The 57,671-nt window shown below is 71.7% G+C and carries 20 protein-coding genes (2 of these 20 cut by a window edge); 4 read left to right on the forward strand and 16 right to left on the reverse strand.

What is annotated here, in order from left to right; translation table 11 throughout:
* The 11 genes from POL72_RS00360 to POL72_RS00410 form a co-directional block, all read right to left on the reverse strand.
* A protein-coding gene (locus POL72_RS00360) for a type I polyketide synthase (RefSeq protein WP_272092880.1) crosses the window boundary here: on the reverse strand, nucleotides 1–2,989 show its 5' portion. The gene continues 2,783 nt to the left of window position 1, outside the view; the window shows 2,989 of its 5,772 coding nt (coding positions 1–2,989); the start codon lies at nucleotides 2,987–2,989; its stop codon lies beyond the left edge, outside the window.
* A gap of 56 nt (nucleotides 2,990–3,045) precedes the next feature.
* Nucleotides 3,046–7,782 (reverse strand): type I polyketide synthase, encoded by a 4,737-nt coding sequence (locus POL72_RS00365; protein ID WP_272092881.1) that lies wholly within the window; start codon nucleotides 7,780–7,782, stop codon nucleotides 3,046–3,048.
* Complete coding sequence (locus tag POL72_RS00370) at nucleotides 7,779–12,353, reverse strand: type I polyketide synthase (protein ID WP_272092882.1); 4,575 nt, start codon at nucleotides 12,351–12,353, stop codon at nucleotides 7,779–7,781. The genes POL72_RS00365 and POL72_RS00370 overlap by 4 nt, the downstream gene beginning before the upstream one ends.
* Entirely contained in the window at nucleotides 12,350–18,100 is a 5,751-nt protein-coding gene (locus tag POL72_RS00375; RefSeq protein WP_272092883.1) for a type I polyketide synthase, read from the reverse strand. The genes POL72_RS00370 and POL72_RS00375 overlap by 4 nt, the downstream gene beginning before the upstream one ends.
* Nucleotides 18,097–19,272, reverse strand: coding sequence for a beta-ketoacyl reductase (locus POL72_RS00380; RefSeq protein WP_272092884.1), 1,176 nt, complete (start codon nucleotides 19,270–19,272; stop codon nucleotides 18,097–18,099). The genes POL72_RS00375 and POL72_RS00380 overlap by 4 nt, the downstream gene beginning before the upstream one ends.
* Nucleotides 19,273–19,304: 32 nt before the next feature.
* On the reverse strand, nucleotides 19,305–23,666 hold the full coding sequence (locus POL72_RS00385; protein WP_272092885.1) for a type I polyketide synthase: 4,362 nt from the start codon (nucleotides 23,664–23,666) through the stop codon (nucleotides 19,305–19,307).
* Entirely contained in the window at nucleotides 23,663–28,390 is a 4,728-nt protein-coding gene (locus POL72_RS00390; protein ID WP_272092886.1) for a type I polyketide synthase, read from the reverse strand. The genes POL72_RS00385 and POL72_RS00390 overlap by 4 nt, the downstream gene beginning before the upstream one ends.
* Nucleotides 28,387–33,939: a type I polyketide synthase gene (locus tag POL72_RS00395; RefSeq protein ID WP_272092887.1), complete on the reverse strand. Its 5,553-nt coding sequence runs from the start codon at nucleotides 33,937–33,939 to the stop codon at nucleotides 28,387–28,389. The genes POL72_RS00390 and POL72_RS00395 overlap by 4 nt, the downstream gene beginning before the upstream one ends.
* Complete coding sequence (locus POL72_RS00400; RefSeq protein WP_272092888.1) at nucleotides 33,932–38,194, reverse strand: non-ribosomal peptide synthetase; 4,263 nt, start codon at nucleotides 38,192–38,194, stop codon at nucleotides 33,932–33,934. Before POL72_RS00400 ends, POL72_RS00395 begins: the two co-directional genes overlap by 8 nt.
* A complete protein-coding gene (locus POL72_RS00405) occupies nucleotides 38,173–47,535 on the reverse strand; it encodes a type I polyketide synthase (RefSeq protein ID WP_272092889.1) in 9,363 nt (3,120 codons plus the stop codon). Before POL72_RS00405 ends, POL72_RS00400 begins: the two co-directional genes overlap by 22 nt.
* Before the next feature lie 518 nt (nucleotides 47,536–48,053).
* Nucleotides 48,054–49,517: a methyltransferase domain-containing protein gene (locus tag POL72_RS00410; protein ID WP_272092890.1), complete on the reverse strand. Its 1,464-nt coding sequence runs from the start codon at nucleotides 49,515–49,517 to the stop codon at nucleotides 48,054–48,056.
* 208 nt (nucleotides 49,518–49,725) lie between these two features.
* On the opposite strand from POL72_RS00410, the gene POL72_RS00415 reads away from it, so the two are divergent.
* From POL72_RS00415 to POL72_RS00430, 4 genes are all read left to right on the forward strand, one after another.
* Nucleotides 49,726–52,839 (forward strand): class I SAM-dependent methyltransferase, encoded by a 3,114-nt coding sequence (locus tag POL72_RS00415; RefSeq protein WP_272092891.1) that lies wholly within the window; start codon nucleotides 49,726–49,728, stop codon nucleotides 52,837–52,839.
* Nucleotides 52,840–53,622: 783 nt separating this feature from the next.
* Nucleotides 53,623–54,528 (forward strand): PLAT/LH2 domain-containing protein, encoded by a 906-nt coding sequence (locus POL72_RS00420; protein WP_272092892.1) that lies wholly within the window; start codon nucleotides 53,623–53,625, stop codon nucleotides 54,526–54,528.
* The gene (locus tag POL72_RS00425) at nucleotides 54,525–55,007 is read left to right on the forward strand and encodes a hypothetical protein (protein WP_272092893.1); all 483 of its coding nucleotides are present in this window, start codon (nucleotides 54,525–54,527) and stop codon (nucleotides 55,005–55,007) included. Before POL72_RS00420 ends, POL72_RS00425 begins: the two co-directional genes overlap by 4 nt.
* 84 nt (nucleotides 55,008–55,091) lie before the next feature.
* A complete protein-coding gene (locus POL72_RS00430; RefSeq protein WP_272092894.1) occupies nucleotides 55,092–55,550 on the forward strand; it encodes a hypothetical protein in 459 nt (152 codons plus the stop codon).
* Between the two features lie 89 nt (nucleotides 55,551–55,639).
* Here POL72_RS00430 and POL72_RS00435 read toward each other — a convergent pair whose 3' ends face one another.
* The 5 genes from POL72_RS00435 to POL72_RS50120 form a co-directional block, all read right to left on the reverse strand.
* Nucleotides 55,640–55,930: a hypothetical protein gene (locus POL72_RS00435; protein WP_272092895.1), complete on the reverse strand. Its 291-nt coding sequence runs from the start codon at nucleotides 55,928–55,930 to the stop codon at nucleotides 55,640–55,642.
* A gap of 111 nt (nucleotides 55,931–56,041) precedes the next feature.
* A complete protein-coding gene (locus POL72_RS00440) occupies nucleotides 56,042–56,446 on the reverse strand; it encodes a hypothetical protein (protein WP_272092896.1) in 405 nt (134 codons plus the stop codon).
* A gap of 120 nt (nucleotides 56,447–56,566) precedes the next feature.
* A complete protein-coding gene (locus POL72_RS00445) occupies nucleotides 56,567–56,968 on the reverse strand; it encodes a hypothetical protein (RefSeq protein ID WP_272092897.1) in 402 nt (133 codons plus the stop codon).
* A 34-nt stretch (nucleotides 56,969–57,002) separates the two neighbouring features.
* On the reverse strand, nucleotides 57,003–57,386 hold the full coding sequence (locus tag POL72_RS00450) for a hypothetical protein (RefSeq protein WP_272092898.1): 384 nt from the start codon (nucleotides 57,384–57,386) through the stop codon (nucleotides 57,003–57,005).
* A gap of 38 nt (nucleotides 57,387–57,424) precedes the next feature.
* A protein-coding gene (locus tag POL72_RS50120; protein WP_272092899.1) for a pentapeptide repeat-containing protein crosses the window boundary here: on the reverse strand, nucleotides 57,425–57,671 show its 3' end. Its footprint extends 842 nt past the window's final position; the window shows 247 of its 1,089 coding nt (coding positions 843–1,089); the start codon falls outside the window, past its right edge; it ends in the stop codon at nucleotides 57,425–57,427.

Raw genomic sequence — 57,671 nt, forward strand, 5'->3', positions numbered from 1 at the left:
TCCCCTGAAGGCGGATCGCGCACAGGGACGCGCGCCGTTCCCGATCGAGATCGAGCTCCCAGTACTGCTCGCCGGAGAGGCGGGCCGAAACGACGCGCCGATCGAGCAGCGGATGCGACGTTCCGGGCCGTGAGGACGCCGGGACCGCGGGGGCCTGCGCGGGCGCGGGCGCCGGGGGCGACGCCCAGTACCGCTGCCGGTTCCAGGGATAGGTGGGCAGCGGAACGAACCGGCCGCCCGGCGCATCGAGGCGCGACCAGTCCAGCGGAGCGCCCGCGGCGTAGAGCCGGCCCAGCGAAGCCCGCAGAGTCATCCGCTCCGGCTCGTCGGACCTGATGGACGGCACGAGCGTGCTCTCGCCGCCCTGCGGCCGGAGCACCTGCTCGATCGCGCCGAGCAGCAGCGGGTGCGGGCTGATCTCGATGAAGGCGTCGTATCCATCGATCCCCATCTGCTGGATCGCCTGCGCGAACAGCACCGGCTCCCGGAGGTTCCGCGCCCAGTACTCGGGGCCGAGCGCCGCGGGCTCGTGCGGCGCGGCGGTGACGGTCGAATAGAAGGGCACGGCCGCCGCGCGCGGCGCGAGGCCGGCGAGCGCGCGCACGAGCTCCGGCAGCAGCGGGTCCATCTGCGGGCTGTGGCCGGCCGCGGTCGCGCCCTTGACCTTGCGCGCGAAGATGTTGCGGCGCACGAGCTTCGGAAGGAGCTCTTCCAGCGCCGCCGGATCGCCGGACAGCACGGTGGACGCGCGGCCGTTGCAGACGGCCACGGCGACCCGGTCCTCGAAGCCGGCGAGCGCCGCGCGAGCCTGCTCCGCCGAGAGCGCGACGACCACCATCGCCCCCTTGCCCTGCACCCGCCCGATGATCTCGCTGCGGCGGCAGACCAGGCGCGCGGCGTCGTCGAGGCTCAGCGCGCCCGCGACGTGCGCCGCGGCGATCTCCCCCATGCTGTGGCCGACGACGGCCTGCGGCTCGACGCCCCACGACCGCCACAGCGCGGCGAGCGCCACCTGCATCGCGAACACGACGGGCTGCACGACCTCGATCCGCTCCCACGCTGCCTCGGCGTCCGCGGAGGCGAGCTGCTCGACGACCGACCCCGCGATGTACGGCGCGAGGGCGCCGTCGCACGCGAGCAGCGCCTCCCGGAACGCCGGCTCGCGCTCGAGGAGCCCGCGGCCCATGCCGACCCAGTGGCCGCTGTGCCCGGAGAAGACGAACGCGATCCGGGGCGCGCGGCCGAGCTGCACGTTGCCGGCGAAGAAGCGCGGATGGACCTCCTTCTGCAGGAAGGCCGAGAGCGCCTCCGCGAGCTCCTCGCGGGATCCGCCCACCACCGCGAGCCGCCGCTCGAGGTGCGCGCGCCGGAGGGACGCGGCGTGGCAGAGATCCGCGAGCCGCAGGTCGGCCCCGTCCGCGAGCAGCAGGTGGTAGGCCCGCGCCAGGTCGTGCAAGGCGTCCGCGCTCCTCGCCGAGATGGGGAGGAGCCTCGCATCGTCGGGGACGGGCTCCGCAGCGGCAGGCGAACCGGCGATCTCGGGCGAGGCTCCCTGACCGGGAGCGTCCTCGAGCGGGGCGGGGGCCGAGCGGGGCGGCGCCTCGAGGATCACGTGCGCGTTGGTGCCGCTCACGCCGAAGGCGCTGACGCCGGCGATGCGCGCCGCGCCACCTTCGGGCCATGGGGCCGCGTTCGTCGGAATGACGAGCGGGAAGCGGCCCTCCGTGATCTCGGGGTTCAAGCGCTGGAAGTGGATCTGCGGCGGGATCTCGCCGTGGCGCAGGGCGAGCACGACCTTGATGAGCCCTGCCAGGCCGGCGCACGCCTCCAGGTGCCCGAGGTTGGCCTTCGCGGAGCCGAGCAAGAGCGGCGCGTCCTCGGGGCGCCCCTCGCCCATCTCCGCGACGAGCGCGTTCACCTCGATGGGATCGCCGAGCGGCGTGCCGGTGCCGTGCGTCTCGATGAAGCGGACCTCGGCCGGAGCGACGCCGGCGCTGGCGAGCGCGGCGCGCAGCACCGCTCGCTGCGCGCTTCCGCTCGGGACCGTCAGCCCGCTCGAGCGACCGTCGTGGTTGACCGCGGAGCCGCGGATCACCGCGAGGACGCGATCGCCGCACCGCTGCGCGTCGCGGAGGCGCTTGAGCACCACGACCGCGCCCCCCTCGCCGCGCACCATGCCGTCCGCGGACGCATCGAAGGTCTTGCACCGCCCGTCGGGCGCGAGCGCGCGCATCCGCGAATAGAGCACGTTCACCGACGGGGTGAGGATCAGGTTCACCGCGCCGACGAGCGCCATGTCCGACTCGCCCGCGCGCAAGCTCTGGCAAGCGAGGTGCGAGGCGACGAGCGATGACGAGCACGCGGTGTCGAGCGCCACGGCCGGTCCGTGCAGCCCGAAGACGAACGACAGCCTCCCTGCCGTCGTGTTGACCGAGTTTCCGGTGCCGATATAGGGGTCGAGGGCGGAGAGCCCGCACTGTCCGGCGATCTGCGCGTAGTCGGCGGTCGCGACGCCGACGAACACGCCCGTGCGGCTGCCGACCAGCCGATCGGGGGCCTGTCCCGCGTCCTCGAGTGCCTCCCAGGAGAGCTCGAGCAGCAGGCGCTGCTGAGGATCCATCATGGCGGCTTCGAGCGGCGAGATCCCGAAGAACGGGGCGTCGAACCGGTCGACGTCGTGCCCCTTCAGGAACCCTGATCGACGCGTGTACATCTTGCCGGGCGCGTCGGGATCCGGGTCGAAGAACGCGTCGCCGTCCCAGCGATCGCGCGGGACATCCGAGGTCGCGTCGACGCCATCTCTCAGGATGCGCCAGTACGCCTCGGGGCTGTTGGCCCCGCCGGGGAAGCGGCACGCGAGCCCGACGATGGCGATCGGCTCCTTCTGTGCGTGCAGGACCGCGTCGAGGCGGGCGCGCATCTCCTTGAGCGCGAGCGTCGCCCGCTGCAGGGGGCTCAGCTGATCGAGGCGGTCACGAACATCTTTCACGGTCGGCTCCTCGACGCGGTGTCGTCCTGGGTTCGGCGGATCACTCACCCCACTCCTCATGCGGAAAGCAGGCTCGACAGCTCGCGATCGATGAGCGCCGTCATCTCGTGGTCCGAGAGCTGCTCCACCTCGTCGATCATCTCCGCTCGCAGGGGCGCCTCGGCCTGCTCCGGCGGGGGCGCGGGGGCGCCGTCGCCGAGCAGCAAGGACGCGAGGTGCTCGGTCAGCGCCTCGATGGTCGGGTGGCTGAACACGACCATCGAGGCGAGCGGGCGCCCCACGCCGCGCTGGAGCCGGTTCTTCAGCTCGACCGCCATGAGCGAGTCCATGCCCATGTCGAAGAAACCCCGCTGCGGGGGCGCCTTCTGCGAAGGATCCATGCCCAGCACGCGATCGACCTCGCCCTGCACGAGCTCCGCGACCATCGCCCGTCGGGCCCCCGGCGCGACCTGCGAGAGGCGCGCGTGCAGATCCGGACGAGCCTCCGCCTCGGGCGCGCGCCCCTCCGGCGAGAGCTCGGCGAACAGGGCAGGCACAGCGCCGTGGTCCGCGGGCTCCGCGCGGCGGGATGTGTCGATCGGCAGCACGGCGGCCTGGACCGCGCCGGAGGCGACGAGCCGCTCGAGCCAGCGCAGCCCTTCGGCGGGCGCGATCACGCCCGCGCCCCGCGCTCCGTGCCCGCGCAGCGTCTGCCTCTCGAGCGCCTCGGCGAGCGCCGTCCCCGCCCACGCGCCCCAGTTGATGCTGAGCGCGGGCAACCCCGCGGCGCGGCGGTGGTGCGCGAGGGCATCCAGAAAGGCGTTCGCCGCGGCGTAGTTGCCCTGCCCCTCCACGCCCAGGAGGGACGCGCCCGACGAGAACAGGACGAAGAAGTCGATGTCGAGCGAGCGCGTGCAGAGGTGCAGGTTCCACGCCCCCTCCGCCTTGGGCCGCATGACGCGAGCGAAGCGGTCGGCGCTCTGCTGGAGCAGCACCCCGTCGTCGAGCGCCCCCGCGGCGTGCACAACGCCGCGCAGCGGGCAGCCGCCGGCCGTGAGCGCGGCGAGCGCCTCCCCGAGCGCCGCGGCGTCGGCGACGTCGGCCCGGATCGCCGTGACGCGCGCTCCCTTCGCTTCCAGCGCGCGCAGCGCGGCCTGGGCGCCCTCGTCCGGCTCGTCCGCCCCGAGGATGCAGAGCTGCCGCGCGCCGCGGTCGACCATCCACCGCGCCACGTCGAGCGTCGGCGCGCGGAGCTCACCCGTGAGGAGGTACGCCGCGCCGGGATCGAGCGCCACCTCGCGCGCGCCTTCGCCAGGGGCGCCGCGCACGAGGCGTGCCGCGTAGCGCTGGACCCCTCGCAGGGCGATCTGATCTTCGCCGTCGGACGCGAGCAGGTGGGCCGCCAGCGCGGCCGCTTCGCCGTCCTCGGCCGAAGGTGCCATGTCGACGAGCCCTCCCCATACCTCCGGGTGCTCGAGCGAAAGCACCCGACCGAGGCCCCAGAGCGGCGCCTGCCACGGCGCCGGCACGGCGTCGCCCGGAGCCACCGCGACGGCCCCGCGGCTCACGAGCCAGAGCTTCGGCGGCGGGCTGAGCTCGCTCCTGGCCACCACCTGCACCCAGGCCAGCGCGCGGGTCACGCTCCGCGCGATCGCCGCGGAAAGACCGTCGCCTCCCTCCGGCACAGCGTCGACGCCAGCGAGGTACACGACCCCGCGGACCGGTCCGCGCGCCGCGATCCGGTCCGCCCACCACGCGCCGAGCGCCGCCGCGGAGGCCGGATCCGGGGGCGCCCCGTCCTGCCCCTGCGGATCCGATGCGATCCCCGGGCGAATCCGCGAGCAGGTCGCCCCCTCGGCTTCGAGCGCATCGGCCAGCCGGTCTCCTGTCGTCCCCTCGTCCGCGACCACGACCCAGTGCGCCGGCGCCGGAGGCCGCGAGGGCGAGAGCGGCGCCGGACGCCACTCGGCCTCGTAGAGCCAGTCCGCGGGCGCGGAGCCGAACGAGCCCTCCGTCGCCTCCGGCCGCGACGTCCCCTGGCCGCGCGGCGCCGCGCCGGGGGTCTCGAGCCAGTACCGCTGTCGCTGCCAGGGGTACGTCGGCAGCGCCACGGTGCGGCCGCCCCGAGGGAAGAGCGCTGGCCACGCGACCGTCTGGCCGCGGACGTACAGCTCGCCTGTCGCGCGCAGCAGGCTCTCCCGCTCGTCTTGCCCGCGGCGCAGCGTGGTGACGCTCCGATCCTCGCCGCGCCCCTCGCCGAGGCACTGCCTCAGGTTGACCGCGAGCACCGGGTGCGGGCCGACCTCGACGAAGATCCGGCAGCCGTCCGAAGCCGCGGCCTCCACCGCCTGCGCGAACAGCACCGGCGCCCGGATGCCCCGAGCAAAGTACCCGGAATCGAGCGACTCGCCCTCGATCTGCGCGCCTGTCACCGTGCTGTACATCGCGATCGCCGCCCGGCGCGGCGCGAGCCGCCCCAGCGCGCGCGCGAGCTCGCCTTCCAGCGGCGCCATCTGCGGGCTGTGGAACGCGTAGTTCACGCGCAGCATCCGGCAGAGCACGCCCTGCCCTCGGAGCCGCTCCAGGAGATCCTCGAGCGGCGCGGCCTCTCCGGAGAGCACCACCGAGCCGGGATCGTTGATCGCCGCGATCGAAAGCCGGCCCTCGCAGCCCTGGAGGGCGCGCGCCCCGTCCTCGGGGCCGAGCGCGACCGAGGCCATCTTCCCGAGCCCCGTCGCCTTCTGCATGACGCGTCCGCGCAGGCAGACGAGCCGCACCGCCTCCTCGAGGCTCAGCGCTCCGGCCACGTAGGCCGCCGCCGCCTCGCCGACGCTGTGGCCCACCACCGCGTCCGGGGTGACGCCCCACGACCTCAGCAGATCCGACAGAGCGACCTGGATCGCGAACAAGGCAGGCTGCGCGACCTCGGTCTCGTTCAGGCGCGAGCTCGCCTCCGGCGCGGCGAGCGCCTCGAGCAACGAGAAGCCCGCGTGCCGCTGGACGAGCGCGTCGCAGGCCTCGATCGCGGCGCGGAACACGGGCTCCTCGGCGAGGAGCGAGCGCCCCATCCCGACCCACTGGGAGCCCTGCCCCGAGAAGACGAAGGCGACGCGGCCCAGCCCCCCCGGAGGCACCGTGCCGCTGACCGCGCCCGCCGGCGGCTCACCCTGCTCGAACGCGGAGAGCGCCGCGGCCACCTCCGCTCGGCCGCGCCCTACCACGGCCAGCCGGTGCTCGTGGTGACCGCGCCGCGCGCTCGCCGTGTACGCGATGTCGTGCAGGCGCGCCCCGCCCTCCTGGGACGCCTCGGCGACCAGGGCCTCGCGGTACAGCCTCGCGAGAGCCGAGAGCGCCTCCGGGCTCCTCGCCGACAGCGGCAGGAGGTAGCTCGACGCCTCCTGCGCGTCCGCCGCAGGCGCCAGCGCGGGCGCTTCTTCCACGATGACATGCGCGTTCGTCCCGCTCAGCCCGAACGAGCTCACGCCCGCGAGCCGCGGCTTCTCTCCGCGCTTCCAGGGGACGGGCGCCGTGGGGATGGTGAAGGGCGTCCCTTCCAGCGTGATCCGGGGGTTCAGCGCCCTGAAGTGCAGGTTCCGCGGGACGATCTCGCGCTCCAGGCAGAGCACCGCCTTGATCAACCCTGCCACGCCGGCCGCCGCCTCGAGGTGTCCGATGTTGGTCTTCACCGCGCCGAGGACGCACGTCGAGCCGTCCGCGTGCGGCGCTCCGAGCACGGCCTTGAGCGCCTCGAGCTCGATCGGATCGCCGAGCGACGTCCCCGTCCCGTGCGTCTCGACGTACCCGAGCGACGAGGCCGCCGTCCGCGCGTTCTCGAGGGCCTTGTGCAGCAGCGCCTTCTGCGACAGCACGTTGGGCGCCGTCATGCCGGTGGACCGGCCGTCCTGGTTCACCGCCGATCCGCGGATCAGGGCGAGGACCGGGTCGCCGTCGCGCTGCGCGTCCGACAGGCGCTTCAGCACGATCATCCCGCACCCCTCTCCACGCACGAAGCCGTTCGCCCCGGCGTCGAACACCTTGCAGCGGCCGTCCGGCGAGAGCACCTGGCTCCTCGCCAGGAGCCGCATCGGCGTGGCCGAGAGGATGAGGTTCACGCCGCCGGCCAGGGCCAGCGCGCTGTCGCCGCTCCGCAGGCTCTGGCAGGCGAGGTGAACCGCCACCAGCGAGGACGAGCAGGCCGTGTCGACGATCATGCTCGGCCCCTGGAACCCGAACGCATAGGACAGCCTGCCCGCCGCGAAGCAGTGTCCCGTCCCGGTGACCGTATAGAAGTCACCCGATTCGGAGATGCTGGCGCCGCTGAGCTCGGCGTAATCGGTCATCGACGTGCCGACAAAGACGCCGACCCGGCCGCCGAACAGCTCCTCCGGGACCTGTCCGGCGCGCTCCAGCGCCTCCCACGCGACCTCGAGCAGGAGCCGCTGCTGCGGGTCCATCGCCCGCGCCTCCCGGGGAGCGATACCGAAGAAGGCCGCATCGAAGAGGCCGACGTCCTCCTTCAAGAACGCGCCCCAGCGCGCCGCCCTCGCCCCGGGATCGGCGGAATCAGCGGCGGAGGCGCCCAGGCGAAAGCGCTCGCTGGGCACCTCGGCGACCGCGTCCGCGCCCCGCTCCAGCAGCCGGAAGAACGCCTCTGGGCTGGTCGCACCCCCCGGGAAGCGGCATCCGACGCCGATGATCGCGATCGGCTCGGCCGTCGCTCGCCGCGTCGCCTCGAGCTCGGCCTCCAGCTCGCCGAGCTTGACCATCGCCTTGCGCAGGCGCGCCCGGTACTCCTCCAGCAGGGCCGTGGTCATCCTTTGCGTCCCCTCTCGATCCTGCTCATCGATGCGTCGAAGGCCGCGAGCAGATCGTCGTCCGAGGCATGGACCTCGAGGGCCGCGTCGGCCGGCGGCGAGCGGTCGAGAGGCCCGGCTTTCGCGTCCGGGCTCGGTGAATCGACGGGATCGAGCTCGATGGCGAGCTGCTCCGAGAGCGCGGCGACCGTCGGATAGGTCCATATCAGCGTCGCCGAGAGCCTGAGCCCGAGCGCGGACTCGAGGCCGTTGCGCAGCTCGAGGCCCATGATCGAGTCGAACCCGAGCGTCCTGAAGGGCGTCCGCGCGTCGACGCGGGCGCCGTCGATCCGCAGCGCCGCGGCCACCTGCTCGCGCACGAGCTTCTCGACCCTCCGCCGGCGCTCGTCCGGCGCCGCTTCGCGGAGCGCGCGCACGAGCGCGGCGATCTGCGGCGCGGCGGCGCGGGCTCCAGCCGCGGCGGCGCGGGCCTCCGCCACGATCGAGGACAGGCGCTCCGAGGAGGCCACCAGAGGGTGGAGGTCGACCCAGTGCCGCGCGTCGAAGTGCACGACGCCCATCTGCGCGCGATCCACGGAGAGCAGGCGGAGGAAGAGCTCCTTGCCCTCCTCGGGCGTGATGCTGCGCCACCCTCGCTGCGTCATGCGCCCCTCGCGCTCGGCCGTGATCCCCATGCCGACGCCGGCGAAGAGCCCCCAGTTGATGCTCAACGCAGGCAGCCCGCGGCGCCGGCGATGGTGGGCCAGCGCGTCCAGAAAGACGTTCGCGGCCACGTAGTTCCCGATGCCAGGCGGGCCGAAGAGCGACGCCGACGACGAGTAGAGGACGAAGAAATCGAGCGGCGCGTCTTGCGTCGCCGCATGAAGGTTCCACGCGCCGAGCACCTTCGGCGCGAACACCTTGCGGAAGCGCTCCATGTCCTGGTTGATGAGGAGCCCGTCATCCAGCACGCCGGCGGTGTGGAGCACGCCGCGGAGCTCTGGCAGGCGCGCCCTCACGTCGCGCACGAGCGCGGCGAGCTCCGCCGGATCGGCGACGTCGGCCTTCGCCACCGTCACTTCGACGCCGGTCGACTCCAGGGCGGCGATCGCCGCGGCCTGCGCGTCCGAGGTCACCCCCTGCCGCCCCACGAGCACGAGGTGCTTCGCTCCCGCGTCCGAGAGCCACTTCGCGGCGAGCAGGCCGAGGCCCCCCAGGCCGCCGGTGATCAGGTACGTGGCGTCGGCGCGAACGGCAGGCCGCGCGCCGCCCTGCTCCGCCCCGCGCACCTCCTCATCGGACAGCCGCGACAGCGCGCCGACGTAGCGGCGCTCGGCCCGCAGCGCGACCTCCTCTTCCCATCGCTCCGAGAGGATCTCTCGAACCAGGGCCTCGGCCTCGCCCGCGGAGCCCGCGGGGTCCAGGTCGATGCGCGTGCACCGGAGCTCGGGGTGCTCGAGGGCGACGGTGCGCCCGAGGCCCCAGAGCGGCGCGTGCGCGACCGCGACGTCGCGGGGCTCGCCGTCGATCGCCTGCGTCCCCCGCGAGACGAGGAAGAGGCGCGGCATATCGCGAAAGCCTGCGCGGGCGAGCGCCTGCACGATGTGCAGCGCGCAGCCGGAGCCGCGCGTCTGCGCGGCGTCGAGGGACGCCGCGGTGATCGGCTCCGGCGCGGGGCCGTCGAGGCTCCCCAGATGGATCACGCCGCGGCGGGGGGCATTGCCAGGAAAGGCGTCGCGCAGCAGGGAATCGAAGCTTGCCGGAGCCGCTGGATCCAGCGTGCAGCCGCGCTCGTTGCCCTGCTGCGGGCCCTGCAGCCCGGCGCGCACCACCGTCTCTCCACGCGCCTCGAGGAGCGACTGCACCTCGCTCGCCAGCCCCGCTTCGCCCGAGAGGAGCAGCCAGGACCCGTTCGACGCCGGCACCTCCGGCGCGGCCTGCAGCTCCGCGCGCCGCCACCTCTGCAGGAGGAACGGCGAGGCTTCCCCGGCGCCCCGCGGCCCTGGACGGCCCCCGGACGAGCGCTCGACATCGACCCAGTAGCGCTCCCGCAGCCACGGATAGGTCGGCAGCACGACGACGCGGCCCTCCGGATGGATCCGCTGGAAGTCCACGACGCCCCCGTGGGCGTAGAGCGCGCCGAGCGCCTGGAGCAAGCTCCGCCGCTCGTCGGCGTGCCGCCGCAGCGAGGCGATCACCGCCCCTTTCCGCTTCCTTTCGCGCAGGGTCTCGTCGATGGCCGGCGCGAGGATGGGATGGGGGCTCACCTCGAGGAACACCGTGGTGCCGCCTTCGATCGAAGCGTGCGTCGCGCGCTCGAGCAGCAGGGGGCCGCAGAGGCTCCTCGCCCAGTACGCCGCGCCGAGCTCCTCTCCGTGCGCGAGCTCTCCCGTCACCGTCGAGCGCATCGACAGGCTCGCCCTCTTCGGAGCGATCCCGCGCAGCGCGGCGGAGAGCTCCGCGCCCAGCGCCTCTCTCTTCTCCGTCGGGAGCTCGGGCAGGATCGTGGCGTCCTTCCCGCTCACCTGGCGGAGCAGCCGGCTCCACCGGCAGATGATCCGCGCGGCGTCCTCCAGCGTGAGCGCTCCGGCGACATGCGCCGCGGCCACTTCGCCCGCGCCGTGCCCCAGGATCGCCCAGGGCTCGACGCCCCACGATCGCCACAGCGCCGCGAGCGCTACCTGGAGGGCGAACAGCGCAGGCTGGCCGACGTCGATCGGATCGAGCCGCGCGCTCCGCTCATCGGCGCAGATCGCGTCCAGGACCGAGAAGCCCGCGTCGCGCTGGATCACGGCGTCGCACGCCTCGATCATGTTGCGGAAGGCGGGCTCCTCGTCGAGGAGCGTTCGTCCCATGCCTGCCCATTGAGAGCCGTGGCCCGAGAAGAGGAACACGACCCGGGCAGGCCCCTCGATCGGCGCCTCGCCCCGCGCCGCGCCGGCTCCGAGCGCCCCGCGGGCGAACGCATCGAGCGCCTCGCGCATCTCCCTGTGCGTGTCCGCGACGATCGCGAGCCGCTGCGCGAAGTGGGCGCGCCCGACGCCCGCGGTGTAGCAGACGTCGGAGAGCCGCTCCGCGGGGTGCTGTTCGAGGTGCGCGGCGTAGCGCAGGGCCAGGGCCTCGAGCGCCTCCGGCTGCTTGGCCGACAGGCAAAGGAGGTGCGGTGGGCGCTCCGCCGAGGGCGCCTCCTCCGCCGTCGCCGGCGCCTCTTCCAGCACGGCATGCGCGTTGGTCCCCCCGAAGCCAAACGAGCTGACGCCGGCGATGCGCCGCCCGACAGAGACCTCCCAGGCGGTCCGCTGCGTCGGGACGGACGCCGGGATGTCGTCGAGCGTGATGTGAGGGCTGAGCTCCTTGAGGTGCAGGTGGGGCGGGATCTCGCGGTGCTGGAAGGCGAGCGCCACCTTCATCAAGCCGGCGATGCCCGCCGCCGACTCGAGGTGCCCCAGGTTGGTCTTGACCGATCCGAGCCAGAGCGGCTGCTCCGGTGAGCGCCCGTGGCGCAGCGCCGCCCGGAGCGCGCCCACCTCGACCGGATCGCCGAGCGACGTGCCGGTTCCGTGCACCTCGACGTAGCTCACCTCCGCGGGCGAAACGCCGCCGCTCGCGAGCGCGCGGCGGATGACCGCCTCCTGGGCCGGGCCGTTCGGAGCGGTGAGCCCGCCGCTGCGCCCGTCGTGGTTGACCGCCGAGCCCCGGACGACGGCGAGGATGGGGCTCCTGTTGGCGAGCGCGTCGGAGAGGCGCTCGAGCACGAGGACACCGCACCCCTCGCCGCGCACGTAGCCGTCGGCCGCGGCGTCGAACGTCTTGCAGCGGCCGTCCGGGGCCATCATGCGCAGCTGCGAGACGGCGACGGTGGAGAGCGGCGAGGTGATGAGGTTCACCCCCCCGGCGAGCGCCACGCGGCACTCACCGCTGCGCAGGCTCTGGCAGGCCAGGTGGATCGCGACGAGCGACGACGAGCAGGCGGTGTCGATCGCGATGCAGGGCCCGTGCAGGCCGAGCACGTAGGAAAGACGACCTGCGGCGACGCTGAACATGGTGCCGGTCGGCAGGTATGCGTCGATCCGGGTCGGATCTCCGCCGCCGATGCAGAGCTGCGCGTAGTCGGTGTTGCTGATCCCGACGAACACGCCCGTCTCGGTGCCCGCGAGCTGGTCCGGCGCGCGGCCGGCGCGCTCCAGCGCCTCCCAGGCGACCTCCAGGAGCAGGCGCTGCTGCGGATCGACGCTCGCGGCCTCGCGCGGCGCGATCTCGAAGAACGCAGCGTCGAAGCGATCGATGCCGTCGAGGAAGCCGCCTTGGCGGGTGTACATCTTCCCCGGCGTCCCGGGGTCGGGGTCGTAGTAGGCGTCGACGTCCCAGCGCTCGGGCGGGACCTCGCGGATCGCGTCCGTGCCGTCGCGCAGCAGCCGCCAGAACGCCTCGGGGTCGTCGGCGCCCGGGAAGCGGCAGGCCATGCCGACGATGGCGATGGGCTCGGTGCGGGCGCGCTGCAGGGCCTCGTAGCGGGCGCGCATCTCCCGGAGCTCGAGGGTCGCCTCCTTGAGGAGCCCGCGGTAATCGATGCGATCGACCGGAGTGCTCATGTGCTCAGCCTGAGAGTCCGCATCGCGGCGAGCTCCTCCGCGAGCGCGGCGGCCATCTGCTCTTCCGAAAGAGCGTCGAGATCGGCCGCGGCCTCCGGCGGAGGCGGCCCGGCTCCCCGTGGCTTCGCATCGCGCCCGTCCGACCCGACCTCGGGCCCGAGCAGCTCCTCCGCGACCCTCCGTGAGAGCGCCTCGAGCGTCGGATAGTCGATGAGGAGCGTCGCGGAGAAGCGACGGCCGGTGGAGCGCTCGACGAGGTTCCGGAGCTCGACCGCCATCAACGAGTCGAGGCCGAGCTCGCGGAGCGGGCGGCGCGGATCGATGGGGTCCAAGGGTTCGAGCTTCATGATCTTCACCACCAGCGAGCGGACGTGCTCCACCACCATCGCGGAGCGCGCCCGCGGGGGCGCCTCGGACAGGTGGCGCCACAGGCCATCCTCCTCGCCGGCCGCGGGCGCCGGCTCGCGAGGCGCGCCTTCGACCTCGAGGCGCTCGAACAGCGGCCGCCGCCGCATCGCCTCCTGGATCGCCTTGAAGACGCGAAGGTCGACCCGGGCTACCACCGCCTGCGCGACGTCGCCTCCGGCGAGGCGCTCCAGCATCGCGAGGGCGTCTCCAGGCGAGAGGGCAGTGATCCCGATCCGCTCGAGCTCCGCCAGGAGCTCGGGCGAGGCCATGCCTCCGTCCGCCCAGGGCCCCCAGTTCACGCTGACGTAGGGCCGGCCCTCGCGCCGGCGCGCGTGCGCCAGGGCGTCCAGAAAGGCGTTGGCCGCGGCGTAGTGCGCCATCCCCGCCGAGCCCCAGACGGACGCGATCGACGAGAACGAGACGAAGAAGTCGAGGGGCGCGCCGCGCGCGAGCCGATCGAGGAGCCACGCGCCCCTCACCTTGGCGCGGAGCACCGCCTCGACGGCGCCCTCGTCGAGCGCCGGGATCGGCCGTGTGTCCGCGAAGCCCGCGGCGTGCACGATGCCGCGCAGCGGGAGCTCCTCTGCGCGCAGCGACGCGAAGAGCTCGGTCATCCGCGCTTCGTCCCCCACGTCGGCGGCGATCACCCGCACGCTCGTCCCCTCCACCTCGAGGGCGCGGACGGCAGAGATCGCCGGCTGGAGCGGGTGATCCGGCGGCAGATCGGCCCACATGTCGCGCGGCGGCAGCCCGCGGCGTCCGACCAGCGTGAGGTGCCTCGCGCCGCGCGCGAAGAGCCATCGCGCCACCGCGAGGCCGAGCGCGCCGAGCCCGCCCGTGATCAGGTAGATCGCGTCGGCTCTCACCTCGACCTGCGGCGCCTCCTGGACGGCTTGCCGCGCGAGCCGGGCGACATGACGCTGGCCGCCCCGGAAGGCGATCTGATCCTCGCCGTCGGGGCGCTCGATGACGTCGAGCAGCAGCGCCGCGTCGGCGTCGGACGCCTCCGGCGCCAGATCCAGGAGCCCGCCCCACTGCTCGGGGTATTCGAGCGCCGCCACCCGCCCGAGCCCCCATACCGGCGCCGCAGCGATCGCCGGACCTGCGCCGGAGACCGGCTGCGCGCCGCGCGTGACGGCCCAGAGCCGGGCGGAGCGAGCCTCCGGCACGTCCGCGAGCGCCTGGATCGACGCGAGCAGGCTCACGCAGCCCATCGCTTGCGCCGCGTCGAGCGCCTCCGTCGAGGCTGGCTCCGCCGTCCCCGCGTCGAGGCTCCCGAGGTGCAGGAGCCCGCGGAGAGGTCGATCGTCCCTATGCGCCGCGTCCCGGAGGATCTCCGCGAGCCGCTCGCAGCGCGCGGCGTCGCTCGGACGGACGAGATCGCAGCGCTCGCCCTTCGCCTCCAGCAAGCTCGCGAGGCGGGCGCCCACACCCCCGCGATCGGCGACGACGAGCCACGAGCCCGGGCTCTCCGACGCGGGCCGCGGCGATGCCGCGCGGTACTCCAGCGGCGACCACTCGACCGCGTACACCCCAGCGTCGAGCGAGGCTTCGGCCCGCGCGCCGGCGGAGAGCGGGTGGAGCGCGCCGTTCTCGAGCGCGGCGGGCATCTCCTCACCCCAGGCCGCCGCGGCATACGGGAGCGGCGCGCTCATCCGGCCCCGGGCGGCGCGGGAGACGTGCTCTGCGCGCGCGTAGCCGTCCTTGCGCAGGACCAGGAGGACGTAGCTCACGAGCTTCTTTTCGAGCATCCGGCCGAGGTTCGCGTACGACCGGAAGCTCTGGAGGACGAGCGGATCGAGCCCCGGACCGACCTCGGCGAAGCGCTCTTCCAGGCGCTCGTCGTGGAAGAAGTTCCCGACCTCGCGGCTGACGTCCACGCACTCGGCCACGCTGAGCCGGTAGCGCGCGAACAGGTCGCACCACTCGTCCCGGGTCACGAGGTACGACGACGTCTCCTCGTGCACGATGGACGACGCGCCGTTGGAGACGAAGTCCGCCATCACGACGAAGCCGCCCTGCTGGAGGTGCCGGCTGACGTTCGCGAAGAGCGCGTCTTTGTCCGCGATGTGCGCGGCCACCTCGAACCCGAGGATCACGTCGTACTGCGACGGGAAGTCGTGCCGCGTGCTGTCGCAGTTGAAGATTTTCACGCGATCTTCGAGCCTGCGGGCGCGGAGCTTTCGATGACCGATCCGGGCCTGCTCCGGGGAGATCGTGTAGCCGTGGAGCTCGAGGTGCGGGTGCTGCTCCGCGAGCGCGATGAGATCCGCGGCGTGGCCGCACCCGAAGTCGAGCACCTTGGAGCAGGAAAGGAAATCGACGTGCCGGAACGCGACCTGCCGCATTTCGCGCTGGGCGGCGCTGACGCGCGCGAAATCCGCCGCGTGCATTCGCGGGCGAGCCATGGTCCGGAGCCAGGAGAACTCCGGAACAGCCTCTCGGAACGGCGGGAAGGTGAGGTAGGCCTGCTCGAGCGAATCCCTCTCGGGCGCGTCGCCCGCGTCCACCGTGGAGAGCGCATCGTAGTAGCGGGCAACCGACGTATCGGCGCTGGCCGGCGCGACCGCGCCGTTCTTGGTGACGGAAGGCGGGTCGATCCAGCATCGACGGCGCTGGAAGGGGTACGTGGGCAGCACGAGCTTGCGCCGGGCCCGGTCGCGGTCGAAGCCCGCGAAGTCCACCTTCGCGCCTCGCACGTACAGCGCCCCAAGGCTCTCCAGCATCTGCGCGCAATCCGAGCGCTTCGGCCGCAACGACGGCAGCCAAACCCCTACCCCCTCTGGCACGCATCGCCGTCCCATCGCCGAGAGCACAGGGCTCGGCCCCACCTCCACGAACGCTTCCGCTCCAGCCTCCTGCAGCGCCCGTATCCCCTCCATGAACCGCACAGGCGCCCGCACATGCCTCGACCAGTACGACGCCTGCGTCACTTCCTCGCCCGCCGCTCTCCCCGTCACGTTTGCGATCAGCTTCCGCTGCGGTAGCCCAAGCTTCACCTTCGACGCCGCCCGCTCGAACGCCTCCACCATCGGCCCCATCAGCGGCGAGTGGAACGCGTGCGATACGTTCAGCCAACGGCTCTTGACCCCGCGCGCCTCTAACGCCTCCACCACCGCCGTCACCGCCCCGCGCGCCCCCGACACCACCGTCTCCAACGGCCCGTTCACCGCCGCGACCGACACCTCCGCCGCGTACGGACTCACCGCCTCTGCCACCGTCGCCTCGTCCGCGAACAGCGCCGCCATCGCTCCCTGCTTCGGCAGCGCCTGCATCAGACGCCCCCGCATCGCGATGAGCTCGAGCCCCTGCTCCAGCCCCATCACCCCCGCAACGCACGCCGCCACGTACTCGCCCACGCTGTGCCCAAGCACCGCAATCGGCTCTATCCCCCACGCCTTCCACTGCGCGCTCAGCGCATACTCCACCGCGAACAGCGCGGGTTGCGTGTACCCCGTCTCGTCCAGCGGGCTCGCCTGCCCCTCCGACGGATACAGCACTTCGATCAGCGGCCTCTCCAGGTGCCCACGCAACAGCGCGTCGCACTCCTCGATCGCCCGCCGGAACACAGGCTCTGTCGCGAACAGCTCTCGCCCCATCCCCACGTATTGCGAGCCCTGGCCCGTGAACAGGAACGCCACGCGAGGCCCCTCCGCCCGCTCCACCCGCCCCTGCTCCGCCTGCTCCGCTGGCTCGCCACGCGCCAACGCACTGAGCCGCTCCTGCATCTGGGCCCGGGACGACGCCACCACCGACAGCCGGTGCGCGAAGTGCGCTCTGCCCGTGTGCGCCGTGAAGCCCACGTCCCCGAGCTTCTCGTCCGGGTGCGACCCGAGGTGCTCCGCGTACCGCCCCGCCAGTGCGCGCAACGCCTCCTCCCGCTTCGCCGAGATGCACAGCAGCTGCGCCGGACGCTCCGCTCCGGCCTCCTTCACCTCCGGCCGTTCCGGCGCCTCTTCCAGCACCACGTGCGCGTTGATCCCGCTCATTCCGAACGAGCTCACCCCTGCTACGCGCCGCTCGCCTTTCGCCGAAGGCCACCGCGTCCGCTCCATCGGCACCCGCACCGGCAGCTCCGACCACGCCACGTGCGGGCTCGGCTGCCGCAGGTGCGGCTGCGCGGGCAGCTCTCCGTGCTGCATCGCCAGCGCCACCTTCAGCACCCCCGCCACCCCCGCCGCCGCCTCCAGGTGCCCGATGTTCGCCTTGACCGCTCCCACCCACAGCGGCCGCTCCGGCGAGCGACCCGGCCCGAACACCTCACCCAGCGCGTTCAGCTCGATCGGGTCCCCGAGCGACGTGCCCGTGCCATGCGCCTCGACGTAGCTCACCTGCGACGCTTCCACCCCCGCGGCCTCCAGCGCCCGCCGGATCAGCGCCCGCTGCGCCACCCCGTTGGGCACCGTCAGCCCACCGCTCGGCCCGTCATGGTTGACCGCCGAGCCTCGGAGGATCGCGAGGACGTTGTCGCCGTCCGCCAGCGCATCCGACAGGCGCTTGAGCACCACCACCCCGCACCCCTCGCCCCGGCCGTAGCCGTCCGCAGACGCGTCGAACGTCTTGCACCGACCGTCCGGCGCGAGCGCCCGGAGCCGCGAGAGCGCGGCCCATGGATCGGGCGACAGCATCAAGCTCGCGCCGCCCGCGAGGGCCACGCGGCACTCGCCGTTTCGCAGGCTCTGGCAGGCCAGATGGATCGCCACGAGCGACGACGAGCACGCGGTGGTCACCACCATCGAAGGGCCCTGCAGGCCGAGCACATACGAGAGGCGGCCCGCGGCAAAGCTGAACTCGTTCCCGCTCGCGGCGTACCCGTCGCTCCCGCCGCGCGTCTGCGCCGCGCTGATCAGGTGGGCGTAGTCGTTGCTCATCATCCCGATGAACACGCCGGTCGAGCTCCCGAACAGGGCGTCCGGGGATTGCCCTGCCCGCTCGAGCGCCTCCCAGCTCACCTCGAGCAGCAGGCGCTGCTGGGGATCGAGGCTCTGCGCCTCGCGCGGCGAGATCCCGAAGAAGGATGGATCGAACTGGTCGACGGAGCGCAGGAAGCTGCCCCGGCGGGTGTAGCTCTTGCCCGGCTGCTGCGGGTCTGGATCGAAGAACCCCTCCACGTCCCACCGGTCGGAGGGGATGTCGCTCGTGGCGTCCACGCCCTCGCGGAGCAGCTCCCAGAAGGCCTCCGGGCTGTCGGCGCCGAGCGGCATGCGGCAGCTCGTCCCGATCACGGCGACGGGCTCGGTCCGCGCGCGCTCGACGGACGCGAGCCGCGCCTCCAGCTCCTCGATGACGACGAGCGCGCGGAGCAGCGCCGTGCTTTGGTCCTGCTTGCTCTGGCTCACTTCAACCTCTTCTTGATCGCATCGAGCTTCTCCAGCAGGAGCTCCGAGAGCTCGCCCTCGGACATCTCCTTCAGCCTCTCGATCCGCGCTCCCCTCTCGTCGGTCGCGGGGGCGGGCACGGCCGCGGAAGGCGCCGGGGCGACCGGGATCGCGAGCACCTCGTCGGCCAGGTAGCCGGTCAGCGCCTCGACCGTCGGGTAGTCGAACAGCAGCGTCGAGGGGAGCGCGCGGCCCACGTGGCGCTGGAGGCGGCCTCGGAGCTCGACGGCCATCAGCGAGTCGAGCCCCAGATCGAAGAGCCGCTGCCGGATCTCGAGCGGGTGCGCGGGCCCGAGCCCGAGGATCGCGGCGACCTGCTCCTTCACGAAGGCGTCGATCAACCCGCGGCGCGCGGGCGCCGGAGCCTCCGCGAGCCTTCGGCGGAGATCTTCGCGATCCGCGCCGGCCGCGCCGTCGCGGCGATCCTCGCGAACGAGCTCGGCCAGCACGGGCGGCGCTCCGGCAGGGTGCTGCTCGAGGTCCAGCGACCACCGGGTGACAGGCAGCACCGCGGCCTGGGTCGCGCCCTCGGCCAGGAGCCGCTCGAGCCACCTGAGCCCCTCCGCCGGCGGGATCGCTCCCACGCCGCGGGTCCCCTGACGTCGCTGCGCGGACGCCTTCACCCCGCCCGCCATCCCGGCGCCGGCCCAGGCGCCCCAGTTGATGCTGAGCCCCACGAGCCCCAGGGCCCGCCGGTGGTGCGAAAGGGCGTCGAGGAAGGCGTTCGCCGCCGCGTAGTTGCCTTGCCCGGCCGCCCCCAGCAGCGACGCGCCCGAGGAGAAGAGCACGAACAGATCGAGATCGAGCGCCCGCGTGCGGCGGTGCAGGTTCCACGCGCCCGCGATCTTCGGCGCCATCACCCGCGCGAGGCGCTCCGCGCTCTGCTGCTCCAGCACGCCGTCGTCGAGCACGCCGGCGGCGTGCACCACGCCGCGCAGCGGAAGACCGCTGGCGGAGATCGCGTCCAGCACCCGGCCGAGCGCCGCGTCGTCGGCCACGTCCGCCTGCATCGGTACGACCTCTGCTCCCGCCTCTGCGAGCTCGCGCAGCGCGGCCTGCACCGGCTCCAGCGGCTCGCGCCGCCCGACGAGGTAAAGCCGCCGCGCGCCGCGCTCGACCATCCACCGCGCCACGTGCAGGCCGAGCGCGCCGAGGCCGCCGGTGATCAGGTAGGCCGCGCCGCCGTCGAGCGCTGTCCCTGCCGCCCCTCACCGGCCGCGCCGCGCGCGAGGCGCGCCACGAACCGCTCTCCGCCCCGCAGCGCGATCTGATCTTCGCCGTCGGGCTCCTCGATCTCCTCGCAGAGCAGCGTGGCCTCCTGCTCGGGCGCGATCTCCGGCCCCAGGTCGACGAGGCCGCCCCAGCGCTCCGGATGCTCGAGGGCGATGACCCGGCCGAGCCCCCAGAGCGGGGCGACGCCGAGCGCCGCCTCGTCCGGTGCGCAGGCCACGGGCTGGCAGCGCCGGGTCACCACCCACAGGCGTCCCATGTCCCCACGGCGGGACAGCGCCTGCGTGAGGTGGAGCAGGCTCGCGGACGTGGCGCCGGCCGCCTCCGGTGTCGCGCCGTCGAGGCCCGAGAGGTGCACCACGCCGCGCCATGCGAGGCCGGGCGAAGAGGCCAGCTCCCCCAGCCACGCCTGCGCGCGGATCGCGTCCGAGAGGGCTTCGCGGGCGTCTGCCCGCGCCACGACCGCATCGTCACCGCGCTCCGTCAGGCGCCGCGCGAGGGCGGCGCCCACGCCCTGGCCGTCGCCGAAGATCAGCCAGCGGCCCGGCCCCGAGCCAGCGCGGCCCGGCGCCTGGCCCCCGCGCGCCTTCGGCCGCCACGCGAGATCGTACCGCCACTCGCGGGCGCGCTCGGCTTCTCCTCCGGAGCGGAGCAGCGTGTCGCGCGTCGCCGGTCGGCCGCGGAAGCCGATCATCTCCGCGACGACCCGCCCCGCGTCGTCGACGATGCAGAGATCGCCGCTCACGACCTCGGCCTGGGCGTCATCGGGGCCGCGCAGCGTGACGTGGCTCCACAGGCGATCGCGGGGCGGGCCATGGAAGATGAAGCGCTCGATCCCGAGGGGGACGCCCACTTTGACGCGGGAGACCGCGGCCATCGCGAGCTGAAAGCAGGCGTCGAGCAGCCCGGGGTGGAAACCATAGGCGTCCACACCGTCGCCTTCCTCCGGGAGCCGCATCCGGCACAGCGCCTCTCCGTCACGCCGCCAGATCTCCTCGATCCAGCGGAAGGAGGGCCCGAACTCGAAGCCGAAGCGCCCGATCAGATCACCGTAGAACGCCTCTCCAGACATCGACTCTCGGCAGCGCGTCCGCACGTCGTCTCGCGACGGCGGCGCGACGGCGGTCGTATCGGCCGCTGCGCGGAGCTTGCCGGTCACATGCAGGGTCCACGCCGGCTCTTCCTCGCCCGCATCGTGGCTGAAGATCCGGAAAGTGCGCTCTCCGGATTCGTCCGCGGAGAGGACGAGCTGAACGTTGCGCGGTCGCTCCGGGGCCAGGACGATCGGCTGGGCAAAGAAGACGTCCTCCAGCGCGTACGGCCCGGGGCCGAGGCTCCGGATCGCGGCGTCCAGCACCATCGCGACCTCCGTGGTGCCCGAGACGATCGCCATGCCCTGCACCCAGTGATCGTTCAGCAGCGAAGTCGACCGGGGATCGAACCGGGCCTCGAAGACGATCTCCCGCAGCGCCGGCGAGTAGAGCCGCCGCCCGAGGAGCGGGTGCCCGCCCCCCGGACCTTCGCCCTGCGCGGGATGCGACCGCGGCGGCTCGATCCAGCAGCGCTCGCGCTGGAAGGGGTACGTGGGCAGCACCAGCTTGCGCCGGGCCCGGTCGCGATCGAGCCCCGCGAAGTCCACCTTCGCGCCTCGCACGTACAGCGCCCCAAGGCTCTCCAGCATCTGCGCGCAATCCGAGCGCTTCGGCCGCAACGACGGCAGCCAAACCCCTACCCCCTCTGGCACGCATCGCCGTCCCATCGCCGAGAGCACGGGGGCCGGCCCCACCTCCACGAACGCTTCCGCTCCAGCCTCCTGCAGCGCCCGTATCCCCTCCATGAACCGCACCGGCGCCCGCACATGCCTCGACCAGTACGACGCCTGCGCCAGCTCCTCCCGTGCCGCTCTCCCCGTCACGTTCGCGATCAGCTTCCGCTGCGGCGCCGTCATCTTCACCTTCGACGCCGCCCGCTCGAACGCCTCCACCATCGGCTCCATCAGCGGCGAGTGGAATGCGTGCGATACGTTCAGCCAACGACTCTTGACCCCGCGCGCCTCTAACGCCTCCACCACCGCCGACACCGCCCTGCGCGACCCGGACACCACCGTCTCCGACGGCCCGTTCACCGCTGCGACCGACACCTCCGCCGCGTACGGCCTCACCGCCTCCGCCACCGTCGCCTCGTCCGCGAACAGCGCCGCCATCGCTCCCTGCTTCGGCAGCCCCTGCATCAGACGCCCTCGCGTCGCGATGAGCTCGAGCCCCTGCTCCAGCCCCATCACCCCCGCAACACACGCCGCCACGTACTCGCCCACGCTGTGCCCAAGCACCGCAATCGGCTCTATCCCCCACGCCTTCCACTGCGCGCTCAGCGCATACTCCACCGCGAACAGCGCGGGCTGCGTGTACTCCGTCTCGTCCAGCGGGCTCGCCTGCCTCTCCGACGGATACAGCACCTCGATCAGCGGCCTCTCCAGCTGCCCACGCAACAGCGCGTCGCACTCCTCGATCGCACGCCGGAACACGGGCTCTGTCGCGAACAGCTCACGCCCCATTCCCACGTATTGCGAGCCCTGACCCGTGAACAGGAACGCCACCCGCGGGCCGTCAGGACGCTCTACCCGCCCCTGCTCCGTCTGCTCCGCTGGCTCGCCTCGCGCCAACGCACTGAGCCGCTCCTGCATCTGGGCCCGGGACGACGCCACCACCGACAGCCGGTGCGCGAAGTGCGCCCTGCCCGTGTGCGCCGTGAAGCCCACGTCCCCGAGCTTCTCCTCCGGGTGCGACCCGAGGTGCTCTGCGTACCGCCCCGCCAGCGCACGCAACGCCTCCTCCCGCTTCGCCGAGATGCACAGCAGCTGCGCCGGACGCTCCGCTCCGGCCTCCTTCACCTCCGGCTCCTCCGGCGCCTCTTCCAGCACCACGTGCGCGTTCGTGCCGACGAAGCCGAACGAACTCACGCCCGCCACGCGCCGCCCTTCGACCGGCAGCCAGGGAGCGCCCGTCGCCGGCACCGAGATGCGCGCCTTGCTCCAGTCGATGAGGGGGTTCGGCGCGACGAAGTGCAGGTGCGGCGGGAGCTCCCGGTGCAAGAGCGAGAGCACGACCTTCAGCACGCCGGCCACGCCCGCCGCCGGCTCGAGGTGGCCGATGTTGGTCTTCACCGAGCCGATCAGCAGCGGCCGATCCGGAGGCCTGCCTGCGCCCAGCACCGCGCCCAGCGCCTCCACTTCGATGGGATCGCCGAGCGACGTGCCGGTCCCGTGCGCCTCGACGTAGCTGACCACCGACGGCTCGATGCCGGCGCGCTCGAGGGCTGCCCGGACGACAGCCTCCTGCGCAGGTCCGCTCGGCACCGTCAGCCCGCTGCTCGCGCCGTCCTGGTTCACCGCCGAGCCGCGGAGGATCGCGAGGACGTTGTCGCCGTCGCGGCGCGCGTCGGAGAGCCGCTTCAGTACAAGGACCCCGCAGCCCTCGCTGCGCACGTAGCCGTCAGCGGAGGCTGCGAAGGTCTTGCACCGTCCGTCGGGCGAGAGCATCCGCGCGCGGGAGAAGGCGATGTTGGCGTCCGGCTCGAGGATCAGGTTGACCCCCCCGGCGAGCGCCAGCGTGCAATCGCCTGCACGCAGGCTCTGGCATGCGAGATGGATCGCCACCAGCGACGACGAGCACGCGGTGTCGATGGACATGCTCGGCCCCTGCAGGCCGAGAACATAGGAGAGGCGCCCCGACGCCGCGCTCAGCGCGTTGCCGGTGCCGAGGTAAGCGTCGATGCTCGCAGGCGTCGGCATGAGCCGCTGCGCTCGGCGCAGATAGTCGTTGGTGCCGATGCCGATGAACACCCCGGTCCGGCTGCCAAGGAGCCCATCCGCGGAGATGTTGGCCCGCTCGAGCGCCTCCCACGCGACCTCCAGCACGAGGCGCTGCTGCGGGTCCATCCCGGCGGCCTCCCGCGGCGAGATGCCGAAGAAGCTGGCATCGAAGCGATCCACGCCGTTCAGGAAGCCTCCCCAGCGGGTAGACATCTTCCCCGGGGCATCGGGATCCGGGTCGTAGTACGCGTCGATGTCCCAGCGGTCGCGGGGGATCTCGGCGATGGCGTCGACGCCCTCCCGGAGGAGTCTCCAGAACGCCTCGGGGCTGTCGGCCCCACCGGGCACCCGGCAGCCCATTCCGAGGATCGCGATGGGCTCGCGCTCGGCGCGCGCGAGGCGCTCGACGCGCGCGTTGAGCTCGTACGCGTACAGCACGAGCTGCCGGGGATCGAGGCGGCTGATGCGGTCCAGAAGGCTGCTCACGAAGGCCCTCCGGACGCGATCCGGGCCAGCATCCGCTCGACGTCGTCGTTCGAGAGTCGCTCCACGCTGTCCAGGAGCCCCCCGAGCGCCTCCGCCTCGGTGAGCCCCCCGAGCGCCTCCGCCTCGGTCGCCCGCTCCGCCGGCTCCGGCGCGAGCACCTCTGCTTCGAGGTAGCTCGTGAGCGCTTCGATCGAGGGGTGATTCAGCGCCAAAGTCGCCGGCAGCGCGCGCGCCACGCTGCGCTGGAGGCGGTTCTTCAGATCGACGGCCATCAGCGAGTCCATCCCCATGTCGGCAAACCGGCCCCTGGCGTCGAGCCCGCGATCGTCGCCGAAGCCGAGCACGCGAGCGACCTCCTGGCGCACGTGGGCGAGCAGGATCTCCCGCCGATCTGCCGGTTCGGCCTCGGCGATCCGCCGCATCAGATCGGGCGGCGCCTCGGCCGGCGGCCCTTCGCCCGGCCTCTCCACCAGATCGGACAGCAGCCGGAGCGACGCGCCACCGCGCGCGCTCCGCACGAAGCGCCCCCAGTCGGCGTTCACGGCCACCACGTGCGACCTGTCCTCTGCCAGGAGGCGCTCGAGGAGCGCGAGCCCGTCCGCGCCAGGGATCATGTCGATGCCCCACTCGTGCCAGCGCTCGCGCTCCCGCTTGCCGGTCGTCCCCGCCATCCCGGCGCCCTCCCACGGCCCCCACGCGATGCTCAGCGCCGAGAGCCCCTGGGCGCGCCGGTGAACCGCGAGCGCATCCAGGAACGCGTTGGCCGCGGCGTAGCTCCCCTGTCCGAGCGATCCCAGCACCCCGGCGGTCGACGAGAAGAGAACGAAAAAGTCGAGGGCTCGATCCCGGGTCGCCCTGTGGAGGTTCCACGCGCCGGCGACCTTCGGGGCGAGCACGCGACGAAACCGCTCTCCGTCGAGCTGCTGGAGCACCCCATCGTCGAGGACGCCGGCGGCGTGCACGACGCCCGCGAGGGGAGGCATCCCGGCGGCCATCTCGGAGAGGACCCGCGCCACATCTTCCGGGCGCCCGACATCGGCCTGCGCAACGAGCACCCTCGCGCCCTTCGCCTCGAGCTCCTGAAGCGCCCTCCGGGCTCCCTCCGGCGGAGGGCGCCGCCCGACCAGGACCAGATGCCTCGCGCCGCGCTCGGTCATCCAGCGCGCGACTTGCAGCCCGAGCCCCCCGAGCCCGCCGGTGATCAGGTAGGAAGCATCCTGCCGCAGCGCCGCCGGGCCCGGCGGCATCGCAGGAGCGCGGAGCCGCGAGAGGCGGGCCACGAGCCGCGCGCCGTCCTGCCACGCGATCTGATCTTCCCCGTCGGGTCCGAGGAGCGTCTCGCCCAGCCGCTCGGCCTGCACCTCGGCCGGCGCGGCGTCGAGGTCGATCAGCCCGCCCCACAGCTCGGGGTGCTCGAGGGCGATCACGCGACCGAGGCCCCACGAGAGCGCTCCTTGCCCGGCGCGGCCCGCGGCGGGCCGGCCGTCGCGGGTGACCACCCACAGCCGACCTCCCTCCGTGGAGCCCGCGAGGGCCTGGATCACGCCCAGCACGCTGCCGGCGCCGAGCGAGAGGTTCGCGTCGTCCAGGAGCGAGGCGCCCTCCGCCGCGACCGCGTCGATGCTCCACAGGTGCACGATGCCCTGCCACGCGGAGGTGCTCTCGGGGAGAGCCTCCACGAGCAGGCGCTTCAGGTCCTCCGGCCTCGCGGGATCAACGCGAAACACCCGATGAGCGCCGAGCTCCAGGCGCTCACCGGCAAAGGCGAGCACGCAGCGATGCCCGCGCTCGGCGAGCTTCCGGGCCAGCGCCTCGCCCACCCCGCTCCGATCGGCGAGCAGCAGAAAGCTCCCCGCCGGCACCGGAGCTCCGGGCGTGTGGGGTCGAGGCTGCCAGTCGACTTCGTAGCAACCTGCGCCGTCCTGCCGAGAAGCGTCGTTCGCCGGCGCGCGGGCGGTCCGGTGTCTCTCGATCTCAACCCAGTAGCGCTCGCGCTGGAAGGGGTAGGTGGGCAGCACGAGCTTGCGCCGGGCCCGGTCGCTGTCGAGCCCCGCGAAGTCCACCTTCGCGCCGCGCACGTACAGCGCCCCAAGGCTCTCCAGCATCTGCGCGCAATCCGAGCGCTTCGGCCGCAACGACGGCAGCCACACCCCTGCCCCCTCTGGCACGCACCGCCGCCCCATCGCCGAGAGCACAGGGCTCGGCCCCACCTCCACGAACACCTCTACCCCCGCCTCCAGCAGCGCACGTATCCCCTCCATGAACCGCACCGGCGCCCGCACGTGCCTCGACCAGTACGACGCCTGCGCCAGCTCCTCCCGTGCCGCTCTCCCCGTCACGTTCGCGATCAGCTTCCGCTGCGGCGCCGTCATCTTCACCTTCGACACCGCCCGCTCGAACGCCTCCACCATCGGCCCCATCAGCGGCGAGTGGAACGCGTGCGATACGTTCAGCCAACGACTCTTGACCCCGCGCGCCTCTAACGCCTCCACCACCGCCGTCACCGCCCCGCGCGCCCCGGACACCACCGTCTCCGACGGCCCGTTCACCGCCGCGACCGACACCTCCGCCGCGTACGGCCTCACCGCCTCTGCCACCGTCGCCTCGTCCGCGAACAGCGCCGCCATCGCTCCCTGCTTCGGCAACGCCTGCATCAGGCGCCCTCGCGTCGCGATGAGCTCGAGCCCCTGCTCCAGCCCCATCACCCCCGCAACGCACGCCGCCACGTACTCGCCCACGCTGTGCCCAAGCACCGCAATCGGCTCTATCCCCCACGCCTTCCACTGCGCGCTCAGCGCATACTCCACCGCGAACAGCGCGGGCTGCGTGTACTCCGTCTCGTCCAGCGGGCTCGACTGCCCCTCCGACGGATACAGCACCTCGAGCAGCGGCCTCTCCAGGTGCCCCCGCAACAGCGCGTCGCACTCCTCGAGCGCCCGCCGGAACACAGGCTCTGTCGCGAACAGCTCTCGCCCCATCCCCACGTACTGCGAGCCCTGTCCGGTGAACAGGAACGCCACCCGCGGGCCGTCAGGACGCTCTACCCGCCCCTGCTCCGTCTGCTCCGCTGGCTCGCCACGCGCATACACACTGAGCCGCTCCTGCATCTGGGCCCGGGACGACGCCACCACCGACAGCCGGTGCGCGAAGTGCGCTCTGCCCGTGTGCGCCGTGAAGCCCACGTCCCCGAGCTTCTCCTCCGGGTGCGACCCGAGGTGCTCCGCGTACCGCCCCGCCAGTGCACGCAACGCCTCCTCCCGCTTCGCCGAGATGCACAACAGCTGCGCCGGACGCTCCGCTCCCGCCTCCGGCACCTCCGGCCGCTCCGGCGCCTCTTCCAGCACCACGTGCGCGTTGATCCCGCTCATTCCGAACGAGCTCACCCCTGCTACGCGCCGCTCGCCTTTCGCCGAAGGCCACCGCGTCCGCTCCATCGGCACCCGCACCGGCAGCTCCGACCACGCCACGTGCGGGCTCGGCTGCCGCAGGTGCGGCTGCGCGGGCAGCTCTCCGTGCTGCATCGCCAGCGCCACCTTCAGCACCCCCGCCACCCCCGCCGCCGCCTCCAGGTGCCCGATGTTCGCCTTGACCGCTCCCACCCACAGCGGCCGCTCCGGCGAGCGACCCGGCCCGAACACCTCACCCAGCGCGTTCAGCTCGATCGGGTCCCCGAGCGACGTGCCCGTGCCATGCGCCTCGACGTAGCTCACCTGCGACGCTTCCACCCCCGAGGCCCCCAGCGCCCGCCGGATCAGCGCCCGCTGCGCCACCCCATTGGGCACCGTCAGCCCCCCGCTCGGCCCGTCGTGGTTGACCGCCGAGCCTCGGATCAGCGCCACGATCGGGTCGCCGTCCGCCAGCGCGTCCGACAGGCGCTTGAGCACCACCACCCCGCACCCCTCGCCTCGGCCGTAGCCGTCCGCAGACGCGTCGAACGCCTTGCTCCGCCCGTCCGGCGCGAGCGCCCGCAGGTGGGAGAGCACGATGTTGGGGCGCGGCGACAGGATCAGGTTCACGCCGCCGGCGAGGGCCACGCGACACTCGCCGTCTCGCAGGCTCTGGCAGGCCAGATGGATCGCGACCAGCGACGACGAGCACGCCGTGTCCAGCGCCATGCAGGGGCCATGCACGCCGAGCGCGTAGGATATCCGGCCCGCCTGGAAGCTGAAGCCGTTGCCCGTGCCCACATAGCCATCGAGACGCTCCTCGCTGACGTGGTCGGCGACGAGCAGCCCGTAGTCCCCGTTCATGATCCCGACGAACACGCCGGTCGCCGTACCTGCCAGATCGGGAGCGGCGATCGCGGCCCGTTCGAGCGCTTCCCAGCTCACCTCGAGGAGCAAGCGCTGCTGCGGATCGAGGCCTTCGGCCTCGCGCGGCGAGATCCCGAAGAAGCCCGCGTCGAACCGATCCACCTCGTCGAGGAAGGCGCCGCGGCGCGTGTACATCTTCCCCGGCGCGCCCGGCGTCGGATGGTAGTACGCGTCGATGTCCCATCGGTCCTTCGGCACGTCCCGGACCGCATCGCGCCCCTCGCGAAGGACGCTCCAGAAAGCCTCCGGATCGGATGCGCCGGGGAAGCGGCAAGCCGCCCCGACGATGGCTATCGGCTCGCGGCGCGCCCGCTCGATCGCGTCGAGGCGAGCACGCATCTTCTTCAGCGCGAACAGCGCGCTCTGGAGCGGCGACAGCTCGTCGGACCCGGCGTCGGAGGTGGCGCTCATCCCAGGACGTTCTCCTCGTCGAACGAGGTCAGCTCCGCGAGCTGCGCTTCCAGCTCGGACCGCGAGAGCTGCTTGATTTCGGCCAGGAGCTTCTCGTCCTCCGACACGGCGGACGCGGCGGACGGCGCAGGCTCACCGCGCTCGAGGCAGAGGACGTCATCGCATACGAACCGCGAGAGCGCGTTCACGCTCGGGTAGTCGAGGGTCACCGTCGATGGGAGCGGCCGTCCGAGACCGGCCTGCAGCTGGTTTTTCAGGAGGATCGACGAGAGCGAGTCCATCCCCATCTCGAAGAAGCCCCGGAGCGGATCCACGAGCTCCACGGGGCGAACCCCGAGGACCCGCGCCGCCAGTTCGTGGACATGGCGGAACACGAGGTCGCGCCGCTCGCTCGACGGCGCCCGCTCGATCTGCGCTTGCAGCGTGAGCGACGCGCCGGCCGACGCCTCCCCGGCCGCGCGCCTCTCGCGGGCGACCTGCGGGAGCGACGAGAAGATCGGGACGGGGCGCCCCGCCGCGAGGCCATGGATGTGGCTGACCAGATCGCCCGAGACGACGCTCGTCTGGACGCCGCCCCGCTCGATGAGCTGGTCGAGGATCCTGGCGCCGAGATCGGGAGGGATGCGGACGAGGTCCGCGTCGGACAGGACGCTCGCTCCGCGCGTCGCCAGCATGCCGACCTCGGAGAAGGGGCCCCAGTCGACGCTGAGGGCGGGCAGCCCGAGCGCGCGGCGATGGTGCGCGAGCGCGTCCAGGAAGGCGTTGGCGGCCGCGTAGCTGCTCTGGCTGGGCGCGCCGGCGATCGCCGCCAGGGACGAGAAATAGACGCAGAAGTCCAGGGGCAGGTCGCGCGTCAGGACATGGAGGTTCCACGAGCCCTGCACCTTCGCCGCGAGGACCGCCGCGAACTGCTCCCAGGTGTGCCGGAGGAGCACCGAATCGCCGGGGAGCCCCGCCGCATGGACGACGCCTGCGAGCGGCGGCATCTCGCGCGCGATCGCGTTCAGCACGCGAGCCGCGTCCTCCTCGATGGAGACATCCGCGATGAAGATCGCGATCTCGGCGCCGCTCTCCCGGATCCGGCGCAGCTCTTCCGCCGCCTCGGCCGTGGGCTCGCGCCTCCCCATGAGCGCGAGGTGCCGCGCCCCACGCTCGACCAGGCGGCGCGCCACGCGCCGCCCGAGGCCGCCCATCCCGCCCGTGACGAGGTAGGTGCGATCCGGGCGGAGGGGCGCGACCTGCGCCGAGAGATCCAGCGCGCCGCCGGCCACGACGCGCTGCACGTACCGCTGCCCGTCGCGGAGCGCGACGTGATCTTCCCCGTCCGGCCGATCCATCTCGCCGAGCAGCATCGCCGCCGCGCGCTCCGCGTCGTACGCGGGATCGAGATCGATCATCCCCCCCCACACCTCGGGATGCTCGAGCGCGATGGTGCGGCCGAGGCCCCAGGTCGGCGTGGCGGCGAGCTCGATCTGCGCGCCGGGCTCGACCGGCTGCGTCCCCCGCGTGACGAGCCAGACGCGCGTGGACAGGTTCGCGCGCCCGAGCGTCTGCGTTACGCGAAGGATGCTGCCGCAGCACCGCTCCTCGGCGGCGGCGAGCGACGTGGCGGTGAGCTCGCCAGCGGAAGGCGCGTCGAGGCCCCAGAGGTGCACCACGCCGCGGAGCGGACGGTCGGCCGTATCCTGCTCCAGCGCGCGGACCACCTCCTCGAACCGCGCGACCTCACCGGCGCGCGGCGGCTCCGCCGGGCTCGGGACGACCAGGCATCGCTCTCCGCGGCGCCGGAGCGCCTCCGCGAGCGCGGCGCCGACGCCACGGCCATCCGCGAAGATCCACCACCGCCCGCCGGCTGCAGCGTCCGGCGCCCACTCCGAGACGGCACGGCGGCGCGGCTGCCACTCGACTTTGTAAAGCCAGCTCTCGAGCCGCGTCCCCGTCGCGATCCGCAGCGCCTCCGGCGAGGCCTTGTGCAGGGACAGCCCTTCGGCCTCGAGCAGGAGCCCCCCTTCCGGGGTGAGCACGCGCATCTCGCCATGGAGCGCCGCGCCATGCTCCCCGGCGCTCGGCCGCAAGGTCACGTGGCTCCACAGCCGGTTGCCGGGCCGGCCGTGAAGCCGGACGCGGTCGAAGGCGACCGGGAGGTAGGGCGAGCTCGTCCTCATCGACCCGTCCGCGCCGAGCAGCGCGCCGCCCACGATGTGCAGGCAGGCGTCGAGGAGCGCCGGGTGGAAGCAGTAGCGGCCCTCGTCCTCGGCGAGCGCGGCGGGAGCGCAGATCTCCGCCACGACCTCTCCGTCCTGCCGCCACAGCGCAGAGAGCCCGCGGAAGGCGTCGCCGTAGTGGACGCCGAGGGCGCTCGCCTGCCGGTAGTAGCTCTCTCCCGTCATCTCGCCTGCATGACGCGCTCGAATCGCGTCGAGAGGCGGGGCCGCGCGGACGTCGCGCGGATCTTCGCTCCGGATCGCGCCCGACGCGTGGAGCCGCCAGTCGACCTCGCCGCCGAACGGCTCGGCGCGCGCGCTGAAGATCTCGAACGACGCCTCGCCGGCGCCGCCGGGCACGAGGACGATCTGCAGGGCCCGCTCCTCGCCGGCAGGGAGCGGCAACGCCTCGTGAATGACGACCTGCTCGAGGACCCGCGCCGCGGGTCCGAGCACGGCGGCGCCTGCGGCGAAGGCCAGCTCGAGGTAGGCGGTGGCCGGAAAGACCACGACGTCGAAGACCTGATGATCGTTCAGAAACGGCAGCGCTCGGGAGCTCAGCCGGGCCTCGAAGACGACGCCGCGGATCGCCGGAGACCGGAGCCGCTGCCCGAGGAGCGGGTGCCCACCCGCCGGATCTTCGCTCTGCACGGGCCGCGCAGGCTGCGATCGCGGAGGTGGATCGATCCAGCAGCGCTCGCGCTGGAAGGGGTACGTGGGCAGCACCAGCTTGCGCCGGGCCCGGTCGCGGTCGAGGCCCGCGAAGTCCACCTTCGCGCCTCGCACGTAAAGCGCCCCAAGGCTCTCCAGCATCTGCGCGCAATCCGAGCGCTTCGGCCGCAACGACGGCAGCCACACCCCTGCCCCCTCTGGCACGCATCGCCGCCCCATCGCCGAGAGCACGGGGGCCGGCCCCACCTCCACGAACGCTTCCGCCCCCGCCTCCTGCAGCGCACGTACCCCCTCCATGAACCGCACCGGCGCCCGCACATGCCTCGACCAGTACGACGCCTGCGCCAGCTCCTCCCGTGCCGCTCTCCCCGTCACGTTCGCGATCAGCTTCCGCTGCGGCAACCCAAGCTTCACCTTCGACGCCGCCCGCTCGAACGCCTCCACCATTGGCCCCATCAGCGGCGAGTGGAATGCGTGCGACACGTTCAGCCAACGACTCTTGACCCCGCGCGCCTCTAACGCCTCCACCACCGCCGTCACCGCCCCGCGCGCCCCGGACACCACCGTCTCCAACGGCCCGTTCACCGCCGCGACCGACACCTCCGCCGCGTACGGCCTCACCGCCTCTGCCACCGTCGCCTCGTCCGCGAACAGCGCCGCCATCGCTCCCTGCTTCGGCAGCCCCTGCATCAGACGCCCTCGCGTCGCGATGAGTTCGAGCCCCTGCTCCAGTCCGAATACCCCCGCAACGCACGCCGCCACGTACTCGCCCACGCTGTGCCCAAGCACCGCAATCGGCTCTATCCCCCACGCCTTCCACTGCGCGCTCAGCGCATATTCCACCGCGAACAGCGCGGGCTGCGTGTACTCCGTCTCGTCCAGCGGGCTCGCCTGCCCCTCCGACGGATACAGCACCTCGATCAGCGGCCTCTCCAGGTGCCGCCGCAACAGCGCGTCGCACTCCTCGAGCGCCCGCCGGAATACAGGCTCGGTCGCGAACAGCTCCCGCCCCATTCCCACGTATTGCGAGCCCTGCCCCGTGAACAGGAACGCCACCCGCGGGCCGTCAGGGCGCTCTACCCGCCCCTGCTCCGTCTGCTCCGCTGGCTCGCCTCGCGCCAACGCACTGAGCCGCTCCTGCATCTCTTCGCGCGACGCCCCGATCACCGAAAGCCGGTGCGCGAAGTGCGCTCTCCCCGCGCGCGCCGTGAAGCACACGTCCGAGACCCGCTCCTCCGGGTGCGACGCCAGGTGCTCCGCGTACTGCCCCGCCAGCGCGCGCAACGCCTCCTCCCGCTTCGCCGAGAGGCACAACAGCTGCGCCGGCCGCTCCGCCGCTGCCCTCACCTCCGGCCGCGCAGGCGCTTCCTCCAGCACGACGTGCGCGTTCGTGCCCCCCATGCCGAACGAGCTCACGCCTGCTCGGCGCGGCGTCCGCGTCCGCTTCCACTCCGTGAGCTTCGTGTTGATGTTGAACGGCCCCTTCGAGAGCTCGCAGCGCGGGTTCGGCTCGACGAAATGGAGGCTGGGCGGCAAGGCGCGATGCTCGAGCGCGAGCACGGTCTTGATCAGGCCGGCCACGCCCGCGGCCACCTCGAGGTGGCCGAAATTCCCCTTCACCGAGCCGATCAGGCACCCTCGCTTCGCGCCACGGGCCTCGCCGAACACCTTTGCGAGAGCGGCTATCTCGATGGGATCGCCGAGCGGCGTACCCGTACCGTGAGCCTCGATGTAATCGATCGTCTCCGGCGCGACGCCGGCGATCGCCTGCGCCTCCGCGATCACCTGTGTCTGCCCCTCGACGCTCGGCGCGGTGAACCCGACCTTCACCGAACCGTCGTTGTTGATGGCCGAGCCCCGGATCACCGCGCGGATGCAGTCGCCGTCGGCCAGCGCATCCGAGAGCCGCTTGAGCGCCACCACGCCAACGCCGCTCCCGAAGACCGTGCCGCGCGCCGACGCGTCGAAGGGCCGGCAGCGACCGTCGCTCGACCCGATCCCGTCCGGTTCATAGACGTAACCCGCGAGGTGCGGGACGCGGACGGTCACGCCGCCGGCGAGCGCGACGTCGCACTCGCGGTTCAAGAGGCTCTGACAGGCGAGGTGCACGGCGACGAGCGAGGTGGAGCAGGCGGTCTGCACGCCGACGCTCGGGCCCCTCAAGTTCAGCTTGTACGAGACGTGCGTCGACAGGTAGTCCTTGTCGTTGGCGACGAGCGCCTGCGTCCACTGCAGCAGGCGCACATAGCTCAGATCGGGCTGAATGTTCGACACCAGGTAGCTGCTGAAGCTCGAGCCCGCGAACACCCCGATCGACCCATCGAAGCTGTCGGGGACGCAGCACGCGCTCTCCAGCGCTTCCCACGCGCATTCGAGGAACAGGCGGTGCTGGGGATCGGTGAGCTCCGCCTCGCGCCGCGTGAAGCCGAAGAACGACGCGTCGAACTGCTCGATCCGGTCGAGCACGCCCGCGGCCGGCACGTAGCTCGGATCCCGCGCCGCGGCGGGGTGGACGCCCGACGACGCGAGCTCCGCCTCCGAGAAGAACGAGATGGACTCGACTCCATCGCGCAGGTTGCGCCAGTACTCCTCCGGACCTCGCGCCCCCGGGAAGCGGCACCCGATGCCGATGATCGCGATCTCGCTCCCCTCCGCGGACACCGGATCACTCATCTCCGCCCCCGCCCATGCCTCCGCGCCCGGCGCGGGCCGCGCGCCGCGCCGCTGCCCTGTCTCGGCCCCGCTTGAGGGAGGCGCCCTCGTCCCCCTCCCCGGCGAGGCGCGCCGCGAGCGCGCGGACGGTCGGGTACTGGAACAGCTCGATCGTGGAGAGCTCAGCGCCAAGCGCCTCTCTCAGCCGGGCGCCGATGCGGACCACGTGAATCGAGTTGGCTCCGAGCTCGAAGAAGCTCTGCTCGACGCTCACGTGATCGAGCCCAAGGATCTCCCCTATCACCGAGGCGATCGCCCGCTCTGTCTCGTCGCGCGGCGGCACCACGGCGGCGCTCCGCTCCGGCTCATCGGCCTTCAGATCGGAGAGCGCCTTGCGATCGATCTTGCCGTTCGCCGTGAGCGGCATCGCGTCGAGCACCACGATCGAGGCAGGGACCATGTGCGCCGGGAGCTTGGCCTTGAGGAGATCGCGCAGCGCGTCCTCCGGCGAGCGCGGAGCGGCCTGCATGTCGTCCGACCAGCCGCCCGCAGCGCCGTCGATCGCGCCGCCGCCGAGCAGCGCGTGCGCGTACTCGTGGCCCTCGTCGAGCGTAAAGAGATCCCGGACCGCCGCGAAGTCCAGCTTGCCCACGGGCATCAAGCCGATCCCCAGGCCAGGCGCGGCCGTCATCAGGAGCTGGCCCATGTAGCCCGCCTCGAGCTCGCAGAAGTCGTGCGATGCGTCGCCGTACAGGGGCAGGATGGCGTTCCGCTGCGCGACGAGGAACAGCGAGAACGCCGCCTCTTCGAACGGCGCCTGGTTGTGCGCGTAGTGAATCCGCCGATCGATGACGGCGCCCTCCGTGAGGGTCACCAGGCTCTGCTCGCGCGGGTGATAGTAGTAGGTCCCCCCGGCCACCCCTTCGACGCGACCCGGCTTCACGTAGACGTAGGTCTGGATGGGGTACAGGCTCCCCGCGGACGGGTAGCGGTACTTGGGGTGCCCATCGACGTCGATCTGACGGAGGCAGGAGAGGAGCGCAGCGAACCGGTCCAGCTGGATCGGCCTGCGGGAGAACTGGCGGTGGGTCCGGCGCCCCAGGAAGTGCGCCCGCGTCGCCTCGTCCACAGGTGGCACAGGCAGCGAGATCCGGCGCCGCTCCGGGCCGTCCGCGCGCAGGCCGTGCTGCTTGAGCTTGAACTCTAGGCGAGCCAAGGGATCGTCGATCCCGCCCTCCGGCTTCGCGGGCCCCTCCGCTGACGTGCCCTCTCCTGCGCCCGGAGGCGCGTCCAGCACCACGTAGGCGACGAGGCGCTTCTTGTTGCGCTCCTCTCCCACGGCCATCGCCACGGCCGAGCGCACCGCCGGGTGCTGCATCAGGGCCGCCTCGATCTCGCCGAGCTCGATGCGCTGCCCCTGGATCTTCACCTGGAAGTCCGCGCGGCCGAGGATCTCGATGAGGCCGCCGGGGAGGCGTCGCCCCAGATCGCCGCTGCGATAGAGGCGCTCGCCGCTCTCCGGGTGCCGGACGAAGCTCGCGGCGGTCCGCTCTTCGTCGTGGAAGTAGCCTCGAGCGAGGCCCGCTCCGGCGATGTAGAGGTGTCCCGGCACCCATTCGGGGCACGGCGCGAACGCGTCGTCGAGCACGTGGTACCGGGCGTTCGTCATCGGCCGGCCGTAGGGGATGCTCTTCCACGACGGCTCGACCGACCCGATCGGGTAGCAGATGTCCCAGACCGTGGTCTCGGTCGGCCCGCCGGCGCCGAGGATCTGGACGCCCGGCGAAAGCGCGCGCAGGCGGTCCGGTAGCGTGACGGGGATCCAGTCGCCGGACAGGACCACCTGCCGGAGCGCGCCGGGCAGCCTCGCCGCGTCGGGCGGCGTGTGCTCGAGGTGCTCGACCAGCATCTCCAGGAACGCCGGCACCGAGTTCCAGAACGTGATGCGCTCGCTCGCCAGGAGCTCGACCCAGTGCGCCGGATCCCGGAGCTTTGGGGCGTCGGGCAGCACCAGGGTCGCGCCCGCGAGCAGGCCGCCGAACACGTCGTAGACCGAGAGATCGTGGTGCAGCGCGGTCAGGCCGATGATGCGATCACCGGGGCCGACCTCGAGGAGCCGGTTGACGTCGAGCATGCGGTTCAGCACGCTCCGGTGCTCGATCATCGCCCCCTTCGGCACGCCCGTGGAGCCCGACGTGTAGAGCACGTAGGCGAGGTCCTCCGGGCGGTTGACCGGCGCGAGCGGCGAGGCGTCGAGGTCGGGCGGGATCTGGTCGACGGCGAGCTTGCGGACGCGCTCCGGCCACGCGAGCGACCCGTCCAGCCACGACTGGGTGAGGACCAGCTCCACCTGGCCGTGCTCCAGGAGGAAGTCACGGCGCTCCCGCGGCAGGCTCGGGTCGACGGGCAGATAGGCCGCTCCTGCCGCGTGGACGCCCAGCACGGCCGCGACCTGCTCCCACCCCTTCTCCATCACCACGGCCACGAGCGCGTCGGGGCGCGCGCCGCGCTCGCGCAGCCAGCGGCCGATCTGGTTGGCCAGCCGCGACAGCTCCGCGTACGTCAGGCTGCGGCGTGACGACACCAGGGCCACGCCCTCCGGCGTCTGCGCGGCCTGGGCCGCGAAGCGCTCCGGCAGGGTGCCCGCGGGGATGGGCGCGTCCGTGGCGTTGAGCTCCGCCCATCGCTCGATCTGCTCCTCCGGCAGCTCGATCAGGCGGCGAGCGTCCTTCTTCCACGTCGCCGGATCGTCGGCGAGCCCCCGGACCAGCCGGCAGAAGGCGTTGAACATGTCGTCCATCATCCCGGGCGGGAACAGCGCGGCGACCGCGTCCCAGTGGGCGATGAAGCCGCCGCGCTCCTCCGCGACCTGGAGGTCGAGCCACACCTGCGGGGTCTGAACGCTGCTGAAGACGACCTCGCCGAGCTCGTGGAAGAGAGAGAGCGAGAGCGGGAAGCCCTCCGACGCGAGGCCGAGGATGCCCGTGAAGATGACCGGCATCATGCCGCCCGAGAGCCGCCGCCGAACCTGGGCCAGCTCGCGCAGGACCTCGATCCCGCTCGACCTGTGCTGGAGATCGTTCCAGAGCTGCTCCTGGACCCGCCTCGCCCGCTCCTCGAACGTTTCCCCGGCCGTGTTGCTCGTGCCGAGCAGCACCAGCGAGGTGAAGTCGCCGAGGAGATCGTTCACCTGCGGGTGCAGCGGCAGGCGGTTGAACATCGTGACGTTGATCGTGAAATCCGGGCGCTCGCCCCACGCGGCGAGGACCGTCGTGTAGGCGGTCATCATCACGGCCGACAGCGTGAGCCCGTGCTTCAGCGCCTGCGTCTTCAGCCGCGCCCACGCCTCTGGATCGAGCTTGGCGATGCGGCGGGTGAAGCGCGTCTGAGGCAGGGCAGCCGGGTTCATCGCGAGCGGGAGCTCCGGCGGCGGAGGCAGCACCGCGACCCGCTCGCGCCAGTACTCCATGGCCTTCTGGTGCTGCGGCGAGCCCTTGAGCTCCATCTCGGCGAGCACGTAGTCGCGGAACGAGAGCTCGATCGGCGGCAGGAAGGCGCCCGGATCCCGGTACAGCAGCGCCCACTCGTGGCCGAGCTTGAGCAGGCTGCCGCCGTCGATGTGGAGCAGATCCAGGCTGATGTGGATGCGGGAGCGATCCCCGTCGAGCAGCGACGCGCGGATCTCGAACGTGGGCCACGCGTCGGCCGGGAGCAGCTGGTGCGCGAGGCGCTCGCGCGTCGCAGCGAGCTCCGCCTCCGCCGCTTCCGGCGAGAGCCCGCGAAGATCGTGCGCCTCGATCGAATACGCGGGCACGCGCTCCAGGATCTGCTGCCGTCCGTCGGGGAGCACGATGGCCCGGAGCATCTCGTGCCGCTCCACGAGCCGCTGAAAGGCGCGCGAGAGCCGCCCGAGATCCATCCCCGTCGCCTCGATCTCCGAGTAGGCGTGGATCGAGACGTCTCCGAGGTCGAACGCGGCGCTCCGCCCGATCCAGTACGCCTGCTGGATGTCCGTCAGCGGGAACGGCTTGTAGCGATCCTGCGGGGCCGGCGTGATCCGCGCGACGGGCTTGCCGCCCGCGCCGCTCCTCTGGCGGAGGAGCGCGACGAGCTCGGATTTGCGCTGCCCGATGAGCGCCCGCATCTCCGGCGTCACCACGCCCTTCGGCGCCCCGATGGCGAGCTGGTCGCCCTCGACCGACAGCTTGATCCCCTGCTGGGCGAGCGCGCCCAGCAGCTCCGTGACGCCCTCGTTCATATGAGCGTGGTCTCCCATTCCTCCTGGCCTGCATCGGGCGCCGGGGCGCGCAGGTGCACGGCGTCGAGGAGCGCGCGTGACTTGATTTGCGAGAGCAGATCGGCGGCGAGCAGCGACGCGCTGGACCCCGTCAGGATCTGCACGATGGACAGCGTCGCGCCGAGATCGGTATCGACGCGGTTGCGCAGCTGCACCGCCATGAGCGAGTCGATGCCCAGCTCCCTGAGCGGCCGATCGGCCGCGATCTGGGCCGCCGAGAGCCGCGTGGTCCGCGCGAGCAGATCGCGCAGGTAACGCTCCAGCAGCGCGCGCTGCTCGTCGGGAGCCGCGGCGAGCAGCGCGGAGGCGTCGAGCGCCGCCGGCGCGTCGCCCTGCGCCGCGAGGGGCTCTCCCGACGTCGCGTCGTCGATCCAGAAACGCCGCCGCTGCCAGGGGTAGGACGGCAGCGGGACGCTGCGGCCCGTCGGGACGAGCCGGCGGAAGTCCACCTCGTGCCCGCGGACGTAGAGCGCACCGAGCGACTCCAGCAGGATGTCCAGCTCGCCCGTCTCCCGGCGGAGCGACGGGAGCAGCGCCACGCCGCCCGAGCGGGCGTCGAGCAGGCCGGACTCGATCGCCGGGAGCAGGACCGGGTGTGGGCTCAGCTCCGCGAAGACGTTGAAGCCCTCCGCGAGCAACCGCTGGATGACCCCGGAGAAGAGCACCGGCGCCCGCAGGTTCCGCACCCAGTAGGCGGCGTCGAGATCGCTGCCGTCGGTCGGCTGCCCGGTCACTGTCGAGACCATCGGGATCGAGCCGCGCTGGGGCGCGATCCCCGACAGCGCCGCGGCCAGATCGCCGAGCAGCGGATCCATCTGCGGGCTGTGCGAGGCGACGTCGATCTTGACCCGGCGGCAGAAGATCCCGCGGCCCTTGATCTCCTCGAGCACCTCGTCCAGCGCCGCCGGATCGCCCGCGAGGACGGTCCCGCGGGGGCTCATGATGACCGCGACCGACAGCCGGTCACGGTGGCCGGCGATGGCCGCCTCGGCCTCGGCTTCGGGCAGCTCCACGAGGGCCATCGCGCCGGTCCCGCTCACGCGCCGGAGCAGGCGGCTGCGCTGGCAGATGACCCGCGCCGCGTCCTCGAGGCGCAGCGCGCCTGCCACGCAGGCGGCCGCGACCTCGCCCATGCTGTGCCCCACCACGACGTCGGGCACGACGCCATACGAGCGGAAGACCGCCGCCAGCGAGACCTGGATGGCGAACAGGGCCGGCTGGATGAAGTCGATCTCCTCGAAGCGGGCGCGCTCGCCTTCGGCCGTGAGCGACGTGATCAGGGACCACGCGACGTGCTCCCGCATGGCGCGCTCGCACCGCTCCATCATCGCGCGGAAGACGCCGTCACGCGCGAGCAGCTCGCGCCCCATCCCGAGCCACTGCGAGCCCTGCCCCGAGAAGAGGAACGCGAGGCGGCGCGACCTCTCCGGCGCCTTTCGGCCGCTCACGAGGCCGGGGTGCGGTCTGTCGTCGAGGTACGCCGAGAGGCCCGCGAGCGCGTCCTCGCGGCTGCGGGCGACCAGCGAGAGGCGGTGCCTGAGGTGGCTCCGGCGGATCGCGGCCGTGTAGCAGAGGTCCTGCAGCGCGGGGGCGCCCTCGGGGCGGCCAAGCAGGCTCCGCACGGCCTCGGCGCGGGCCCGCAGCGCGTCCGGGCTCGCCGCCGAGAGCGGCAGCAGGAGCGGGCGTGCGTCTTCCACCGGCTCCACCGGCTCCACCGGCGCGCGGGCGTCGGCGCCGCGCGGCGCCTCCTCGAGGATCAGGTGGCCGTTGGTGCCGGACCAGCCGAACGCGCTCACGCCGGCGCGGCGCGCGCTCCCGCGGGAGGGCCAGGGAGAGAGCTCGGTCGGGATCGCGAACCGGGTGCCGTCGATCGTGATGTGCGGGTTCAGGGTCTCGAAGTGGAGGTGAGGAGGCACGGCCTCCTGCTCGAAGCAGAGCACCGTCTTGATGACGCCGGCCACGCCGGCCGCCGCCTCGGAGTGGCCGATGTTCGTCTTCACCGAGCCGAGCAAGCAGCGATCGGCGCCCGCCCTTCCGTAGACCTCTGCGAGCGCCTCCACCTCGATCGGATCGCCCAGCGTCGTGCCCGTGCCGTGCGCTTCGATGTACGTCACCCCGGACGGGTCGACGCCCGCGTTGCGGAGCGCCTGCCCGAGGACGGCCACCTGCGACAGCCCGTTCGGCGCCGTGATGCCGTTGGAGTGCCCGTCCTGGTTCAGCGCCGTGCCCCGGATCACCGCCCGGACGCGATCGCCGTCGCGGAGCGCGTCGGAGAGGCGTTTGAGCACGAGGACGCCGCACCCCTCCGCGCGCACGAAGCCGTTCGCGCGGGCGTCGAACGTCCTGCACCGCCCGTCCGGCGAGAGGAACTCGACCTTCGAGGCCGCGATGGTGAACTCGGGCGTCAGCATGAGGTTCACCCCGCCGGCGAGCGCGAGATCGCTCTCGCCGGCGCGAAGGCTCTGACACGCGAGGTGGATCGCCGTGATCGCCGACGAGCACCCGGTGTCGAGCGCGACGTTCGGGCCGCGCAGATCGAAGATGTACGACAGGCGCCCGGAGAGGATGCTGTGGGACGTGCCGGTGCCGCTGTAGGCGTCGATCTTGGCCGGATCGGCGAGCTGGAGCCGCGCGTAGTCGTTGCTGTGGCTCTGCACGCCGAGGAAGACGCCGGTCGCGCTGCCGGCCAGTCGCTCGATGGTCTGCCCGCCGTCCTCCAGCGCCTCGTAGGCGACCTCGAGCGCGATGCGCTGCTGCGGGTCCATGGAGACCGCCTCGCGCGCCGAGATCCCGAAGAAGTCGGCGTCGAAGTCGCCGATGCCCGAGAGAAAGCCGCCCCAGCGGGTGTTCATCCTCCCCGGCGCGGCGGGGTCGTCATCATAGAGATCCTGAGCGTTCCAGCGCTCCAGGGGGACCTCGGTGACCGCGTCGACGCCGTCGCGCAGGAGCGCCCAGAAGGAGGCCGGATCGACGACCCCTCCGGGGAAGCGGCAGCCCATCCCGATGATGGCGATCGCCGGGCCCGGCGCGGCGGAGGCGCCGTTCGGCGGTGCGTGGCCGTTCAGCGGCTCCCGCGCCGCGCCGTTCTGCGCGCGCGAGGAGCCGTCTCCGTCGACCAGGACGTGGCCGTCGCGCCCCATCGCCTCCCCGTCGGAGCCGGCTGCCGCGGCGGGCTCGAGCGAGACCCCCAGCCGATCCGCGAGGAAGCGCGCGATCGCGGAGATCGTCGGGTGGTTCCACACGAACGTCGCCGGCAGCGTCAGCCCGACGCTCGCGCCGAGGCGGTTTCGGAGCTCGACGGCGGTGAGCGAGTCGAGCCCCAGCTTGCGTACCGGGGTATCCGGATCGATCGGCGACGAAGGCGGGAGACCCAGGACCGAGGCGAGGTATCGCGAGACGTGGGCCTCGAGCAGGAGGCGGCGCGCTCGCCCCGGCGGCGCGCCCGCGAGCGCCTCGCGGAGCCGGTGCTCGGGCGCGGCGGGCGCCGCGGGCGCGGCCGGCCGAGCCTTGCGCAGGCGCGCGAAGAACGGCGACGCGGCGGCGGACGGGTGGGCCTCGCACCATCGCTCCACGTCGAACGCGACAACGCCGATCTGGGCGGCGTCCGCCCGCAGCAGGCGCCCCAGCGCATGGAGCCCGTCGCTGGGCGGGAGGCTCGCGATCCCGCGCGCGGCGAGGAAGGCAGAGCGCTCCGCGCGCGTCGCCAGGCCCACCTCGGACCACGGACCCCAGTTTATGCTGAGGCCCGGCAGGCCGCGCGCGCGCCGGTGATGCGCGAGCGCATCGAGAAAGGCGTTCGCCGCCGCGTAGTTCCCCTGGCCGGCGGTGCCGAGCATCGAGGCCACGGACGAGAACAGGACGAAGAAATCGAGCGGAGCGCCGAGCGTCAGGCTGTGCAGGTTGAAGGCGCCGGCGACCTTGGACGACATCACCGCCGCGAGCCTCTCGCGGGTGAGCTCCACGAGCGGGGCGTCGTCGACGCTGCCCGCGGCGTGCACGACGCCGCGGAGAGGCGGGATACGCAGCGCGACGCGCGCGAGGGCCGTCGCGAGCTCGGTCGCGTTCGCCACGTCGGCCCGGGCGATCTCGACGCGGGCGCCGGCTCGCTCCAGCGCCCCCACGGCCTCCTGCGCTGCAGGCGAGCCGCCGCTCCGACCCACGAGCACGAGGTGCTTCGCCCCGCGCTCGACCATCCACCGCGCGACCTCGAGGCCCAGAGCGCCGAGGCCGCCCGTGATCAGGTACGCGCCGTCCGGGCGCAACCGGAGCTCGTCCGCCGCTGCAGCGCCGGCCGACCTGGCGCCGGCGAGCGCCGCCATCGGACGCCGGGCGAGCCGCGCCACGTAGCGCGCATCGCCGCGCAGCGCCCACTGCGGCTCGTCCGTCGCGGAGAGGAGCAGCTCGGCGAGCGACGCCGCCTCGTCCGCGCCGCCGCGCGGGGCGAGATCGACGAGGGTCGCGCGGAGCTCCGGGTGCTCCTGGGTGAGCACCCGCCCGAGACCCCACGGCGACGCCTGGGCCGGTGACACGGCGAGGACCTCCTCGCCTGCTGCCTGCGCGCCGCGCGTCACGATCCAGAGGCGCGGCGATCGGCCGGTCGCGGTCAACGCCTGGACCAGATGCAGCACGCCCGCGCAGCCCGACGCCTCCGCCGAGGCGAGGCTCGCGGCCGAGGTCTCCTCGAGCGCCGCGGCGTCGAGGCCGAAGAGGTCCACGATCCCCGCGCACGCCGGCTGATCCGGCCCGAGGGCCTCGGCGACGAGGCGTACGAGGTCCTCGGGCCGCGCTGGATCGACGAGATAGCGGTCCGGAGCCGGGCGCTCGAACGCCGCCCCCGCGTCGACGCGCACGCAGCAGCTGCCCAGCGCCTCGATCCGCTCGATCAGCCGATCGCCCAGGCCCCCGCGATCGGCGAGGACGATCCAGCGCTCGCTGGACGCCGGTCGCGACGGCTCGTGGGCGTCGAGGGCAGCGCTTCGCTCCCACCGGATCTCGTAGGCTCCGAAGCCCGCGTCCTGCTCCTCCGCCGCCGGCGACACCGGGGCCTCGGGCTGCTCCGCGACGCGCGTGGCCTCCAGCCAGAAACGCTGCCGTTGCCACGGGTAGGAAGGCAGCGGCGCGAGCCTCCCCTCGTACGGATAGAGCCCCCGCCAATGGACGGGGTGACCCAGCGCATAGAGGGCCCCGAGCGACTCGAGCATCACGGCGCGCTCGCCTCGCTCGCTCCGCAACGTGGCGAGGAGCGTCCCGCTCCGCCCGGAGCGCTCCAGGCACTCGGCCATCGGCCGTGCGAGCGCCGGGTGCGGGCCGATCTCGACGAAGATCTCGTACCCTTGCCCGATCGCCTCGAACACCGCTGCCTCGAACCGGACCGGCTCGCGCATGTTGCGCGCCCAGTAGGCCCCCGTGAGCTCGCTCCCCAGGACCGGCTGCCCCAGGGTGGTCGAGAGCATCGGCAGCGTCGCCTTCCGCGGAGCGAGCCGTTCCAGCGCGGCTTCGAGCTCCTCGGCGAGCGGCACCATCTGGCCGCTGTGAGAGGCGAAATCCACGTCGAGCAAGCGGTAGTTCTTGCCCTGGGACTCGAGGCGCTCGAGCACCGCCGCGAGGGCGTCCGGCTCGCCCGAGAGCACCGTCGAGGAAGGGCTGTTCATCGCGGCCACCCAGAGCCGCCCGGGAAACTCCGCGACGAGCCGCTCGGCCTCCTCGCGGGACACCGCGGTGACGGCCATCCGCCCCTGCCCGGCGGCCCGGTGCGCGAGCCGCCCGCGGTGGCTCACGATGCGCGCCGCGTCCTCGAGCTCCAGCGCGCCGGCGACATGGGCGGCCGCGATCTCCCCGACGCTGTGGCCGATGACCGCATCGGGCACGACCCCCCACGCGCGCCACTGGGCCGAGAGCGCGACCTGGAGGGCAAAGAACAGGGGCTGCGCCACGTCCGACCGCGACAGGCGCGAGCGCGAGGCGTCCACCTGCAGCTCGTCCCGCACCGACCATCCGAGGTGCGGGCGGAGGGCGGCGTCGCAGCGCTCGATCGCCTCGCGGAACACCGGCTCGCTCGCGAGGAGCTCGCGCCCCATCCCGGCCCACGACGCCCCCTGCCCTGCGAAAACGAACACGATCTTGCGACGTGATCCCGGAGGGCATCGCCCGACGGTCAGCCCGGGGCGCACCTCACCCGCGACGAAGGCGTCGAGCTCCTCGGCGAGCCCCGAGACGGAGTCGGCGAGCACCGAGAGCCGGTGGTCCTGGTGCCCCCGCCGTGCCGCGGCCGTGTAGCAGAGATCGTGGAGCGCGAGCGGAGGGCGGCCCCGGAGCTGGGACGACACCCCTCGAGCGAGGGCCCGCAGCGCCTCCGGCGTGTGCGCCGAGAGGGGCAGGAGCGACACCTCCGCCCGGGCGACCGCGGGGCCCGCGAGCGCGACGGGGCGGGCGTCGGCCGGGAACACGCGGGGCCAGTCGATCGACGCGCCTCGCACGTAGATCTCGCCGAGCGCTTCGCGCAGCGTCGCCGCCTCGTCCTCGCCGCGACGCATGCACGCGAGCACCGCCGCGTGCCGGCCGCCGCGCTGCACGGTCTGCTCGATGTTGTGGAGCAGGACCGGGTGCGGCCCGATCTCCAGGAAGGTGTCGTGCCCCTCGCTCATCAACAGCTCGAGCGCCGCCGCGAACCGCACCGGCTCCCGGAGATTCCGGGCCCAGTACGCCGCCGTGCACTCGGCGCCGTCGAGCGCGGCGGCGGTCACCGTCGACACGATGGGCACCGACGCGCGCCGGGGCCTCAGCTCTCCCAGCGCAGCGAGCAGCTCGGGGACGAGCGGATCCATCGCCGGACTGTGGGCCGCGAAGTCGACCTTGATCCGGTGGCCCGTGCGACCCTCGCGCTGGAGCGCGGCGAGCGCGTCGACGACCGCGGCCTCCTCGCCCGAAATCACGGTCGAGATCGGGCTGTTGTAGCCGGCGACACAGAGGCGCCCCGGGCGCGCGGCGCAGAGGCGCTCGGCCTCCTCGGCGTGCAGCTCCACGAGGGCCATCGCGCCGCTGCCGTTCAGTCGCTGCTGGAGCCTGCTCCTGTGGTGGGCGATGCGCAGCGCGTCCTCGAGATCGAGCGCGCCTGCCACGTGCGCCGCGGCGATCTCACCGCCGCTGTGGCCGATCACCGCCGCGGGCTCGACGCCCCAGGACCGCCACAGCGCGCCGAGCGCCGCCTGGACGGCGAAGAGCGACAGCTGCTGCACGTTCACGTCGCGCAGCCGCGTGCGCGACGCGTCGGCGAGGAGCTCGTCGAGGAGCGAGAAGCCGGCGAGCCGGCGCAGCGCCCGATCGCAGCGCTCGATCACCGCGCGGAAGACCGGCTCCTGCAGCAGCAGCGTGCGCCCCATGCCCGGCCATTGCGAGCCGCTGCCGGCGAAGACGAACACCACCCGCCCCTGGTGCGCCGCCGCGTCGCCGGCCGAGAGCCCCTTCCGCGGGACCGCGGCGAGGTAGCCATCGAGCGCCGCCGCCGCCTCTGCGCGCGAGCTGGCCGTGACGGCCATCCGGTGCCGCCCCAGGCTCCGCGTCGCCCCGGCCGTCGCGCACAGATCGGAGAGCCCCGGCTCCGGACCGGGCGCGCCCGCGAGGGCGCGGACCTCTCGCGCCAGCGCGGCGAGGGCTTCCGGCGCGTCGGCCGCGAGCGGGAGGATCTGCGCCGGGCTCGGGCGAAGCTCCTCGAGCACCACGTGGCAGTTCGTCCCTCCGAAGCCGAAGGAGCTCACGCCCGCGAGCGCGGCCTCGTCCTCATGGGGCCAGTCGAGGAGCCTCGGCGGCACCGCGAGGCGCAGCTCTGCGAAGGGGATATAGGGGTTCGGCCGCTCGAAGTGCAGATTGGGGGGGATTTTCCGGTGCTGGATCGAGAGCACGGTCTTGATCAGCCCTGCCATCCCCGCGGCCGCTTCGAGGTGTCCGATGTTGGTCTTGACCGAGCCGATGAGCAGCGGTCGACCGTCGTCCCGCGCGCGCCCCAGCACGGCCCCGATGGCCTTGGCCTCGATCGGATCGCCGAGCATCGTACCGGTCCCGTGCGCCTCGACGTAGTGCACCCGCTCCGGCGCGACGCCGGCGGCGCGGTAGGCGTCGCGCAGCACCGCCTCTTGCGCCTGCGGGTTCGGCGCGGTGAGGCCGTTCGAGAAGCCGTCGTTGTTGACGGCGCTTCCCCGGATCAGACAACGAATGGGATCCCCGTCCGCGAGGGCGCGGCGGAGCGTCTTCAGAACGACGACCCCGGCGCCCTCCCCCCGGACGTAGCCGTTCGCGCGCGCGTCGAACGCCTTCGAGCGCCCGTCGGGCGCCATGGCGCCGAACTTGGTCATCGCCACGGTGCTCTCGGGATCGATGAGGAGGTTGACGGCACCCGCGAGCGCCATCGTCGACTCGCCCGCCCGAAGGCTCTGACAAGCGAGGTGGATCGCGACGAGCGACGACGAGCAGGCGGTGTTCACCGTGAGGCTCGGGCCCTCCAGGCCGAGCCCGTAGGAGACCCGTGCGGAGATGATGCTGATGTCCTGCCCGGTCGCCGTGTGCTGCGTGATGTGCGAGGCCCTCCCGGCGGCGCACCGGGCGTAATCGCTCCACATCGCGCCCATGTAGACGCCGGTCTTGCTGCCGCGGAGCGCCTCCGCGGGCACGCCCGCGTCCGCGAGCGCCTCCCACGCGAGCTCGAGGACCAGGCGCTGCTGCGGATCCATCTGGACGGCTTCGCGCGGCGAGATGCCGAAGAACTGCGCATCGAACCGATCCACCTGTTCGAGGAAGCCGCCCCATCGGGTGCTCGTGCGCCCGGGCGCCGACGGGTCGGGATCGTAGAAGGCCTCCTTATTCCAGCGATCCGCCGGGACCTCGGTGATCGCGTCAACGCCGTCGCTCAGCAGCGCCCAGAAAGCTTCGAGATCGTTCGCCGACGGGAAGCGGCAGGAGAGGCCGATGATGGCAATGAGATCATCGCCTCCGATGGACGCTGGCGCGTCGATTGGCTGTGACAGAGTCGAAACAGGCGCGACTGGTTGTGACAGAATCGAAACAGGCGCGACACCCGCGAGAAACAGAGAGAGCTCGGCAATGGTCGGGCGGTCCCACACGAGCGTCGGCGACAGCGGACGTCCCATCGCGGCGCCGAGATCGCTGAGGAGGCCCGTCGCGCGACGTGAGTCGAGGCCCAGACGACTGAATCGCTCCCCGATCGAGATCGCGCTCGGGTCGATCCCGAGGCATGAGGCGAGGTGCTCAATCAGCCAGGCCTGGATGGCCTCTGCCGTCCAGGCGCCTCCGGGGAAACCTTGATTCATCGAACAGCTCGACCGTCAACGGCTGCTGGGCATTCCATCGAAATGTCCCTAACACAATTTTATGTCCCGCGCCAATAGCGCGGTTCGAGGAAGCGCCATTCGGCTCGCTTTTTTCAGACAGGGGGCGAATCCGGACGACGGATCGAGGAGCTGAATTCCACATCTGCGTGTCGGAGCTGCAGTGGACAGACGATCAGGTGTTTCCCGGCGGGCACACTGCGAACAGATAGAAACGTGATCTTTTCGTCATTGTCACGACACGGAGGCCCCTACTTTCTCCACAATGCACCCGCGATGCTGGGCCGCTGACCTGTTGACATCTCAAGGTCATCACCTGGTCTTTCCAGCGCGCCTTCGAGACGCCGAGCTGTCTTCACGGACGCCTTGATCGCGGCCATCTCCTTATTGAAGCCCCCATCTCTCGATGGTCGGGGCGGCGCCGTGCATCAGGGACTTGTGCTTGCTGTTGTCGTCAGCGCCGCCAGGAAGCCTCGCGCCCGGGTGCGCGCCGGCCTCGCTCACGCGTACCCCGCCGCCCCGGCACGCTGGAACCCTTCCTCGAGCTGCGCCTCCATGCGCCGGTAGAGCGCCAGCATCGCCGGCTGCCACGTCCACTTCACCGACTCGGGCCGCACCGCCGTCCGGTACGGCGTCTGCCGCGTGAACCCCGGGGGAAGCACCTCGCACGTGTGCCCGAGCTCCTTGTACGCCATCACGAAATCGTGCCCCCAGCAGCCGTTGTGCCACGCCGAGTACCCGGTCCAGGACGGCGTGTTCTCGAGGTGCAGCACGTGCCCCCGGCAGACGCGGAGCAGCTCGGCGAGGCGGCCTTTCAGGTCCTCGGGGCGGGTGTGGACCAGCGTCTCCGAGGTGAATACGATATCGAAATGGCCATCCGGGTACGGCAGCGCCCCTGTTGGCGCTCCGACCCTGACGTGCGCGGCCCGCCACTCAGGTGAGGCCCAGCCGAAGCCGGCCTCCACCATCGTCGGGCTCTGATCGAAGCCGTGCGCGTCGACCCCCTCGATCTGGCTCAGGTTGAGCAGGTGTCGCCCCGGCCCGCAACCGAACTCGAGCACGCGGCAGGGCGCGTGGTGCGCGACGTGGTCGGCGATCATCACCTCGGCGATGTGGAAGAACGGGTGCCTCGTCCTGCGCCGATCGTATTCCGACGCCCACGCACAGCCGCTTTGATGCCAGTACGCGTAATTGGGAGCATGGCTCGCCATGGCAGGGTCTCCTGAGAGGCTGGTGCGGAGCAGATGGCCAAGAAACATGGGTGAACACAGGACCTCGGACCGGCTGCTCCCCTTGAGCCACGCAGGCATCGACTGGTTCGAGAGCATGTAGCAGTAGGCGTCCGGCTCGAAACGCGCGTGGAAATCGATGAATCCGTCCCTGGGCTCCGGCGCCACCTCGTCGAGCAGGCGGGCGGCCTGGCTCCAGCAGACCGGCATGATCCACGCGGTGGGTACCATGTGCGTCGATCCAGGGTGCGCCTCGATGGCCGCCGTCAGCGGCACGCTGCCGATCTCGAGCCAGTCGATCGGCCGGCGGGCGCGCAGGTGCGCGGCGACCCGCGCGTAGAAGTCCGCGACGACAGGCGCGCCAGGCCGCGCCAGCAGGAAGTTGTTGGCGATGGCCCCGGCCGGCTCGCGGTACGTCACGAGATCATGCTGGTCGAGCAGCGCGGCGAGCGGCGCGACGGGCCGCAGGAGCACGCAGTCGGCGTCGATCCAGAAGCCGCCGTAGTGGAGGAGGAGGTACGCGCGGATGTAATCGGCCCGGTGCGCGACGTACAGCGCGTCGATGGGCAGATCGCGATCGCTCGTCCAGAGCTCGTCGAACGAGGCGCGATCGAGCACCCGCGCGCCCGCGTGGCGGCGGAGGCTGTCGAGGCAGAGCTCCACGTAGGGCGGACAGGGCCCCTCCCAGTACGTCCACACGGGGGGCGCGTCGCGCCTCGACATCACCTCGCTCATCGGGGCGTCTCCTTCCTCACGGGCGCATCTCCGCCGTGGGGCTCTGGGCGGCGCGCGGCACAACCCTGCTCGAGGAAGCGGCGGATCGCGTGCGCCACGGGCCGGCGGCGGTTCGCGGTCTGCATGACGCACGACACTAGCGGCGCACACGCGTCGATAGCAAGGCTCGCCGGGCCCGCGGGCGAAGGATCGGAGCTCGCGCGGCCCCATGAGACTGAAGATTGTTCGTCCGGCGTGTCTCGGATCGGGTCTTGAATTATGTCGAAGGCATGTTATGGCAGTTTCCGTCAATCTGCCTGACGAGCAGATTCTCGCCGCGCCCCATAGTTCGTGTCTCGTTTCGAGTGAGCACATGCCCTTCCGGAACGTTTATGCCTGCCTCGTGCACGAGGACCGTGAGAGCGTCATCGACCTGATACGGAATCTCCACTACCTCGATCCTGCATCGGCAATCCTCCTCTACAACGGCGGCACGAACCGCAAGCTCCTCGGCGACGATTTCCCCTTCGAGCAGTACGGCGCCATGGTCCACCCGGCGCCGCGGCCGATGAAGTGGGGCTACCTGCATGGCTTCGCCGTCGATTGCATGCGCTTTGCGCTGGAGTCGCTCCCGTTCGACGCGATGACGGTTGTCGACTCGGACCAGCTCGCGACCAGGCCCGGCTACTCGGGCCACCTCGAGGCGTTCCTCGCTTCGCGACCGCGTGTGGGCCTGCTCGGCAACTCCCCCGCTCCACAGGGCCCCGTCCCGACGATGCCGCCGGCGATCGCCGCCCGCCGCGAGATCGACCTCTGGCGGCGCTTTCTCCGGCGCTTCCCTGACGGGGAGGCGAAGTTCGTTCACTGGACCTTCTGGCCCTCGACGGTGATCACCGCCGCGGCCGCGCGCGAGATCGTCTCGCTCTTCCGTGACGAGGAGCTCCAGGCCATCTTGCAGCGCTCGCGCATGTGGGCCACGGAGGAGGTGCTCTTCCCGACGCTCACCGCGCTCCTCGGCTATGAGGTCGCCGAGAACCCGTGCAGCTACGAGTATGTCAAGTTTCGCGTCCAGTATTCGGTCGCGCAGCTCAACACGGCCTTTGCCGATCCGCGCGTCTACTGGGTCCACCCCATCCCGAGGCGCTCGCAGGACCCGCTCCGGCGCCATATCCGGGCTCGCTTCAGCAACTACGGCGAGCCCGCCGCGGCGTTGCCTCCCGCGAACGCCGCGGCAGAGCGCGCTGGCAAGAACGGCCCCGTTCCGCCCCCCGGGCCCGAAGCTCTCTCGTGGGCGCAGAGCGCCCCCCGAGACAGACGCGACGTCCTCCTCGCCACGCGCGTCCTCGCCGAGATGCGGCCGATCGAAGGCTGGCTCTCGGACGACGAGGCAGATCTGCTCATCGCTGCCGCCGGCCGCGCCCTGTACGAATTCTCAGCCACCCACGCGATGGTGGAGATCGGCAGCTATTGCGGCAAGGCCACGCTCGTGCTTGGCCGCACCGCACAGGCGATCCAGCCGGAGGCGCGGCTCTTCGCGATCGATCCGCACGACGGCAGAGTCGGCGCCCGCGACACCGGCCTGTCGGTCACGTCCCCGACGCGCGCGCGGTTCGATTTCACCGTCGCGGCCGCGGGCCTTGGCGAGCAGGTCGTGACGATCGAGAAGCGCGCACCCGAGGTGGCGTGGCAGGGGCCGGTGAGCCTGCTCCTCGTCGATGGCCTGCACGACTACGAGAGCGTACGCGAAGATTTCGAGCACTTCGAGCGATGGATCGCGCCGTTCGGGTACGTGGCCTTCCACGATCATGCCGGTTACTTTCCTGGCGTCATCCAGGTCGTCGACGAGCTCTGCGCATCCGGCTCCTATCGCCGGATCGGGGCCGTGGGGACCCTGGTCGTGCTCCAGAAGGCGCAGCCCGCGGGCGAGGCGCCGCGCCTGCTCCTCCGCTGCCCGATCCTCGCCGAGATGAAGGCCATCGAGGGCTGGCTCTCGGAAGAGGAGGCCGATCTGGTCATCACCGCGGCCGCTCGCGCGCTCGAGGAGTTGCCAGCGTCGCACGCGATGGTGGAGATCGGCAGCTATTGCGGCAAGGCTACCGTCGTCCTCGGCCGCGTGGTCCAGGCCCTGCGGCCGGAGGCCCGCATCTATGCCATCGATCCGCATGACGGCCGCGTGGGCGCCCGCGACTGGCGGATCGTGAGCACACCGCCGACGCGGCTCAAATTCGACCGCACGATCGCCCACGCGGAGCTCGGCGCGTACATCGTGCCCCTCCAGAGGCGCGCGCCCGAGGTGGCGTGGGCAGGCCCGGTCAGCTTGCTCCTTGTCGACGGGCTGCACGATGAGGCGAGCGTGCGCAGTGACTTCGCGCACTTCGATCCGTGGGTTGTCGAGGGCGGGTATGTCCTCTTCCACGATTACGGCGGTGGATATCCCGGGGTGACGCGGGTGGTGGACGCGATCCTCTGCGCAGGCGCGTACGTCCAAGTGCACGCCGAAGGCAGCATGATCCTGCTCAAGAAACGGGCTGCGCCGCTTGAAGCCGGGCCTCTCGCTGCGCGAGGTGTGGGATCGGAGGCACCCGCCCCAACGCTGGATGCCCCGCCGCCGCCCGCTCCACCGCTGCGAATCGAGCTCTCGGAGCAGCCGCTCGTCACCGCGATCATGCCCACGGCCGACCGCCGCCGCTTCATCCCTCACGCGATCCGCCACTTCCAGAAGCAGGATTACCCGAACCGCGAGCTCGTCATCGTCGATGACGGCGCGGATCCCGTGAACGACATCGTCCCCGACGATCCGTGCATTCGCTACCTGCGCTTGCCTTCCCGGCGGACGGTGGGGTGGAAGCGCAACTATGCCTGCCGCGAGGCGCGAGGCGAGGTGATCATCCACTGGGACGATGACGACTGGATGGCCGATAACCGGATCCGCTACCAGGTCGAGCGCCTTCTCGTCGAGCGCGCGGCGCTGTCGGGCCTCTCGCGTATCCTCTATTACCAGCCCGCCTCCGGGAAAACGTGGCAATTTGTCTACGGCGGCGGGCCGTCACGGTGGTTCGGAGGCAATACGCTCTGCTACCGCAAGGCGCTCTGGGCGAAGAACCCGTTTCCGGACATCAACGTCGGCGAGGACGCGCGCTTTGTCTGGAGCGATCGGGCCAGTCCGATGACGGCGCTCGAGGACGACTCCTTCATCGTGGGCATCATCCACAGCGCCAACGTGAGCCCGAAGCGGGTGGGCAACAACGCCTTCCGGCCCCTCGCCCCCGAGCGAATCCGCACGGTGATGGGCGACGATTTCGAGGCGTACCGGGCGCTGCTCGCGAGCGAGCGCAGGCAATGAGGCGGCCTCCGTCCGAGGCGGCCTGGATGACCGGGAGCGGTCGACTCCACCGCGCCCTTGAGCCTCGACATGCCAGAGCAAGCGGCGCGGGAGAACACGGTGGCGCTCGGGGCCAACCTCTCGGAGCCCCTGTCCGGTGGACGTCAGGGTAGTCGCCGCACGGGCCTGCATTCAGGCAGCGAGCGCCCCTTGCCTGAAGCCTCCCTGAGCTCGTCGGGCTGATGCCGTCCGAGACGGACAGCGCTGACCGGTGTCCAGTGCGCGCCTCGCCCGACCAGCGCTCGGCATGGCGCCGCCAGGCTCGCACATCGACGCGCTCGCGGGCTCGCTCTCGCTGATCCGATCGTGTGCCACCCATGAGGGCGGGCGCCAGCGGGTGAGAGCCAGGCGTACCCAGGCGCGCTGCAGAGACCAGAACGGTGGTCCGGCACATCGCGGTCTCAGGTCCCGACGCCTCGAGGGCGGGGGCTACCGCCGGGAGAGGCGGCTCGGGCCTTCCCTGTCGGCACCGCGCGACCGCCCACGTTGAACCCCAATGTCATGACGACGCAGGGTACGGAAGCAGCGCCACGTCGTCCGGACCTGTTACCTCGATTGCATTTGTAATTGACATGAGAAACCTGCCTGGAGTCTCATGGCCCAGGTCACCGGAGCCACGAAGGCTCCCAGGCGGCAATAGCCTCGCCTCATGGGAAAACGCAGCGGAGTCTACCCGGCTGGCGATGCGGCTGGCCCCTCTTGCGAATACGCTAGTACCACATTTGCACACAGGGCGAATACTCCATGACGCAATACAAGATAACGACCGTAACCGGGACTATGCAGTATGCTCAGACATATTCGCATATCTTCGTTACCATCCACGGCAGGCAGGCGTCCTCCAAGGAGTACCCGCTCAAAGACCGCGAGGGGGGCGGCCTGCCCTTTCAGCTCGGCAAGACCGACGTCTTCGACATTGACATCGACGAGGAGATCGGCGAGCCGATCTCTGTATTTGTCCGCACCGACAACGAAAATTCGAACGCAGGCTGGTGGCTGGTCAAGCTCACCGTTCAAGACAACATCCCGCGAACGCCCTGCGAGTTCCCGTGCAACGCCTGGATTGGGTCGGACGGTTCCCAACCCGATGATCCCAACACTCCATGGCAGAGGACGCTCGAGCGGAACTACCCCATCGTCCTCGACTACTGTGAGCTCGGGGGGAGACTCCCGAACGGCTGGAACGACGAGGGCGGCGCGGCCGCCACGTTCACGATCTATTCCAAGGACTACCGCCTGCGGCTACCGGTGTGCATGTGGCAGCTTGACGACCACAATCAAGCCACCGGGTTGACAGTCACTGCGACAGTGGAGCATTTCGATCGCAACGGCGTCGTCGATGTATGCACCTTGAACCTGGTGTTCACCGCGAACGGAGCCCTGCAGAGCGCTCAGGGCACCCTGAGCGCCCGCGACGCCCAGCGACCGCTGAATCTCGAGTGGAGCGCGCCGGAACCATCGCCCGCGATCCCTCTGGTCGTGCAGCTGTCCGGCAAGCTCTTCGACGACGCCGGCGGCTTCCTCGTCCACCTCGGACCCAAGCCGGGTCAACTCAACTTCCCCGCCATCATCAACCACGTGATCAACAAAATCGACGCGTGCATCTTCGTCCGAGAGCGAGACCAGGTGAATGGAGAGGCGAAGTCATGATCCACGTGAACATCGACCAACTGGGAGCCCTGCTCAACGCTGGCTATGGGTGGGATCAAGAAGACGGGAATGCCGCGAGTTACCAAAACAACGGCTTCTACTATAAGGTGTGGAAGCCGGACACCTCGGTCTCCTATGGAGAAAAGGGTCTGTTCGTTTCGACGAGGATCGACCGGCCGGACACGCCGCCCAGATCGGACTGTTGCGTGCTGATGCTTTGGTTCGACGACCAGGGTACCCTTATCCAGGCGGGTGCCTACATCAACCTGGACACCGGCGATCCAGCGGATGGCGTGAGCTTCTCGACGGTCACCGGTGCCAGCGCCGAGGATATCGCCGAAGACCTTCGCAAGGCCATAGCTGCTCAGCTCCAGCAGTACTTGGTGGACCGGCCTGGCCGCGCAAACTACTCGAACGTCGTGAAAAGAAACATTCTCGACGTCAGTGCCTGCATATCGCTTGACAGCTCTCGGTTGTGAACTACACAATCCGAGACACACTCAAAACGAAACGCGACATACCTGAACCGAGACAGCAGAGCGAGAGAGAAGAAGGAGAACGACATGTTGGATCTTCGACCGATTGGTGACCAATCAGCTCCTGGTGCCAAATGGCTGGTGGCAGCGGCTCAGGGCAAACGCAGCATTTCCGCCCAGTTCGTAAACAACCTCAACGAAGCAATCCAGGTGGTGAGCTTTAGCCAGAGCGGCGACGCTACGGACTGGATGGATGGCATGGCGCCGTATGACGGCCAGATCATCCCGCCTGTTGGCAACAACGCTATTTGGGTCGGAACCTACATAGACACCGTTAGCTTCAATGAGTTCGGCTTCACGATCACGCTTTACTGCGCTGGCCAGCAGGTTAGGTTCACGGCGAAGAAGCCGAAAACTGGCGCCGCCACGATAACATATGATCCGGAAAGTCCGCCAGGGCTTTCTATACCTAAGCCTATTGTGGTCGCAAACGCGACGGGCAACTACCCCAATGGTACAGTAACCATAAGTAAATCGAATCTTTAGCAGCCTAAGCGATGAGCCGGCTCAAGGCCGATGAGCCGGCTCAAGGCCGGGGGGCTGGAAGCAGCTCGAATCTTCCCACATGCTCTTGATCACCGATCATTGTCATCGGTAGCCTCCAGCATCTTCGACAGGGGCACTTCCCGCCGGCGCTCGTTGTGAACCGCAAGAGCCAGCCAGCCGGAAGCGGCGCTGGTAAATGGAGCCGAGCGCCGCAGCGCGATGCGCTCGACCGGCAGGTGCTCCGGCAGCTTCTGCCGTCCGTGCGGGGTGATCCTTCGCCCGTTGGTGCCGCCTCCGGAGGAGCCGGGCAGCGCCGCCGCCTTCAGGCGAGCTCGCCGTGCAGCGCCGGCCGGCTCCGCTGAGCCCGCGGGCAGCTGCACGGCGAGAGCGCCGGCCGGCAGAGCGCGAGCAGCTCAGGTGAGCTCAGGGAGCCGGAGGCGGCGCAGCCTCGACGAGGCGGACCTCTCCATCGAGCGCGTCCCCTTGGCCTCTCATCCCGCTGGCGGCGATTCAGGCCGCGGCACCTCCTCCAGCGTTACCGAGACGACAACGGCGTCGGGCCGCCTGTCATCGACCTCGTAGGGGAGCACCCGGAGGACGTCCTTCAGGGTCTCCTCGGGTTGAGCGCTGAAATCGAACGCGCCGACCCACGGGAGGGACCACGACACCTTGACATACCCGTGCACCGACCCGACCCGCACGAAAGCGCTCGTGCCGGCCACGATCTCCTGGGATTCGCTGCCCCAGACCGCAACCTGCTTCTGGATGTCAGCGCCCTGCTTCGCCTCCACGTCCTTCGTCCAGATCCCCCGGAGGACGGCGCAGCCGTGCACCGTCAGGGTCTGATTCGTGTTGTTCTGAAAGATCACCTTCACGCTGCGATACGTGGTCGCCATTGCACCCTCCGGCGCGCTCGAGGCGCGCACTCCTTGTGTTCCACTCCAGCGAGCAGCGCGGGGCGCCGCTCGCCTCACCGAACCCTTGCTCCCCCGGGCCCCCCGTCGTCCCTCCGTCGCTCATTCACCCCTGTCTGGCGGAGACCCCACCAAGCTCGGGACGAGCGTCACCAGGACAACAGGATAATCGGCCAGCTCCGTGTTGTAGCACGGAGCGAGGGACGCGAGCCTGTCCGGAACGGTGACATCGACCGCGAGGTTCTGCATGCCAGACAGCGGGACATGCCAAGTGATCTTGATGTACCCCTTCGTCGACCCGAGGTGCAGGTAGCCGTCCACGCCGGTGAACGCCTTCGACAGGCTCATCCACCTCTTCGAGCCCTGCTTCGGGATGACGTCCCCGCGGACGGGCGGCCCTGCCGGGCCCCACTCGCCGCGGATCAAGTTGAAAGATTCGATCGTCAAAAGCTCGTTGGTGCTGTTCTGCAGGATGAGATCGATGCTCTTCCGAATGGCAGCCATACGTACCTCCTCTGGAAGGTTCCCAGCCCGCGCCTCACCGCAGAGGGTCTCGGTGAGGAGGCAGCGTGATGAGCACGGCGACATCGGCCGGGTCGTCGTCGTTCGTGTAAACGATGATGCGTCGCGCCACGTCGTCGTGTACGGGCTCGCAGCGAAGCTCGCCCACCCACGGCAGATGCCAATGAAGTTGAAAATATCCGGTCGTCGAAGCGAACCGAACGAACGCCTCGGTGCCGCGCCCTAGCGTGCTCGACTCGGTCCCAAAGGTGCGCGCGCTCTGCCGCGCGACGGTCTCACCATGGCTGATGGTCCGCCCGGCCGACCAGGCCCCGACGAGCACCTCGGCCCCCTCGACGGTGAGCGCCTCGTTGGTCGCGTTGAGCAGGATGACGCGAACACGGCGATAGATGAGCTGCACGTCGTTCCCCTGGAGCGGTTGAAGAGCGTTGTGGGTTCCTATCGAGATCGGGCGGCCGGCGCTGCCACGCCAAGCGCAGAGGCGAGGTGCGCGCCCTTGAAATCTGCGCCGTCGACCAGCGCGCCCGAGAGGTTCGCCCGGGTCAGGTTCGCGCGCGAGAGGCGCGCGCCCGAGAGGCGCGCACCCCTCAGGTCCGCGTCGCTGAGGAGAATGCCTTCGAGGAAACAGCCCTCGATGTTTGCTCCCAGAGCAACGATCTGCGCCAGGCACGCGCCCTTCAGCGAG

It is taken from the genome of Sorangium aterium, assembly GCF_028368935.1.
Classification (GTDB): domain Bacteria; phylum Myxococcota_A; class Polyangia; order Polyangiales; family Polyangiaceae; genus Sorangium; species Sorangium atrum.

Coding starts and splice junctions, on each gene's coding strand:
- POL72_RS00365 (WP_272092881.1), bottom strand. CDS start 7,782: ATGACCACGGCCCTGCTGGAGGAGTACCGGGCGCGCCTGCGCAAGGCG.
- POL72_RS00370 (WP_272092882.1), bottom strand. CDS start 12,353: ATGAGCACTCCGGTCGATCGCATCGATTACCGCGGGCTCCTCAAGGAG.
- POL72_RS00390 (WP_272092886.1), bottom strand. CDS start 28,390: ATGAGCGCCACCTCCGACGCCGGGTCCGACGAGCTGTCGCCGCTCCAG.
- POL72_RS00395 (WP_272092887.1), bottom strand. CDS start 33,939: ATGAGTGATCCGGTGTCCGCGGAGGGGAGCGAGATCGCGATCATCGGC.
- POL72_RS00400 (WP_272092888.1), bottom strand. CDS start 38,194: ATGGGAGACCACGCTCATATGAACGAGGGCGTCACGGAGCTGCTGGGC.
- POL72_RS00405 (WP_272092889.1), bottom strand. CDS start 47,535: ATGAATCAAGGTTTCCCCGGAGGCGCCTGGACGGCAGAGGCCATCCAG.
- POL72_RS00410 (WP_272092890.1), bottom strand. CDS start 49,517: ATGAGCGAGGTGATGTCGAGGCGCGACGCGCCCCCCGTGTGGACGTAC.
- POL72_RS00415 (WP_272092891.1), top strand. CDS start 49,726: ATGAGACTGAAGATTGTTCGTCCGGCGTGTCTCGGATCGGGTCTTGAA.
- POL72_RS00420 (WP_272092892.1), top strand. CDS start 53,623: ATGACGCAATACAAGATAACGACCGTAACCGGGACTATGCAGTATGCT.
- POL72_RS00425 (WP_272092893.1), top strand. CDS start 54,525: ATGATCCACGTGAACATCGACCAACTGGGAGCCCTGCTCAACGCTGGC.
- POL72_RS00430 (WP_272092894.1), top strand. CDS start 55,092: ATGTTGGATCTTCGACCGATTGGTGACCAATCAGCTCCTGGTGCCAAA.
- POL72_RS00440 (WP_272092896.1), bottom strand. CDS start 56,446: ATGGCGACCACGTATCGCAGCGTGAAGGTGATCTTTCAGAACAACACG.
- POL72_RS00445 (WP_272092897.1), bottom strand. CDS start 56,968: ATGGCTGCCATTCGGAAGAGCATCGATCTCATCCTGCAGAACAGCACC.